49 protein-coding genes, 1 tRNA gene, 1 pseudogene and 1 riboswitch (1 of these 52 running past the window's edge) are annotated in these 57,671 nt (G+C 62.8%); of the genes and pseudogenes, 27 read left to right on the forward strand and 24 right to left on the reverse strand.

Annotation, left to right across the window (positions count from 1 at the left end):
• Window positions 1–285: pseudogene (locus G533_RS21305) on the forward strand (IS481 family transposase); the annotation flags it as partial.
• Window positions 286–341: 56 nt separating this feature from the next.
• Here G533_RS21305 and G533_RS0109200 read toward each other — a convergent pair.
• The 4 genes from G533_RS0109200 to G533_RS0109215 all read right to left on the reverse strand — a co-directional run bounded on the left by G533_RS0109200 (window position 342) and on the right by G533_RS0109215 (window position 3,053).
• Window positions 342–418 (reverse strand) — tRNA-Arg (locus G533_RS0109200).
• Window positions 419–552: 134 nt separating this feature from the next.
• On the reverse strand, window positions 553–1,173 hold the full coding sequence (locus G533_RS0109205) for a DUF4136 domain-containing protein (RefSeq protein WP_240472409.1): 621 nt from the start codon (window positions 1,171–1,173) through the stop codon (window positions 553–555).
• Between the two features lie 112 nt (window positions 1,174–1,285).
• Entirely contained in the window at window positions 1,286–2,338 is a 1,053-nt protein-coding gene (locus G533_RS21310; RefSeq protein WP_084638913.1) for a DUF3080 family protein, read from the reverse strand.
• A 79-nt stretch (window positions 2,339–2,417) separates the two neighbouring features.
• Window positions 2,418–3,053 (reverse strand): glutathione S-transferase family protein, encoded by a 636-nt coding sequence (locus G533_RS0109215; protein WP_027949709.1) that lies wholly within the window; start codon window positions 3,051–3,053, stop codon window positions 2,418–2,420.
• Window positions 3,054–3,195: 142 nt separating this feature from the next.
• On the opposite strand from G533_RS0109215, the gene G533_RS0109220 reads away from it, so the two are divergent.
• The 6 genes from G533_RS0109220 to G533_RS0109245 all read left to right on the forward strand — a co-directional run bounded on the left by G533_RS0109220 (window position 3,196) and on the right by G533_RS0109245 (window position 11,031).
• On the forward strand, window positions 3,196–3,621 hold the full coding sequence (locus G533_RS0109220; protein WP_027949710.1) for a c-type cytochrome: 426 nt from the start codon (window positions 3,196–3,198) through the stop codon (window positions 3,619–3,621).
• A gap of 142 nt (window positions 3,622–3,763) precedes the next feature.
• Complete coding sequence (locus G533_RS0109225) at window positions 3,764–4,906, forward strand: efflux RND transporter periplasmic adaptor subunit (RefSeq protein WP_027949711.1); 1,143 nt, start codon at window positions 3,764–3,766, stop codon at window positions 4,904–4,906.
• Window positions 4,906–8,040: an efflux RND transporter permease subunit gene (locus tag G533_RS0109230; protein WP_027949712.1), complete on the forward strand. Its 3,135-nt coding sequence runs from the start codon at window positions 4,906–4,908 to the stop codon at window positions 8,038–8,040. The genes G533_RS0109225 and G533_RS0109230 overlap by 1 nt, the downstream gene beginning before the upstream one ends.
• An 80-nt stretch (window positions 8,041–8,120) precedes the next feature.
• Window positions 8,121–9,143: an AraC family transcriptional regulator gene (locus G533_RS0109235; protein ID WP_027949713.1), complete on the forward strand. Its 1,023-nt coding sequence runs from the start codon at window positions 8,121–8,123 to the stop codon at window positions 9,141–9,143.
• Window positions 9,144–9,324: 181 nt separating this feature from the next.
• Entirely contained in the window at window positions 9,325–10,095 is a 771-nt protein-coding gene (locus G533_RS0109240; protein WP_027949714.1) for a class II aldolase/adducin family protein, read from the forward strand.
• 9 nt (window positions 10,096–10,104) lie between these two features.
• On the forward strand, window positions 10,105–11,031 hold the full coding sequence (locus G533_RS0109245; RefSeq protein WP_027949715.1) for a TauD/TfdA dioxygenase family protein: 927 nt from the start codon (window positions 10,105–10,107) through the stop codon (window positions 11,029–11,031).
• 17 nt (window positions 11,032–11,048) lie between these two features.
• Here G533_RS0109245 and rep read toward each other — a convergent pair whose 3' ends face one another.
• On the reverse strand, window positions 11,049–13,046 hold the full coding sequence (gene rep / locus G533_RS0109250) for a DNA helicase Rep (RefSeq protein WP_027949716.1): 1,998 nt from the start codon (window positions 13,044–13,046) through the stop codon (window positions 11,049–11,051).
• A gap of 174 nt (window positions 13,047–13,220) precedes the next feature.
• On the opposite strand from rep, the gene G533_RS0109255 reads away from it, so the two are divergent.
• A complete protein-coding gene (locus tag G533_RS0109255) occupies window positions 13,221–15,254 on the forward strand; it encodes a PhoX family protein (RefSeq protein WP_027949717.1) in 2,034 nt (677 codons plus the stop codon).
• 46 nt (window positions 15,255–15,300) lie between these two features.
• Here G533_RS0109255 and G533_RS0109260 read toward each other — a convergent pair whose 3' ends face one another.
• Genes G533_RS0109260 through G533_RS0109275 form a run of 4 tightly spaced genes read right to left on the reverse strand, consistent with a single transcriptional unit; the run spans window position 15,301 to window position 20,326 of the window.
• A complete protein-coding gene (locus G533_RS0109260; protein ID WP_027949718.1) occupies window positions 15,301–16,503 on the reverse strand; it encodes an acetyl-CoA C-acyltransferase in 1,203 nt (400 codons plus the stop codon).
• The gene (locus tag G533_RS0109265) at window positions 16,500–17,732 is read right to left on the reverse strand and encodes an acetyl-CoA acetyltransferase (RefSeq protein WP_027949719.1); all 1,233 of its coding nucleotides are present in this window, start codon (window positions 17,730–17,732) and stop codon (window positions 16,500–16,502) included. Before G533_RS0109265 ends, G533_RS0109260 begins: the two co-directional genes overlap by 4 nt.
• Window positions 17,729–19,408 carry a class I adenylate-forming enzyme family protein gene (locus G533_RS0109270; protein WP_027949720.1) on the reverse strand — a complete coding sequence of 560 codons (1,680 nt, stop codon included), beginning with the start codon at window positions 19,406–19,408 and terminating at the stop codon, window positions 17,729–17,731. Before G533_RS0109270 ends, G533_RS0109265 begins: the two co-directional genes overlap by 4 nt.
• Before the next feature lie 3 nt (window positions 19,409–19,411).
• The gene (locus G533_RS0109275; RefSeq protein ID WP_027949721.1) at window positions 19,412–20,326 is read right to left on the reverse strand and encodes an NAD(P)H-dependent flavin oxidoreductase; all 915 of its coding nucleotides are present in this window, start codon (window positions 20,324–20,326) and stop codon (window positions 19,412–19,414) included.
• 457 nt (window positions 20,327–20,783) lie between these two features.
• On the opposite strand from G533_RS0109275, the gene G533_RS25005 reads away from it, so the two are divergent.
• The gene (locus G533_RS25005) at window positions 20,784–21,587 is read left to right on the forward strand and encodes a hypothetical protein (protein WP_205622593.1); all 804 of its coding nucleotides are present in this window, start codon (window positions 20,784–20,786) and stop codon (window positions 21,585–21,587) included.
• Here the strand turns inward: G533_RS25005 and G533_RS0109285 are convergent.
• Complete coding sequence (locus G533_RS0109285; RefSeq protein ID WP_027949722.1) at window positions 21,584–22,375, reverse strand: DUF1295 domain-containing protein; 792 nt, start codon at window positions 22,373–22,375, stop codon at window positions 21,584–21,586. The two genes, G533_RS25005 and G533_RS0109285, sit on opposite strands and share 4 nt — an antisense overlap.
• Window positions 22,372–23,271 (reverse strand): SDR family NAD(P)-dependent oxidoreductase, encoded by a 900-nt coding sequence (locus G533_RS21320; RefSeq protein ID WP_051230155.1) that lies wholly within the window; start codon window positions 23,269–23,271, stop codon window positions 22,372–22,374. Before G533_RS21320 ends, G533_RS0109285 begins: the two co-directional genes overlap by 4 nt.
• Before the next feature lie 164 nt (window positions 23,272–23,435).
• Here G533_RS21320 and G533_RS0109295 point away from each other — a divergent pair, with 164 nt between their 5' ends.
• From G533_RS0109295 to G533_RS0109315, 5 genes are all read left to right on the forward strand, one after another.
• Window positions 23,436–24,962 (forward strand): carotenoid oxygenase family protein, encoded by a 1,527-nt coding sequence (locus G533_RS0109295; protein WP_035527395.1) that lies wholly within the window; start codon window positions 23,436–23,438, stop codon window positions 24,960–24,962.
• 119 nt (window positions 24,963–25,081) lie between these two features.
• The gene (locus tag G533_RS0109300; protein WP_027949724.1) at window positions 25,082–27,403 is read left to right on the forward strand and encodes a TonB-dependent receptor; all 2,322 of its coding nucleotides are present in this window, start codon (window positions 25,082–25,084) and stop codon (window positions 27,401–27,403) included.
• A gap of 21 nt (window positions 27,404–27,424) precedes the next feature.
• On the forward strand, window positions 27,425–28,366 hold the full coding sequence (locus G533_RS21325) for a winged helix-turn-helix transcriptional regulator (RefSeq protein WP_051230156.1): 942 nt from the start codon (window positions 27,425–27,427) through the stop codon (window positions 28,364–28,366).
• A 74-nt stretch (window positions 28,367–28,440) separates the two neighbouring features.
• Window positions 28,441–30,132, forward strand: coding sequence for a phenylacetic acid degradation protein PaaN (gene paaN, locus G533_RS0109310; protein ID WP_027949725.1), 1,692 nt, complete (start codon window positions 28,441–28,443; stop codon window positions 30,130–30,132).
• A 26-nt stretch (window positions 30,133–30,158) separates the two neighbouring features.
• A complete protein-coding gene (locus G533_RS0109315) occupies window positions 30,159–30,587 on the forward strand; it encodes a nuclear transport factor 2 family protein (protein ID WP_027949726.1) in 429 nt (142 codons plus the stop codon).
• 13 nt (window positions 30,588–30,600) lie between these two features.
• Here the strand turns inward: G533_RS0109315 and G533_RS0109320 are convergent, their stop codons facing one another.
• Complete coding sequence (locus G533_RS0109320; protein ID WP_027949727.1) at window positions 30,601–32,103, reverse strand: YifB family Mg chelatase-like AAA ATPase; 1,503 nt, start codon at window positions 32,101–32,103, stop codon at window positions 30,601–30,603.
• Window positions 32,104–32,152: 49 nt separating this feature from the next.
• Complete coding sequence (locus G533_RS0109325) at window positions 32,153–32,413, reverse strand: accessory factor UbiK family protein (protein WP_027949728.1); 261 nt, start codon at window positions 32,411–32,413, stop codon at window positions 32,153–32,155.
• Between the two features lie 306 nt (window positions 32,414–32,719).
• Here G533_RS0109325 and G533_RS0109330 point away from each other — a divergent pair, with 306 nt between their 5' ends.
• The 3 genes from G533_RS0109330 (at window position 32,720) to G533_RS0109340 (ending at window position 35,099) form a co-directional block, all read left to right on the forward strand.
• The gene (locus G533_RS0109330; RefSeq protein ID WP_027949729.1) at window positions 32,720–33,394 is read left to right on the forward strand and encodes a TorF family putative porin; all 675 of its coding nucleotides are present in this window, start codon (window positions 32,720–32,722) and stop codon (window positions 33,392–33,394) included.
• Window positions 33,395–33,456: 62 nt separating this feature from the next.
• Window positions 33,457–33,795, forward strand: coding sequence for a P-II family nitrogen regulator (gene glnK, locus G533_RS0109335; protein WP_027949730.1), 339 nt, complete (start codon window positions 33,457–33,459; stop codon window positions 33,793–33,795).
• A 32-nt stretch (window positions 33,796–33,827) separates the two neighbouring features.
• Window positions 33,828–35,099: an ammonium transporter gene (locus tag G533_RS0109340; RefSeq protein WP_027949731.1), complete on the forward strand. Its 1,272-nt coding sequence runs from the start codon at window positions 33,828–33,830 to the stop codon at window positions 35,097–35,099.
• 60 nt (window positions 35,100–35,159) lie between these two features.
• On the opposite strand, the gene G533_RS0109345 is transcribed toward G533_RS0109340, so the two are convergent.
• A complete protein-coding gene (locus tag G533_RS0109345) occupies window positions 35,160–36,176 on the reverse strand; it encodes an alpha/beta fold hydrolase (protein ID WP_240472410.1) in 1,017 nt (338 codons plus the stop codon).
• 102 nt (window positions 36,177–36,278) lie between these two features.
• Between G533_RS0109345 and glnT the strand changes: the two genes are divergently transcribed.
• Window positions 36,279–37,631 (forward strand): type III glutamate--ammonia ligase, encoded by a 1,353-nt coding sequence (gene glnT, locus G533_RS0109350; RefSeq protein ID WP_027949733.1) that lies wholly within the window; start codon window positions 36,279–36,281, stop codon window positions 37,629–37,631.
• A gap of 135 nt (window positions 37,632–37,766) precedes the next feature.
• Window positions 37,767–38,378, forward strand: coding sequence for a TetR family transcriptional regulator (locus G533_RS21330; protein ID WP_051230157.1), 612 nt, complete (start codon window positions 37,767–37,769; stop codon window positions 38,376–38,378).
• On the opposite strand, the gene G533_RS0109360 is transcribed toward G533_RS21330, so the two are convergent.
• The 5 genes from G533_RS0109360 to G533_RS21340 are packed head-to-tail and all read right to left on the reverse strand — an operon-like array spanning window position 38,361 to window position 42,897.
• Complete coding sequence (locus G533_RS0109360) at window positions 38,361–39,155, reverse strand: ABC transporter ATP-binding protein (RefSeq protein WP_027949734.1); 795 nt, start codon at window positions 39,153–39,155, stop codon at window positions 38,361–38,363. The genes G533_RS21330 and G533_RS0109360 overlap by 18 nt on opposite strands.
• Complete coding sequence (locus tag G533_RS0109365) at window positions 39,155–40,177, reverse strand: ABC transporter substrate-binding protein (protein ID WP_027949735.1); 1,023 nt, start codon at window positions 40,175–40,177, stop codon at window positions 39,155–39,157. The genes G533_RS0109360 and G533_RS0109365 overlap by 1 nt, the downstream gene beginning before the upstream one ends.
• A 28-nt stretch (window positions 40,178–40,205) precedes the next feature.
• Window positions 40,206–41,012, reverse strand: coding sequence for an ABC transporter permease (locus G533_RS21335; protein WP_035527400.1), 807 nt, complete (start codon window positions 41,010–41,012; stop codon window positions 40,206–40,208).
• Window positions 41,013–41,018: 6 nt separating this feature from the next.
• On the reverse strand, window positions 41,019–42,032 hold the full coding sequence (locus tag G533_RS0109375; RefSeq protein WP_051230158.1) for a fatty acid desaturase: 1,014 nt from the start codon (window positions 42,030–42,032) through the stop codon (window positions 41,019–41,021).
• A complete protein-coding gene (locus G533_RS21340; protein WP_035527403.1) occupies window positions 42,025–42,897 on the reverse strand; it encodes a TIM barrel protein in 873 nt (290 codons plus the stop codon). Before G533_RS21340 ends, G533_RS0109375 begins: the two co-directional genes overlap by 8 nt.
• A 403-nt stretch (window positions 42,898–43,300) precedes the next feature.
• A riboswitch (guanidine-I (ykkC/yxkD leader) is annotated at window positions 43,301–43,404 on the forward strand.
• Between the two features lie 63 nt (window positions 43,405–43,467).
• Here G533_RS21340 and G533_RS0109385 point away from each other — a divergent pair.
• The 8 genes from G533_RS0109385 (at window position 43,468) to G533_RS0109420 (ending at window position 53,450) form a co-directional block, all read left to right on the forward strand.
• A complete protein-coding gene (locus G533_RS0109385) occupies window positions 43,468–44,508 on the forward strand; it encodes a putative urea ABC transporter substrate-binding protein (RefSeq protein WP_027949737.1) in 1,041 nt (346 codons plus the stop codon).
• Window positions 44,509–44,565: 57 nt separating this feature from the next.
• Entirely contained in the window at window positions 44,566–45,384 is an 819-nt protein-coding gene (locus G533_RS0109390; RefSeq protein WP_027949738.1) for an ABC transporter permease, read from the forward strand.
• Complete coding sequence (locus tag G533_RS0109395; RefSeq protein ID WP_035527407.1) at window positions 45,384–46,160, forward strand: ABC transporter ATP-binding protein; 777 nt, start codon at window positions 45,384–45,386, stop codon at window positions 46,158–46,160. Before G533_RS0109390 ends, G533_RS0109395 begins: the two co-directional genes overlap by 1 nt.
• A 1-nt stretch (window position 46,161) precedes the next feature.
• On the forward strand, window positions 46,162–46,881 hold the full coding sequence (locus G533_RS0109400; RefSeq protein WP_144079838.1) for an urea amidolyase associated protein UAAP1: 720 nt from the start codon (window positions 46,162–46,164) through the stop codon (window positions 46,879–46,881).
• 10 nt (window positions 46,882–46,891) lie between these two features.
• Window positions 46,892–47,533, forward strand: coding sequence for an urea amidolyase associated protein UAAP2 (locus tag G533_RS0109405; RefSeq protein WP_027949741.1), 642 nt, complete (start codon window positions 46,892–46,894; stop codon window positions 47,531–47,533).
• Window positions 47,534–47,605: 72 nt separating this feature from the next.
• Window positions 47,606–51,217: an urea carboxylase gene (gene uca, locus G533_RS0109410; RefSeq protein ID WP_027949742.1), complete on the forward strand. Its 3,612-nt coding sequence runs from the start codon at window positions 47,606–47,608 to the stop codon at window positions 51,215–51,217.
• Complete coding sequence (gene atzF, locus G533_RS0109415; protein ID WP_027949743.1) at window positions 51,214–53,019, forward strand: allophanate hydrolase; 1,806 nt, start codon at window positions 51,214–51,216, stop codon at window positions 53,017–53,019. The genes uca and atzF overlap by 4 nt, the downstream gene beginning before the upstream one ends.
• Window positions 53,020–53,111: 92 nt before the next feature.
• The gene (locus G533_RS0109420) at window positions 53,112–53,450 is read left to right on the forward strand and encodes a P-II family nitrogen regulator (RefSeq protein ID WP_027949744.1); all 339 of its coding nucleotides are present in this window, start codon (window positions 53,112–53,114) and stop codon (window positions 53,448–53,450) included.
• Between the two features lie 60 nt (window positions 53,451–53,510).
• On the opposite strand, the gene G533_RS0109425 is transcribed toward G533_RS0109420, so the two are convergent.
• The 5 genes in view from G533_RS0109425 to lysA are tightly spaced (at most 39 nt apart) and all read right to left on the reverse strand, a layout consistent with a single transcriptional unit that may run on beyond the window.
• Window positions 53,511–54,221: an HAD family hydrolase gene (locus G533_RS0109425; RefSeq protein ID WP_027949745.1), complete on the reverse strand. Its 711-nt coding sequence runs from the start codon at window positions 54,219–54,221 to the stop codon at window positions 53,511–53,513.
• A gap of 4 nt (window positions 54,222–54,225) precedes the next feature.
• The gene (xerC, locus tag G533_RS0109430; protein WP_035527410.1) at window positions 54,226–55,140 is read right to left on the reverse strand and encodes a tyrosine recombinase XerC; all 915 of its coding nucleotides are present in this window, start codon (window positions 55,138–55,140) and stop codon (window positions 54,226–54,228) included.
• Window positions 55,137–55,844, reverse strand: coding sequence for a DUF484 family protein (locus tag G533_RS0109435; protein WP_051230159.1), 708 nt, complete (start codon window positions 55,842–55,844; stop codon window positions 55,137–55,139). The genes xerC and G533_RS0109435 overlap by 4 nt, the downstream gene beginning before the upstream one ends.
• Window positions 55,845–55,883: 39 nt before the next feature.
• Window positions 55,884–56,714, reverse strand: a complete 831-nt coding sequence (dapF, locus tag G533_RS0109440) for a diaminopimelate epimerase (protein ID WP_027949748.1) — start codon at window positions 56,712–56,714, stop codon at window positions 55,884–55,886.
• 13 nt (window positions 56,715–56,727) lie between these two features.
• On the reverse strand, window positions 56,728–57,671 hold the 3' portion of the coding sequence (gene lysA, locus G533_RS0109445; RefSeq protein ID WP_027949749.1) for a diaminopimelate decarboxylase. It continues 307 nt past the right edge of the window; only the last 944 of its 1,251 coding nucleotides appear in the window; its start codon lies off the right edge, out of view — the gene reads right to left on this strand; its stop codon occupies window positions 56,728–56,730.

Genomic DNA, 57,671 nt, shown 5'->3' on the forward strand with positions numbered 1-57,671 from the left:
TACCCGGGCGACCTCTATACACCTTCAGCCAAGGCTTACCACCCTCCTGAGGAGCCTGAGTACCCTTATCATGATCGCTCGGTACACGTAACCCAGTGTGGCAGGATCTGTATCGGTAAACGGAAAATCAACCTGAGCACGGTATTTGCCGGGCAAACAGTGGGAATACGGGAAGTCGAGGACAAGATCTGGCTTGTCAGCTTCTTGGAGTATGATCTAGGATTCTTTGACGAGGATGTGGGGCGGGTTGAACCCGCCACCAATCCGTTTGTACCGGAACTGTAAACCATGTGCCCGGTATAATCTGTAAAGGATGTCTCCGGTACAGACCCTTTGTAGGATGGCCCGCCCGAGAGGATTCGAACCTCTGACCTCTGCCTCCGGAGGGCAGCGCTCTATCCAGCTGAGCTACGGGCGGAAAACGGCAGTTGCGGCTGGCTGGCGCCAGTATCCCGCACCCTTTTGAGGGGAGCGGACTATAGCAAAGGCCGCCACGGCGCTCAATAGAGCCGTGGCGGGCGTTGTGCCGGGTTCAGGGGCGGTTCTGCTCTGCTATTCCTCGCCTTCGACCCCGGACCCGGGCGGAAAGGCCGCGAAGATCACTTCTGCCGCCTCATTGTAGCGCGACTGGTCCTGCAGCTGTTTGCCGGTCAAGCGTGAGTGGGTGACACCGCGCCACACCGAGCGCTCCATTTCCGGGTCGATCATGTCAACGATGAACGTGCCTTCGGTGTAGTCGCGCACGCTCACTTCCGTGGACATGCCCCTGCATGACCAGCAATTGTAAAGGCTATAGCGGTTGTAGCCGTAGTACATGCCCATGTAGCCGGGACTATCGTAGGTTTGCACATCGGTCTTGAACTGGGTGAGCAGATGCCAGCTGATCAGCATGTCGGCTTCGGCGGCATCTTCCACCAGCGCGATGCCTTTCAAGGACAGGGCATGCCGGATGGCGGTGTCGACGCGGTCTTTCTGGATATCGCTCAGTTGCAAGGGGTTATCGCCCGCCACACTCCCGGAATCCTCGAGGAACGCGACACTGCGAACCTGGCTGAAATCGTAGCTCTGGTTGTAGTCCACATCGGGTTTGGGTGGGCCGCTGGCGCAGGCCAGCAGTAGCATACTGAGGCCGCCAAGCAGGGCGACTTTGAAGGTGTTATAGGCAGTTTTCACGCGAGGTACCCCTGTACGGTTGTCTGTTCTGTGTGACGTCGTTTACATAGTCTTGGACTCGCCCTTTGCCCGGGAGTTTCCCAGGATACAAAATCGAATAAATCACGGATTATCAGCCCGTTCGCCCCCCGGCGCCGCCGCAGGGCTCCAACGCGGCCTGCAGCGCCTCGACATGCTGCCTGGGTGCCGCTGCCCAACGCGACAGGCTGGCGTCGCGTCGGCCTCGCCAGTTCCGGTAAGCGGGGGGCAGGGCGGAGGCCACCAGCTGCTCCAGTTCCTGCAGGAGCGGCAGCAGGTCGTGCTGGCGGCGTCCGAGGTCCGCGGACCACGGTTGCACTTCGCCAACAAAAAACTTTTCTATCACGGTGCTCAGTGTGTCTGCCGCCGCGGGCCGCAGCGCGCCGCGGCAGAGTGGCCCCTCGGCGCGCTGCGCGGCCAGCACCGCATTGCCAGCCGTCAGCCAGCCCTGTTGCAACGCCAGTGCCCTGAGCAGCGCGCCACCATCGCCCAGCGCGACTTCACTGAGCTGTATCTCGAATGCCATATTGTCGGCATGGTAATCACCTGCCAGCCAGCGGCGCACGCTGGCATTGATATTGGCGAGCGCTGTGAGTGGCTCGCTGCTGGTGTTGGCGGGGTACGGCCCTAGATTCGCCGGTGGACGCCACAAGGAGCGATACTCGGGGCCGCCGAGGGTGGCGTTGAAGATGAGTGCCGGCAGTTGACGTTGCTTCTGCGCGTGGGCACTCGCCAGCAGATCGGCCAGGGCGTCCTCCCCCTGGCTGCGCTGGTAGTCGATGCAGTCGGGGGCGAGTTGCAGGAACTCCAGCTCCAGCAACAGGCGCTGGGAGGCGCTCGCCATGAGGCCCAGGCTGCTGTTGCGTTTGCCGATGGTTACCTGCACCGCGCAGCCGGTGAGGGCCAGAAAGTCCAGGGTGCCCAGGTTACCGCTTTCCAGCGTCAGCTTGAGTTCGCTGCGGTGCGGCAGTCGGGGCAGGGTGTCTGGGGTGGCTGCCGGCGCAGCGTGCCCCAGCGTGCGTTCCAGTCGCTGCACATAGTCAGCGAGAGCCGCATCGGGTGAAGGTTCAGCGCAGGCCACAAGCGCCAGCGTCGTGGCGAGGCACACGGCGCGCAGGAGCCGGAGATGCGGGGAGCTGGCTAGCATGGCGCTGTTATAACCGAATTGGCGCGGCCGCGCTGCGGGCAAATGTGACCGCGCTGCAGGTCGCTGCCTGGCCGCCGGGCTATTGGGCGCCGGCGGATTCCAGGGCGGCCTTGGCACGCGGCAGCCAGTCGTGGATATGGCTGCATTCTTCGGGTACTGCGGCCTTGATCCAGCCGGCGAATTCCACACAGATCAGCAGGTCAATATCCGCCATGGAGAAATGCTCGCCGGCAAGGAAAGTGCTTTTTGCCAGTGCGCGGTCGACCATGCGCCAGCCACCCTCCAGGCGCTGCTTGCCCCGATCCACCAGGGCTGGAATCTGCGCCACGTTCATCGGCCCCGGGAGTGCGCGGTCGGCAAACGCCGGGTTGCCGTTGCGGAACACTTCGGCAATGGCGTGGAAAATGCTGTTGAACAGGCGGTGGTTCCAGCTGATCACCTGGGCCTTTTCCAGCGGCGTAGTGCCGAGCAGGGGTTTCTCGGGATAGAGCGCCTCCAGGTAGACGCAAGCGCCGATCACTTCGGTGAGCACGGTGCCGTCATCGAGCGCGAGGGCGGGCACCGTGCACATCGGGTTGACCTTGCGGAAGCTTTCTTCGAACTGCGCCTGCTTCATCATGTCAACTTGCACGGTGTCGAGCGCTATGCCCTTATAGTCCAGGAACAGCTGCAGGCGGCGCGGGTTGGGGGCGGGGTCGTAAGTGTACAGCTTCATGCGGCTTCTCCAGGTGATGACCGGTGTGCGCGCTATAGTACGGTCAAACCGCGCACCGGTACCAGCGGTGCACAATGCCGAGTTTTCCCCCGGCGCATAACTGGCTATAATGCGCGGCCAGCAAACAGAGGACTCCATTGTGATGAGCCGAATTGTAGTGAGTTTCGTGGCGCTGTGTGCCGCAATGGCAGCCGGTGCAATTGAACTGTCTGACAGCCAGCGGGCAGCCATTGAGGAACGCATCAAGCCCATGGGCGAAGTGTGTCTGCAGGGCGATGCCAGCTGCGGTGGTGCAGCAGCGGTGGGCGGTGCAGCCATGGCGCGTTCCGGTGAAGAAGTGTACAACGCGGCCTGCATGGCCTGTCACATGACAGGAGCGGGTGGTGCGCCAGTGGTGGGCGACGCCACGGTGTGGGCCGATCGCATTGCCAAGGGCATGGACGTGTTGCATGACCATGGCATCAACGGTATTCCCGGCACCGGCATGATCGCCAAGGGCGGTTGCATGAGTTGCTCCGATGAGGAAGTGATGGCGGCGGTAGACTTCATGGTGGAGAACAGCCAGTAAGCACCCCCGCGTCGACAGAGCCGCCCCGCTTCGGCCGGGCGGCTTTTTTGTGCTCGCTGGTTTCGCTTCGGCACCGTCGTATGCATATTTTGCCCCTAATGCTCTGTTACAGTAGGGCGCAGGCCAAAAACGGAGGTGCCGCGTGTCACGCTTGAAGCTCTTGATTGGTGCTCCGGCAGTTTATTCCCTGCTCCTGCTCGCAGCCTGCTCTGAACCCCCATCCACGCCACCGCCGGTGGGCGTAGTGGTGGATACGGTGCGGGTGGAGCCCTACCAGGCGCAATCCGTTTACGTCGGGCGGCTGGTGGCCCGGGACGACGTAACCATTCGCGCCAGTGTCAGCGGCTATCTGATGGAGCGCAGCTTCAATGAGGGTGAACAGGTGCAGGCGGGTGATGTCCTGTACGTCATCGACCCATCCGAATATGTTGCAGCGCTCGCCATCGCCCGGGCCGACCTGGCGGCCGCCAAGGCGAACCAGACCAACGCGCAGCGCAATTATCAGCGCGGCCTTGAGCTGTTGCCCAAGAGCGCGATTTCCCAGGTGGAAATGGACAACCTCACGGCGCAGAAACTGGATGCCGACGCCCGCATTGAGTCGGCGCGGGCCCAGGTGACCGCAGCCGAGGTGAACCTGGGTTTCACAACCATCAAGGCACCGATTTCGGGCCGTATCGGCCGCAGCCAGGTGAGCCCCGGAGACCTTGTAGGCCCGAGTAGCGGTGACCTCACCACGCTGGTCAGCATCGACCCCATCGAGGCGTTGTTTCAGGTGTCGGAAGCCACCTACATCGACCAGATCAGTCAACGGGTGACCGCCAATCCCACGGTGGATGACCTGAAGAATATCGAGGTGACCCTGGAGCTTGCCGATGGCCTGCAGTACCCGGAGGTGGGGCAGATTGACTACTTCGGCAACCGCATTGACGCCGCCACCGGCACCATGGAGGCCCGCGCGCGCATCCCCAACCCCTATGGCCTGCTGGTGCCCGGGCAGTATGTGCGCGTCACCCTGCAGGACACGGCCCTCAAGGAGGGCCTGTTTGTGCCGCTGGCGGCCGTGCAGGCGGACCAGCAGGGCACGTTTGCACTGGTGGTGGCAGACGATGGCACGGTGCAGCGCAGCAATGCGCAGCTCGGTGAGCGTCTGGACGACATGGTGCTGGTGACCGGTGGGCTGCAGGCCGGTGACCGCGTCATCGTGCGCGGGTTGCAGCAGGTGCGTCCGGGTATGCCGGTGATTATCACCGCCACCGTGGGCGCCAATGCCGACGAGGGCAACTGATGTTCAGCGCATTCTTCATCCGGCGTCCCAAGTTTGCGCTGGTTATCTCCATTGTCCTCACCCTGCTGGGCTCCCTCGCGCTGCGCCTGTTGCCGGTCAACGAATATCCCCCCATTGCACCGCCCAACATTGTGGTGTCCGGTGTCTATCCCGGCGCGGCTGCCGAAGTGGTGGAAATGGCAGTGGGCGCGCCCATTGAGGATGCGGTGAACGGTGTGGAGGACATGCTCTACATGTCTTCCAAGAGTGCCAATGACGGCAGCTACTCCCTGACCATTACCTTCGCCATAGGCACCGACGCAGACATGGCGCTGGTGCGGGTGCAGAACCGGGTCAAACTGGCGGAGCCCACGCTGCCTGCGGAAGTGACGGCCCGGGGTCTGCAAATCGTGGAACGCGCGCCGGACATGCTGAAAATCATCAGCTTTACGTCGCCGGATGAATCGCTGGACTACAAGTTCCTCTCCAACTACGTGAAGATCAATGTGGCGGGGGCGTTGAGCCGGGTGCCGGGTATTTCCGGTGCGACGGTGATGGGCGAAGCGGACTACGCCATGCGGCTCTGGCTGGACCCGGACAAAATGGCGAACCGCAGCCTGTCGGTCACCGATATACAAGAGGCCTTGCGCGAACAGAACGTGCAGGTGGCGGCCGGCAAGATCGGCGGACCACCCTTCGACCAGCGCATGGAAACCGAGTTTACCCTGCGTGTGAAAGGGCGCCTGCAGGATGTGCAGGAGTTCGAGAACATTGTACTGCGCGCCCGGCCGGATGGCTCGGCCATTTACCTGCGCGATGTGGCGCGGGTGGAGCTGGGGCAGTCCTCCTACGGGTTCTACGGCGAAATCAGTGGTCGCCCTGCGGTCAATGTCGCCCTGTACCAGGCCTCGGATGCCAATGCCCTGGAGGTGGGTAACGCGGTGGATGCGCTGGTGGCTGACCTGGCGCAGGCCTTCCCGGCAGGCATGGCCTACCAGATCAACTACGACACCACGCGCTATGTGTCCACTGCCGTCTCCCAGGTGGTGCAGTCTCTGCTGGTTGCGGTACTGCTGGTGGTGCTCATCACCTTCCTGTTTCTGGGCAGCCTGCGCGCTACCCTGGTGCCGGCGGTCACCATTCCGGTATCGCTGGTGTCATCGCTGGCGGTGCTGTTCCTGCTTGGCATGTCAATCAACACCATGACCCTGTTCGCCCTGATCCTGGCGATCGGCGTGGTGGTGGATGATGCCATTCTGGTCATCGAAAACTGCGACCGGCACCTGCGCGCGGACCCGGAGCTGCACCCGCGCGATGCGGCGCTGCAGACCATGCGTGAGGTGGGCGGGGCGATCATAGCCACTACGCTGGTATTGCTCGCGGTGTTTTTGCCGGTAGCGGCGCTGCCGGGGATCACCGGTGAAATGTACCGCCAGTTCGGGGTCACCATCTGTGTGGCGGTGGTGTTTTCCTCTATCAACGCGCTCACCCTGAGTCCCGCATTGTGCGCCCTGTTGCTGCAGCGAGGGGGGCAACGCGATGCGGGCTGGTACCGGGTGTTCCTGGCCGGCTTTGAGCGTATCACGGGCGGCTATACGCGCGGTGTCGACTGGGTGTTGCGCAAGCTGCTGGTGGTGGGGCTGATCTTTATCGCCTGGATGGGCGCGCTGGCGGTGGGCGTGATCGCTACACCCACGGCACTGGTGCCGGACGAGGACAAGGGTGCGCTGCTGGTGAATATCCAGCTGCCCGATGCCGCTTCCCTGTTGCGCACCCGCGATGCCGTGCGCAAGGTGTCGGATATCATTGCCGCCGATGGTGCGGTGCAGAGCGTAACGGAGGTCACCGGGTTCTCCATTCTCACCGGCGCCATGGCGAGCAACGCCGCCACACTGTTCGTGGTGCTCAAACATTGGGACGACCGCCAGCGGGCCGAAGAGCTGGTGTTCAATGTGGCGCAACGTATCAATCAACAGGCCTTTCTGCGGGTGCCAGAGGCGCAGGTGGTGGCCATTGCGCCTCCGGCCATCCCGGGCATGGGGGCGGTGGGCGGCCTTGAGCTGATGCTGCAGGATACGCTGTCGCGCGGGCCGACCGAGCTGGCCACGGTGCTCAACAATTTCATTGTGGAGAGCAATTCACGGCCGGCCCTGGCCGGCGTGTTCAGTACCTTCCGCGCCAACGTGCCGCAGTACTTTATCGATGTGGACCGGGTGAAAGCCAAGAACCTCGGTGTGCCCCTGAGCGAGGTATTCCTGACCCTGCAGGCGCAACTGGGCTCCCTCTATATCAACGATTTCAACAAGTTCGGCCAGACCTATCAGGTCACCATGCAGGCCGACGCGCCGTTTCGTGCCGACCTGGAGGGCCTGGAGCATTTTTATCTCAAGTCCAGCGGCGGGGACATGGTGCCGCTGAGTACGCTGGTGCGCAGCAGCCTGACCCTGGGCCCGGATGTTACCCAGCGCTACAACCTGTACCGTGCCGCCACCGTGCGCGGCAGCGTCGCGCCCGGCTTCAGCACGGGCGACGGCATGCGGGCCTTCGAAGCCGTGGCGGCCACCCTGCCCGCTGGCTACCGGGTCGCCTGGACCGGCGCGGCCTTTCAGCAACAGCAGGCTGGGAACACGGCGCTACTCGGTTTTGGTCTCGCCCTGGTGTTCGTCTATCTGTTTCTGGTTGCGCAGTATGAAAGCTGGTCGGTTCCCGTGGCCATTATCCTGGTGGTGCCCATGGCGATTGGCGGCGCGATCCTCGCGCTGTTGCTTACCGGTCAGGCGCTGAACCTTTACGCGCAGATCGGGCTGGTATTGCTGATTGCCATGGCGGCAAAAAACGCCATTCTGATCGTCGAATTCGCCCGGCAACTGCGCGAGGAGGAAGGGCGCAGCATCGTCGAGGCCGCGGCGGAAGCCGGTCGTTTGCGCTTTCGCGCGGTGTGTATGACGGCGGTGTCCTTCATTCTTGGCATCCTGCCGCTGGTGTTCGCCAGCGGCGCGGGCGCTTTCGGTCAGCGCTCGCTGGGCATCACGGTATTGGGTGGCATGCTTGCGGCCCTGTTGGTGGGCACGTTCTTCATTCCCGGTTTCTATGCCCTGGTGCAAACAGGGCGCGAGCAGCTGAAACAGCGCCTGGGTATCGGCGTGCAGGATTAGCCCGAAGGGTGTTCATTGTGAGGGCTGTTGGGTGCGCTGGTCGCCGCCAGCGGGGGCACTTATACTCCCGGTGACCGCAAATGGGTGGGCATGGTATCAACACTGACGCACGCTATATGGCCTGGCTGCTGGATTTCCTGGCCGGCGAGGGACTCGACGCCGACGCGCTGGCGGGCGCCCACGGTATATCCGTGGAACGGTTGTATCGTCCGCAGACGCGGATCAGCGACACCAGCCACCGCGGCGTACTGCGTGATGCGCAGGCGCGCTTTCAGGGCGGCTCGCTGGGCCTGCAGCTGGGGCTGCACCGATCGATTGCCACGCTGGACCAGCTGGCGTACCTGATGATGAGCAGCGCAACGCTGCGTGAATCCATTGAGCACGGCCTGCGCTTCCAGAACTACCCCGGCCGCTTCTCGGGCTTTCATCTGGTGACCGCATTCAGCGAAATCGAGGGGCAGGGTTGCTACCAGATCCATGCCCATGACAGCCTCGGTGACCTGCGCCTGCTGGTGGTGGAGGAGTTGTTGGCCGCCATTATCACGACCTCGCGCTGGGTGCTGGGCCGGGCTCTCCCCGTCACCGCCCTCAAGGTGGATTACCCGGCGCCTGATCACAGCGCCGACTACGCGGCCATATTCAATGTGCCCGTGCAGTTCGACTGCCCTGCAATACAGTTGTTTTTCGATGCCGATATTCTGGATCAGCCCCTGCCGCATGCCAGCCCCCAGAGTGCGGCCCTCTACGCCCGGCTGTGCGAGGAGACCAGCATCAGCCGCAACCAGGGCGACATCGCCTGGCGCATGTGGCGGATCATCGTCGATAACCCTGCAGAGCCACCCAGCCTGGAGGTCTGTGCCGCGCTGTTGCACTGCAGCGTGCGCACTTTAAGCCGCAAGCTGCAGGCCCAGGGTTGGCAGTACCAGCATCTGGTCGACCAGGTGCGCGAGATTCATGCCCGGCGCTACCTCAGCCACCCGGGGCTGAGTGTCACGCACATTGCGCATCAACTGGGCTACGCCGACAGCTCCGGGTTTCACCGTGCCTTCAAGAAATGGACAGGGCTGGCGCCCAGTGAGTACCGCGCCCGCCTGGTTTCCTGACCCGCTGATGGCGTAATCGGCCATGCAAGTGGCCATATCCGCCATGCCGGCAACGGTGCGCCTCACTATGATCAACGCATAATCCCGGCCCGGGCGGTTTGCCATGCCCAGAGGCCGGTTGCGGCAAATCAGTTGTAGACTACAGTCAGCTCAGTCACCCGCCAGACAAGGGAGTTTCGCCATGAAAAAATACGACGGATTGAATCAGGCCATGGTGGAGCGCTTTGCTCCCAGGCCCGGCAGGCACGCCCTGCTGCCCGAGATGAGCGCGAAGGCCCAGGTTGCGCTCATGTGCCGCATGATGTTTCGCGAGGGGTGGAACGAACATATTGCCGGGCACATCACCTGGCGCCAGAGCGATGGCACCATACTCACCAATCCCTGGGAACTGGCTTGGGATGAGCTGACCGCCAGCGACATCATGACGCTGGACGCCGAAGGCAATATTATCGATGGCGAATGGAACATTACCCCGGCCATCGGCCTGCACCTGCAGCTGCACGCGTTGCGGCCCGATGTACACGTGGTGATTCACAACCACACGCACTGGAGCGGCATCTGGGCCAACCTGCAGCGCACGCCGCCCATCTATGACCAGACCGGCGCACACTGTGGGCTGGAGCTTCCCGTTTACAACGAATACAGCGGTACCTTCGAGGACGAGGCCACCACGCTGTCCGCTGCCGAAGCACTGGGCGATTCCAAGTGGGCGCTGCTGGCCAATCACGGTGCGTTGGTGGTGGGTAAAGACCTGCGCCAGGCGCACCTGCGCGTGATCACGCTGGAGTGGCGCTGCAAACGCGCCTATGAAGTGGAGTTGCTCGGCGGTGCCGAACCTCTCAGCGATGAGGTGGTGGAAAAGGTGAGCATCACCGACGGCAACGGCTTCCCGTTCTGTTTTGAAGCCATGGCCCGTCGCGAACTGCGCCTGGACCCCAGCATTCTGGAATAGGAAGTAACCATGAGTCTCACAGTAAAACCACTTGCCAACATCGGCGCCGAAATCAGTGGGCTGGACATCAACGAACCGGTTTCCGAGGCGTTGGCCCAGGAACTGAAAGACCTGTGGTACGAATACGGTGTCTTGCTGATCCGCGGGCAGAAGGTCTCGCCGGAGAGCCAGATCGCCTTCAGTCGTACCTTCGGCCCGTTGGAAATGCACCCGCTCAAGGCGAAAACATCGGAGGCCAATCCGGAGCTCTTCGTGTTGGAGAACGGCGGTGACAAGGACCAGTATTCCACGGCTTTCTACAAAGGGGAGAAAATTGTCGGTCGCCTGGACTGGCACATCGACCTCCACTACACGGGCAAACCCAACCACGGCGCACTGCTGACGGCGGTGACGGTGGCAGAGGAGGATGGCCTGACCGGCTTTGGCGATCTCGCCGCGGCCTACGATGCGCTGGATGACGACACCAAGACGCTGCTGGACAAGCTGGAAGTGGCCTACAGTTTCAGCATGCAGCGGCGCCACATGCGCTATGTCGATGTGGAGGGATATGAGCCCGGGCCCTACAGCCCGACAAAGCCATCAGACATCGGCTTTCCGGATTTCCCTGATTCAGTCTATCCGGCGGCGCACAGTCACCCGGTGACGGGGCGCAAGGTGCTGGGCATTGTTGAGCAGTTCCTCGATCGGGTGATCACCCCGCAGCAGTTTGGTCTTTCCAACGATGAGTCCATCGAACTGCTGGAAAGGCTGGTCGCGCATACTCGCAAGCCGGAGTTCCACTACTTTCACCAGTGGCAAGAGGGCGACCTGGTGCTGTGGGACAACTGGCGCATCATGCACTGTGCCACGGGTACCAAACCTGGCGTGCGCCGCGTGATCAACCGCACGACGATAGAGGGCAATACCATGCTTGGGCGTGTGCTGGGGGCGGAGTAATAAGGGCTACCTGATCGTCAGGCGAAGAGCGACTTCAGGCTGCTCAGTGTCTCGGTGGCACGCTGTTCATTGGCTTCGGCTGTGTCGGCGTCGCCGCCCTGCCACTGCAGGTCTTCCGGCGGCAGCTCATCAAGAAAGCGGCTGGGTTCGCAGCGCAGCTGTTCGCCGTACTGGCGGCGTTTCAGCGCCATGGTCATGGTCAGTGTCTCGCGCGCTCGGGTAATGCCAACGTAGGCCAGCCGGCGCTCCTCCGCGATATTGTCCTCCTCAATGCTCACCCGGTGGGGCAGCAGGTTCTCCTCCATACCGATGATGAACACGTGCGGGAACTCAAGCCCTTTGGACGCGTGCAGGGTCATCAATTGCACGCTGTCTGGTCCCGCTTTTTCCTCTTCCTGCTGTTCCAGCAGGTCGCGCAACAGCAGGCGGCTTACCGCCTCATCCAGGCCGATATCCTCGTCGCGTGTGACCCGCTCCAGGCTGTCTATGAGGAAGGTGACGTTGCCCATGCGGCGTTCGGCGACATCTTCACTGGAGCTGATTTGCAGTAGCCAGTCAGCGTAGTCGATATCCCGCACCAGTTGGCGAATGGCGCCAATGCCGTCACCGCCGGCGCTGCGCCGGCGCATTGCGCCCAGCCACTGGTTGAATTCCCGCAGCCGTTTCAGGCCGGCCTCCGGCAGGGAACTGGCATCAACGTGCTGCAGTGCCTGGCTCAGGCTGCAGTGACGTTGCGTGGCGCAGGTGCCCAGTGCCTCCAGTGTGGAAGGGCCCAGCTTGCGGCGCGGCACGTTGGCAATGCGCAGGAAGGCGTTGTCGTCGTTCTCGTTCACCAGCAGCCGCAGGTAGGCCATGATGTCCTTCACTTCGTTGCGGGCAAAGAACGAGGTGCCCCCACTCAAGTGGTAGGGCACCTGCTGCTGTTGCAGCGCCAGTTCCAGCAGGCGGGACTGGTGGTTGCCGCGGTAGAGAATGGCGTAGTCGCCGAAGCGGGTGCGTTTGCGTAGCTTGTGGTCGAGGATCTCGGCCACCACCTGGTCCACTTCCTGTTGCTCGTCGGCGCAGCGCAGCACGCGCAGGGGCTCGCCGGCCCCCAGTTCACTCCACAGCTGTTTCTCGAACACGTGCTCGTTGTTGGCGATGAGGGTGTTGGCGGCCTTGAGAATACGCGCGGTGGAGCGGTAGTTCTGCTCCAGCTTCACCAGCTTGAGGCCGCGGAAGTCGGTTTGCAGCTGCACCAGGTTTTCCGGGCGCGCGCCGCGCCAGGCGTAGATCGACTGGTCATCGTCACCGACCACGGTGAGCGCGCCGCGCAGGCCCACCAGCTGGCGCACCAGCAGGTACTGGCTGGCATTGGTGTCCTGGTACTCGTCCACCAGCAGGTAGTGCAAGCGGTTCTGCCATTTTTCGAGTATCTCGGGCTGGTGTTCGAAGAGCACCGTGGGCAGCAGTATGAGGTCGTCAAAATCCAGCGCGTTGAAGGCTTTCAGTGCACGGCGGTAGCGCTGGTAGGCCTGGGCGAACAGTATGTCTGCGGGTGAGCTGGCCTGCGCCAGGGCGGCTTCGGGCAACAGGCGGTCGTTTTTCCAGTTGGAGATGCGCTGCTGGATAAGCCCGGCCTGGTCGCCCTCGGCACCGTGTTCCTGAATCAGCAGGTCGTGGATCAGTTTGCGGCTGTCCTCACCGTCGAAGATGGAAAACCCGGCTTTCATGCCCAGGGCCTTGCGCTCCTCGCGGATGATCTTCAGCCCGAGCTGGTGGAAGGTGCTCACGGTGAGCCCTTCCGAGGCCTGCGCGCCGAGCAGCCCGCCGACCCGCTCTTTCATTTCCCGGGCCGCCTTGTTGGTGAAGGTCACCGCGGCGATGCGGTCGGCCCGGATACCGCAGTCCTGCACCAGGTAGGCGATTTTGCGGGTGATTACGCTGGTCTTGCCGCTGCCGGCGCCCGCGAGTACCAGCAGGGGGCCGTCGATGTAGCGCACAGCCTCGCGCTGGCGGGGGTTGAGCTGGGTCACGTGGGTGTCTTTCAGGTGCTGTTTATGGTCGCGCAGTGTAGCAGGGTTTTTCCATCATCCGTGCCCGCGGCGTTTCCCGGGGCGCAATACTTTGGTCATACTTGCCGTTTACAGTGCCGCCACAAGTCTACTGATAGCGCGTCGTGCGCGCACTGCCTCGCTGCTGGAGTTCCCATGTCTGAACGCTTTATTCCCGGCCCCGCCGACCGCTCTGTTGTTGCGAATGAGGAGCCGCTGCGTGACCCGGTGCCACAGCCGGACTTCCAGCAGGTTGTAAGTGCTCGCTATCAGCGTCGGGATGTCCTGCGCGGAGGCGTTGGGCTGGCCCTGAGCGCAATATTCGGTGGCCTGCTGCCAGCGCGAACGGTGCAGGCGTCTGCTGGCGCCAGCGTCGCTTCCTCGCGCCTGGGTTTCGCGGCGGTAGCGGTGGGCAGCGCCGACCGGGTGATGGTGCCACCGGGGTATCGGGTGCAGGTATTGTTACCTTCGGGTGAGCCCCTCTGCGGCGAGTACCCGGCCTTCGCCGCCACCAATGGCGCTGCGGAGCAGGCCCAGCAGATGGGCTCGCACCATGACGGCATGCACTTCTTTCCACTTGCGGGGGGTTCTTCTGAAGGCCTGCTGGTGATGAACCACGAGTACGCTGAACCGCGTTTCCTGCACGCTACCGCGGTGGGACTCGAGCTTCATACTTATGACGTTCCCCTGCGGGCAGACGGCAGCCGGGATCCCGATCAGGTACTGAAGGAGATGCATGCCCACGGCGTGAGCGTGGCACATATTCGGCGCGATGCACACGGCGTGTGGCAACTGGTGCGCGACGCCCGCAACCGACGTATAACCGCGGCCACCCCCATGGACATCGGCGGACCGCTGCGCGGAGACCCGCGTCTGCATACGGCGTGGAGCCCGGATGGCAAGCAGGCGCGCGGCACGCTCAACAACTGTGCGCACGGTGTCACCCCCTGGGGCACCTACCTGGCCTGCGAAGAAAACTGGCGTTATTACTTCGTGCGCGACGCGGGCCCCGCGCCGGTATCGTTGACCCGCTACGGCGTGGAACCACTCAGTGCATGGCGTTGGCACCTGGCCGCGGGCAATGCAACAGATGACCCCGGCCAGTTCGCTCGGTTCGATGCCAGCCGGCGCGCGGAGTCGGCCGAGGGCGACTTCCGCAATGAGCCACATGCCTTTGGCTGGGTGGTGGAAATCGACCCCTTTGATCCACAGAGCGTGCCGGTGAAACGCACCCACCTCGGGCGTTTTGCGCATGAAGCAGTCATCTTTGCGCCCGCTGTGGAAGGTCGCCCCCTGACCCTGTACTCGGGCGATGATGCCCGCTTCGAGTACATCTACAAATTTGTGTCGAGCCGCCCGTACCACGCCGCCTCCGCCGACGGCTCGCTACTCGACGAAGGAACACTGTATGCAGCGCGCTTTTCGAGCGATGGCAGCGGCGAGTGGCTGGCGCTGGTGCCGGGTAAAAACGGTCTGACGGCGGCAAATGGCTTTGCCACGATTGCCGATATTCTGCTCAACACGCGCGGGGCGGCAGACCTCGCGGGGGCTACCCCGATGGATCGTCCCGAATGGGGGGCGCTGGACCCGGCAACGGGGCAGGTGTACTTCAGCCTGACCAAGAATGAACGGCGCACGCCGGATCAGGCGAGTGGGGCGAACCCGCGCGCCCGCAATGCCCACGGCCAGATTGTGCGCTGGCGCGAGTCCGCAGACGATCACACTTCAACAACGTTCGCGTGGGAGCTGTTTTTGCTGGCAGGCAAAGCGGGGCAGGGTCGTGACCTGGAGGGGCAGCCGCTTGCGCAGGATGGCAGCCTCTCCAACCCCGACGGACTCTGGTTCGACGCTGACAGGCGCCTGTGGGTACAAACGGATATCTCGGACGAAAATCTCAACAAGAAGGGGTGGTCTGCATTTGGCAATAACGCCCTGCTGGCGGCAGACCCGGATACCGGCGAGGTCAGGCGTTTTATGGTCGGGCCTCGCGGCGCCGAGATCACCGGCTGCGTTGGCACACCCGATGGGTCCACCCTGTTCGTGAATGTCCAGCACCCCGGGGCGTCTACCAGCGCAAAAGACTTTGCCCGCGGTCGTCTGCAGAGTTACTGGCCCGACGGCGGCCCTGCGATGCCGCGCTCGGCTACGCTGGTAATCACGCGGGAGGATGGGGGCGTGGTGGGTGCCTGAGTGTCAGGCGCCCGTTCCGGCGGACGCACGTGCTTGCCGCGCAGTCTCAGGGCAGGCGCTCGATCAGTAGGGCGCTTCCCGTACCCGCAGCCCCGGCAGCCGAAACCACCCCTCGTTGCAGCCCGCGCCGCTCCAGCTCATCCAACAAAGTACCTGCCATAATGGCGCCAGTCGCGCCCATGGGGTGCCCCAGGGCAATCACACCGCCATTCACGTTGAGTTTGTCATCGGCGATACCCAACTCGCGCATGGCCACCACACTCACCGCAGCAAAGGCTTCATGAATTTCGAACAGGTCGATATCCGCGGCGCTCAGGCCTTGCTCAGCGAGCAGGGTGCGGGTTGCTTCTACGCAGCCGCTGAGCACTTGCAGCGGGTCGGCGTTGACGGTGGCCGATGCCACAATACGTGCCCGGGGTTGCGCACCATTGCGCTGCCCCCAGGCCTCGTTGGCAATCAGCACCAGTGCGGCGCCATCCGCCATGGCGGGTGAATTGCCTGCGGTATGAATGTGCTCAACGGCCGCAAGCTGCGGGTGGCCGGCCAGCTGGAAGGCATCGATGCCGGCTGCGCCGGCTTTGGCAAATACCGCGGGCATCTCAGCCAGCTGCTCAAGGGTGGTGTTTGCGCGAATGCACTCGTCAGTGTTCACCACGCTGCCGTCTTCCAGCGTGATGGGCACAATGGATGTGAACCAGCCCTGTTCGCGTGCCTGTGCGGCGCGTTGCTGGCTGGTAAACGCGATAGCATCCGCCTCGGTGCGGCTAATACCATGCAGCGTGGCAATCAGGTCGGCGCCGTTACCCATCATCAACATGCGGCACTGGGCGGCGAATTGCGGGTCGGTGAACACACGCGCCTTGTCTGCGAGCATGGGCACCCGCGACATCATTTCCACGCCGCCGGCAACGGTCACTTCGGCCTGTCCGGCGCTAACCTTCAGCGCCGCCAGGGCCATGGCATCAACGCCGGAGGAGCAGTAGCGGTTCACGGTGAGTCCGGGCACCGAGCCCGGCCACCCGGCGTAGAGAGTGGAGTTCTTGGCGATATTGCCGGCCTGTTCGCCCGCCTGGGTGACACAGCCGAGAATGACATCGGCCACCTCGCCAGGCACGAGCCCGGTGCGATCCTCCAGGGCTGCATAGAGTTGCTGCAACAGCGCCTGGGGCGTGAGTGAATTGAGGCTGGCGCCTTCCTTGGCGCGGCCGCGGGGGCTGCGCAGGGCATCATAGATCAGTGCGCTTTTCATGAACCGACTCCAATAATCAGGCTGACGCAGGTGGTGGCGCTACCACCGAGGTTGAAGGTCGCCATGTTTTGCGCGCGCGCAAGTTGGTAGCCGCCGGCCCGGCCGCTAACCTGCCGGGCACAATCCAGGGCCATGCGTACGCCGGTGGCGCCCACCGGGTGGCCGAGGCCAATCAGGCCCCCGCTGGGGTTGATGGGAAAGTCGCCTTCGCGGGTAATGCGGCCGTCTTCCACCGCCTTCCAGCTCTCCCCGGGTGCCGTGAGACCGCTGTGGTCTATGGCCATGTATTCGGTGACGGAAAAGCAGTCGTGTGTTTCCAGGCCGTCGAGGTCGCTGATGTGGGTGAACCCACCGCGACGCAGGGCATCCTCCATCATGGTTTGTACATGCGGGAACAGCAGCGGCATGCCGGCACTGAGCTGCAGCTTGCGTTCCAGCAGGATGGGGGCGGAGCGGTGGCCCCAACCCTTGATGCGCGGTATGTCGGCCAGTTTTAAGCCGAGCTTCGCCGCGTGCTCGCGCGCGGCGCGCTCACTGGCAAGAATGACGCAGGCTGCGCCATCGGTGATCTGTCCGCAGTCCAGCTTGCGCACGCGGCCTTCAATGACCGGGTTCAATTCGTCGTTTTCGCTGAAACAACCGGCCGGGAACTGCCACTCGCGGGTTTGTGCGTTGGGGTTGTCGCGCGCATTGCTGAAATTGATTTCCGCGATGCGGGCGAGGTGCTCGCTGTGGATGCCGTGACGCTGCTGGTATTCGCGTGTGATGCGGTCGAACAGATGCGGCCAGGGGTAGTCGCAGTCGGTGGCTTCATGCCCCTGCCAGGCGGCGGCGCCCAGGTACTCGGCGCCGGTCTTGCCGTTCACATTGCGCATGAACTCCAGGCCCAGCACGCAGGCCACGTCGTAGTGTCCGGCTTCGATGTCGCGCATGGCGCTGAGCATGGCAATGGAGCCCGAGGCGCAGGCGGCCTCATGACGCGAGGTCGGGATGGCCGCGAGCTCCGGGTGCAGCTGGCCGAAGAAACCGTTGATCAGCCCCTGGCCGGTAAACAGCTCGCCGACAAAATTGCCCACGTGGCCGACCTCGATCTGCGCGGGCTCAATGCCGGCGTCGGCGATGGCGCCGTCCAGCGCTTCGGCGAACATGTCGTAGATCTCCAGGCCTTCGCGGGCCCAGTTGCGGCTGAAGTCGGTCTGTTTGCCGCCCAGGATGTAGACGTTACTCATGTTTGGTTTCCCCGTTCTTTGACCTGTGCCTGCAGTTCGCCGCGCACCACCTTGCCCACCGGGTTGCGGGGCAGTGCCTGGAACACCTCCAGCCGCTCCGGCAGCTTGAATTTCGCGATGCCCTTTTCCTGCAACCAGGCGCACAGTGCTGCCAGCGTCGGTGGGGTGGTGTCTTCCAGGGCGACCACGCAAGCGCAGATCTTCTCTTCCAGGTCCGCGTCCGGATAGCCACAGACCGCCGCCTCGGCAAGCCCCGGGAAACCTTCCAGTAAGGTGTCCAGTTCCGCGGGTGAGATTTTCATGCCGCCGCGGTTGATGATGTCCTTGCAGCGGCCAACGATGCGGTAGTAGTTGGGCGGATCGCCCGCTATTTCCACCAGATCACCGGTGCGGAACAGGCCATCCGCGGTAAACACCCCCTCGCCGTTGTGGTCCAGATACCCGTCGAACACGGCGGGCCCGCCGATGCACAGCTCTCCGGGCACACCGGCCTGGGTGATTTCAGCGCCGGATTCGGGGTCGATAACCCGTGTAGTGATGGACTCGTGGGAGTGCCCTTGCCAGGGCATGTTGGGTGCGCCGAAGCGCGGAAACAGGCTGGCGCGGTATTCGGGTGTTACCGCCACTTCGGGGGTGGAGAACAGGCTGATGCCTTCATTGGAGCCATAGAAGTTGATGATCGGCTTGCCGTACTCCCCTTCGATAACCTGAATCATCGCCGGTGACAGCGGCACGGAGCCCGAGCCGAAGGCGCGGATGGCGCTGAAGTCACACTGCTGCCACAGCGCCGGTTGCTGTGCGAGCCGGTTGAGCAGCGCCGGCGGTGCAATGGTGAAGTTGACGCGCTCCTCCTGGACTTGGCGCAGGAACAGGGGCGGGTCCATGGGCTGATGCAGTACCAGGGGGCAGGCGTGAATGATGGCGGGAAACAGGAACCCGCCCAGTGCCGCCATGTTGACCAGTGGGAACGGCACCAGCAGCGTCTCACCGGGCTGGTAATTGCCGGCTGCCATCGTGTTGCGTGCCATGGCTCGCCACATGTTGTGTGAGCGTGGCACGCCCTTTGGGGTACCGGTGGTACCGGAGGTCCAGACCACGGTAAGGATATCGTTGGCACTGCCCGGATGCTGCGCCCGGTGTGTGTGCAGGGCACTCAGGTCGTCGGGTGATGCGGGCCGGTCGAGGTCCAGCTCGGTGCCGAAACGCCAGATGGGGAGCTCGGGAAGGGCGGTGTGGGCCCGCGCGGCCAGGTCCTGGTCGCGGAACTGGCCGAGGGTGATCACGGCCGCCGGTTGCAGGCTCTGGGCAAAACCGGCCAGCTCGTGTCCACCGTATTGTATGGGCAGGGGTGATATCACCGCGCCCAGCTTGCTGGCGGCGTAGTAGGTGACCACCAGCTCGGCAATGTTTGGCAGCTGCACCAGTATGCGGTCGTCATGGCGCAGCCCGAGTGCCAGCAGTTGCGCGGCGAGGCGGTCACTCAGCGCGTCCAGCTCGGCAAACGTGATGCGCCGTGCAGGCAGGCCTGTCAACTCGGTTTTGCTGGGCTGGTCGACCAGCGCCGTGCGCTCGGGTACCGCGGCGGCCTGGGCGGCGAGGATGTCGTGCAGCGTTTCCTCGCCCCAGTAGCCGGCCTGGGTGAGTGCGTCGATACGGGCCTTTGGGCTGGTTTGCATGGTTTATCCCTCGCAGGCGGCGCGGTATTCGGTTTCCAGTCTGTCGACCAGGTCGGCAATGGGCAGGATATCGCGTATCGCCCCCACGCCCTGCCCGGCAGACCATACATCCCGCCAGCGCTTGGCATCGCTGGTGGAGGCGGCGATATCGATTTTTGTGCCGTCCGGCATGTTGTCCGGGTCGTAGCCCGCCGCCACCAGGCTGGCGCGCAGCCAGTTGGCTTTCACGCCAGTCAGCGCGGCAGAGCACACGATGTCGGCGCCCGTTGCTTCTACGACCATCTGTTTGTAGGCCGGTTCCGCCATGCTCTCCTGCGTGGCGATAAACCGCGTGCCCATATAGGCGTAGTTGGCGCCCAGCACCTGTGCCGCGCGCACGCCTCGTCCGCTGGAGATGCCGCCGCCCAGAACAATATCCCCGGCCCAGAACTGCCGTACCTCTTCCACGAAGGCAAAGCCCGCCTGCTGCCCGGTGTGGCCGCCGGCGCCGGCCGCGACCAGCACCAGGCCATCGACCCCGGCCTCGACGGCCTTGGCGGCAAAGCGCGTGTCGATCACGTCCGCGAACACCTTGCCGCCATAGCCGTGTACGGCATCAATGGCTTCACGGGGGCTGCCCAGGGCGGAAATGACCAGCGGAGCCTGATACTTCACGGCCAGTTCCAGGTCCTCGAAGCGCCGTGTATTGGAGCGGTGCATCATCAGGTTGATGGCCCAGGGCCCGTGATCCTTTCCGCCTGTCGCCGCCGTGATTTCCTGCAGCCAGCGCTCCAGTTCCTCCGTGGTGCGTGCGTTCACTGAGGGAAAGGTACCCACGATGCCGGCACGGCAACTGGCGATAACCATCTCTGGCCCGGACTGCAGGAACATTGGGGCCTGGAAAACCGGAATTCTGAGCTGACTGAGCGTGCGTGGCATGGAAAGGTCCAGCGTTACTTTTATTAAAAGACCAAAATGGTAAGCTTTTCCCGGCCATGGAACAAGGCTTGGCTGAATCGGTGTTGCGCGCACCGAGCCATCGTGGTGTGTACCGTTGGCTGTGAAGGATCAAGTGTGCCGTCGTTGTGCCGTTATTGATGACATGCCAAATGTTTCGGTTTATCCTGAAAGTGACAATAAGTAACGATAGTTAGCAATATAGGGCGGGGTTATCATGGGGATGTTGAAGGGTTCAAATTATTCGCGTTCGATTTGGCATGGATGTGTGCTTGCCGTTGCGCTTGGTGTCGCGAATGCCAGCGCTCAAACCTGGGAATTCACCACGTGTGGGGCGACGGGTGCGCAGGGACCGGACCAGAGTGCCTGTGATACCGAGTATACAGGCACTGCGCTGGACGGTGGAGTGACCGTTTCCGGCGGGATACAGAGTTGGACAGTGCCCGTATCGGGCCGCTATCGGGTGACGGCCGTGGGCGCACAGGGAACCGCGGCCGAGGCATCGGTGGTCGGCGGGCTGGGCGCCAGCCTGCAGGCGGAATTCACGCTGAGCGCGGGCACGGTGCTGCAACTGGCGATAGGTCAGGTGGGCCTGGAAGACACGTGTAACGGTGGCGGCGGCGGCGGAAGCTTTGTCGTGGATGCCTCGGATGAGCCGCTACTGGTTGCGGGTGGCGGTGGCGGCACTCGGACGAGCGTGGCGCAGAATGGCTGTGATGCGTCGCTGACCACGTTCGGTATTGGTGGCTCCGGCTCCAGTGAAACCTCTGCCTGCCCGGTCAAAGCCACTGAAGAGGGCTTGGGGGGTGTGGTATCGTCAGGCTCGTGGGGTTCCGCAGGAGCCGGTTTCTTTGGCAATGGTGCTGTGGATGGCTCCGGGACGGCCGCGCTATCCTGGGCCAATGGTGCGCTCGGCGGCGGCAGTGCTGACGATTCCAGTGGTGGCTTCGGCGGCGGCGGCGGAGGCGATGGCTCTTGCGGCGGTGGCGGCGGTGGCGGCTACTCCGGCGGCGACGGTGGCCGGGTGGCCGGTGGTGGCGGCAGCTTTGCAGCGCCCGCCGCCGCCAGCCTGGTGGCGTCTATTGCCGGTTCGGGCGATGGTAGCGTGATCATCGAGGCCCTGGATGCCCAGCCCGCGCCGCCGCCGGTCGCCGTGCCCGCTTTGCCGGGGATGGCTGTCGTTTTACTGTCTGCTCTGATGTTGCTGGCCGGCATCGGTCGGCGCCGGCGTCTGCGCGTTTAGCGGCGGCGCGGCGGTAACGGAATCAATCCACTGGTTCGGGCCATATACTCGGCGTAGCCGGGTTTTTCCCGGGCCAGCTTTTTATCCAGGGTTTTCTGCCCGGTGACGTTGACTACCAGATAACTGTAGGCCAGTGGCCCGACGACGGTGAGCCAGCCCAGCGGCACCTCGCAGGCAACCAGCCAGATACCCCACCACACACAGAGCTCACCGAAATAGTTGGGGTGCCGGGAGTAGCGCCAGAGCCCGGTGCACAGCACCGTGCCACGGTTTTCCGGTTGGGCGCGAAAGCGCCGCAGTTGTGCGTCGGCCACGGTTTCCACTATCAGTCCCAACAACCAGAGCAGGCTGCCGAGCATGGCCAGCAGGCCAATTTGGCGGGTGCCGGCGAACAGGCCTACCTGTACCGGCAGTGACGCCAGCCAGAGGACAACGGCCTGCAGCAGGAACACCTGGCGCAGGCTGAGCCAGAGAAATGCGCGCTCGTTGTTTACCCAACTGCGCAGCTTGGTGTAGCGCGGGTCCTCGCCATGCCCCCAGTTCCGGCCGATGAGGTGGGCGGTGATGCGCAGTGCCCACAGCAGCACCATGGCCAGTAACACCCACTGCAGGGTGTTGTAGGCCGGCGCCAGCGCAAACGCCGTCAAGGTGATGGCAACGATAATCAGCGCAAAGAACATATCGATGATGCTCACATCACGCAATGGGATGCTCGCTAGCCACAGCGCCAACGCACTGGTCAGGGCGACAGCCGCGGTAGCGCTGAACAAGGTCAGCAAATCCATCATTGGGCAAGGCCTCCGGCAAAATCGAGAAACAGGGCCACGGCGGAGTCAAAATCCTGCGCCGGTGGTGTAGCGGTGAGCGTGGCCCAGGCGGCTTCCAGGGCTTGCGGACTGTCACCCGAATCGACAGCTGCACTGACCAGGGTACGTGCGCGGGCGAGGCGTCCTCCGCCGGCAACGAGCACCTCGCCGTTGAGTGTGCAGCTGTCACTGGCCAGCCACGCGACAACGGGGGCCACAGCTTCCGCCGGCAGTTGACCGGCCAGCGCGGGTGGCAGGCTGCTGCGGGTCATGGCGGTGTTGGCGAAAGGGGCAATGGTATTCACTCGCACGCCATGTGGTGCACCCTCCAGTGCCAGGGCGCGACACAGGCCGATCACTGCCGCCTTCGATGCCGAATACGCGGGCAGCCCGTGTTCGCCGTGCAGGCCGGCAGCGGAGCTGCTCACCACAATGGCGCCGCTGCCTTGCCCGTACAGATGGCGGAAGGTCGGATGCAGCAAACAGGCGGTGCCCAACAGGTTGATGTCTATGATGCGGCGGAAGTCGTCGAGGCGCTGTTTGTGGAATGAGGAGGCTTCGGACACGCCCGCGTTGGCGATGACAATGTCCAGCCGGCCGTAGTGCTCAAGGGCAGTTGCCAGCAGGTCTTCGCCACAGCGGGGGTCGGCGGCATCGCTGTAGTCGGCAACGGCGCTGCCACCCTGTGCCACGATGTCATGCACAACCGTATCCGCGCTGTGCACCGCTTCCCCGCTGTGGCGCCGGTTGTTTACCACCACCTGCGCCCCCCGGCGCGCCAGGTCCAGTGCGTAGGCGCGGCCCAGCCCTTTGCCGGCGCCCGTCACAATGGCGACTTTGCCGGCGAGTGTGGTCTGTGCTGTGGAATCTGCTGGCATATTCTTGTTGCTTTTATAAAGAGACCTAAAGTCTATCCTGACTCCCGGTGGCTCGCAAGCGTGTGCCATTCGATGCTTGCATAAAAATACTTAATACCTATAATCAAGCAAAATCCAAGTGCAGCGGGGTGTGTCCCGGCTGCCAGATGCCCCGGGGGAACCCTATGCAAAGCCTGAGCAAATTTACCGAGTACCCTTCCGTTGAGCAGTGCCTTGGCGGGGTCGCCCAGTTTGCCAATACGCCGCAATGGATTTATGGCCTGGACAACCCCTATCTGCACGGGGTGTATGCGCCGACCACCGATGAACTCGATGTGTCCGGGCTGGCGGTGGAAGGTGAATTGCCGGCTGATCTCGAAGGGGCCTATTTCCGCAACGGTCCCAACCCCGTGTTTGAGCCAAAGAACCGCTATCACCCCTTTGACGGCGACGGCATGGTTCACGGCGTGTACTTCCGCAACGGGCAGGCGGCCTACCGCAACCGGTATGTGGATACCCTTGCCCTGCAGGGCGAGCGCGCCGACGGCCGCTCCATCTCGCCGGGGGTGATGGGGCCGTTCGACTACTCACTGTCGCCCTTCGGTATCAAGGACACCTCAAACACCGATATATTTATCTATAACGGCGACCTGATGAGCCTCTGGTACAACGCCGGGCACCCCTATCGACTGGATGCGCAAACGCTTGGCACCAAGGGCTATTACGACCTGGAGGGCCGCGCGCAGCGACGCATGTCGGCGCACTCGAAAGTGGACCTGGCGACCGGCGAATTGCTGTTTTTTGACTACGGCGACGAGCCGCCCTACATGACTTACGGTGTGGCTGACCCCAGTGGCAAACTGAAACATGAAGTGGCCATCGATCTGCCCGGCCCGCGCCTGCCGCACGACATCGGTTTCACCACGAACTACTCGATCCTGCATGACCTGCCGTTCTTTCACGATATGAATGTGCTGCGTCAACACGGCTACCGTGTGCTGACCTTCCATCGGAATATCCCCACGCGCTTTGGCCTGATCCCACGCTACGGCGCCGGTAGCGAGGTGCGCTGGTTCGAGTGTGAGCCCTGCTACATCCTGCACACCAGCAATGCCTGGGAGGCGGGTGAATGGGTGATCATGGATGGCTGTCGCTCCACCAACCCCATGCCGGAAACCAAGCCCGGAGAGGGTGAGCTGGCGTCTATGCTGGCTTACATGCGCCTGGAGGCCAACAACTACCGCTGGCGTTTCAATTTGCGTACCGGGGAAGTGCGGGAAGGGCCGATTGATGACCTCAATACTGAATTCAACAAGACCAACCCGCTCTACCATGGCCGCGAGGGGCGATTCGCCTATCACCAGCGCATTCCGTTGCACCACGAAGGCGGACTCACGTTGCGCTTTACCGGTTTGGTGAAATACGACAACGAAACCGGCAAGCGCTGGCAGTGGGACTACGGCCCCGGCGTTTTCGGCAGTGAATCCGTCTTTGCGCCGCGGCGTGGTGCCACGGCGAGTGCGGCGGAAGACGACGGGTATGTCATCACGCTGGTGACCGACAGTAACACCTGGCAGTCGGACTGCCTGGTATTCGACGCCCGCGATATTGAGGCCGGGCCCGTCGCCCGCGTGCGCATACCGCAGCGCGTACCCTACGGGTTCCACGCCACCTGGGCGCGGGGTGAGGACCTGTGGCGCGCCGGCCAGTAGTGAACAATGCTTGACCGATCTTGTATTTCGGACAGCCTGGGATAAACTAAGTTCATTAATGCAAGTAACAAGGCGGGGTGGCTCCCGCCTCAATAATCATAAAACCCTGAGGGGCTACCATGACGCATTCCAAACTCCGTATTGCGATTCACACCCTGGCGGCTGTGCCCTTTGCCCTGCCCTTGCTGGCGCACGCCCAGCAACAACTCGAAGAGGTGGTGGTCACCGCCGAAAAACGTGAGCAGAGTATCCAGGATGTCCCCCTGTCCGTGGCAGCGCTCGCGGGCGACGACATCGAAGTGGGCAAGATCAGTGGCCTGAATGACATTGCCTTTCGCACGCCGGGCCTGACCTACAACCAGTTCAGCATCGGCGAGCCGCGCATCTACATTCGCGGCATCGGCAACAGCTCGGATTCTGCGGGCAGTGACCCCGCGGTGGGTGTGTTCCTGGACGAGGTGTATATCGGGCGCACGGGTGGCGTTGGCTTCGATCTGTTCGACCTGGAACGGGTGGAAATTCTGCGTGGCCCGCAGGGTACGCTGTATGGCAAGAATACCAACGGCGGCGCGATCAATATTGTGACCTCGCGTCCCAGCCAGGAAACCGAGGTGCGCGTGCGTGTCTCCGCCGGCACTGACGCGTTGCGCCACTTTCAGGGCCTGGCCAGCGGTGGCCTGACGGACAACCTCGCGGCAAAGATTGTCTATTCCTATCGCGATCGCGACGGCTACAGCCGCAATGTCATCACCCCCGGCGACATCAGCACGCTTGGCAACCTTTCTCAGAGCACCATCATTGGTCCCAGCATCGGCGCGGAGGGTGCCGGGGAGCGGCGTGACGACGCGCGTTCGGTCAACGTGCGCGGCCAGCTGTTGTTCGATATTACCGAGCGCGTCGACCTGTTGCTGAGTGCGGATTATGCGCGGGATGAAACCTCGGGTCCCTGCCGCCACATCCAGAACGTGGACAATGCCATTGCCGGCCTCGGCCCGTTCTGGGAGCTCAACATGTCGGACGAGTACAAGGCCGATGAGCGCCATTGTGCAAGCCAGTTCGACACCTCGCAAAAGCGTGAGGTGAACGGCGTCATGGCGCGCCTGGAGGCAGACCTGGGCTGGTCCAGCCTCACTTCCATTACGGCCTGGCGTTCCAGTGAGTACAACTGGGTGGACGACCTTACCGGGCTGCCGTTGAACAATCTGACCGCACCATCACCCGCTGGTGTGCCGCTGCCCCCCGGCTTCTTTACCACCCCCGGCAACGTGATCAACGGCGCCGAGGAAGATGCCTCGCAGTTTTCCCAGGAATTCCGACTGGCTGGCAACACTGATCGCATCAACTGGCTGGCTGGCGTGTTCTTCATGGAAGAGGACGTGGAGCGTGGCGAGGAGTTCTACACGCAGTACAGCACGCCGCTGCAGGGCCTGGGCCTGGCTGCGGTCGGGGATGTGCTGTTCACACAGGACAATGCGACCACGAGTTACGCCGTTTACGGGCAGGCCGACTGGTCCTTTACCGATCAGCTTACCCTGACCTATGGCGTGCGCTGGGCCGAGGATGAAAAGGAGATCACCCAGAATTCCATTGACCTGCTGGGCACCACCCCGTCCGGGGTGCCGCTGATCCTGCCGTCCTTTGCCGCGCCCGTATCGGCCGATGATTCGTGGTCGGAGGTGACGCACAAACTGTCGCTGGCCTACCGGCCGACAGACGACCTGATGCTTTACGCGACCTACTCCGAGGGTTTCAAGAGTGGCGCCTTTCAGTCCCAGACCAACCTCCCAAGCGTGGCAACGCAGCCCGTAGACCCGGAGGTGGTGGAAAACATCGAAGTGGGCATGAAGTCCTCGTGGTGGGATCGTCGCCTGCAATTCAACCTGTCCTACTACGATATGGACTACGAGGACCTGCAGGTGTTTGAGCTGAACAGTCGTTTCCTGCTCGTGCTGCTGAATGCGCAGGCAGAATCGAAGGGTGTGGAGGCCTCGATAGACCTGGTGCCGATCGAGAACCTGACCTTGAACGCCAGCTACAACTGGAGTGACGCCACGTTCAAGGAGTTCACCAACTCCAATGGCCTGGACCTTGCCGGGCGCGATCTGCCTTTTGCACCGGATGCTGCCCTCACCACGACGGCGAACTACCGGGTCAATCTGGCCAATGGTGGCGCACTGGACTTCGGCGTCAGCTACAGCTGGAAAGACGAGTACTTTACCGGGCCGCAGAACCGCGCGGTGGAGCGTCAGGCCGCGATCGAGCTGCTGGACGCCAGTGTCAGCTGGACCAGTGCAGATGGTTCCCTGGCAGTGGACCTCTGGGGCAAGAACCTGAATGACGAGGTGCAGGTCAGCAACCGCATTGTTGACCCCACCGGCGTCACCTCGGAGTATTACATGCCCCCGCGCACGGCGGGCGTCACGCTCACCAAGAGCTTCTGAGGTCGCCCGCAGCGCTTATTCATGGAAAAGCTGAGAACCCGCGCCAGTTCCATCAACCGTGCCCTGGATCAGATAGGGGATAAATGGTGCCTGCTGATTATTCAGGAGGTGTTCTGGGGCGTGAATACGTTCAGCGGCATGCTCGAGGCCACCGGCGTATCTCGCGGCGTGTTGTCCAACCGCCTCAAATGGTTGCAGGCTCAGGATTGCCTGCGCAAGCGTGTTGCCACAGGGGGTTCGCGTCACCCGGTCTATCACCTGACCCGCAAGTCGGTCGACCTGTACCAGATGTCACTGATGGCGGTGGCCTGGGAAGAGCGTTATTTTCCGCCACAGGAGGCGGGCAAGGTGCATTTGCGCCACCGTTCCTGCGGCAACACCTTGCACCCGCGGTTGCGCTGCGGCACCTGCCGGCAGGACGTACACGGGCGTGACGTCGCCTATCACCCTGGCCCCGGTGCCACCCGCGATGTGCGCGACAAGAAGGTGCGGCGGCGTTCCTCACTCTCGGCGTTCGATGTGCCGGGGGAGCATAGCGTGTACCGCAACCTGATCGACCTGGTAGGAGACCGCTGGACGGCAAATGTGATCGCGCTCGCCTTCCACGGGTTACAGCGCTTTGATGAGTTTCACCAGGAATTGCCGGTGGCAACCAACATTCTTGCCGACCGCATGCGGTTCCTGGTCCAGCAGGGCGTTTTTGTCACACGGCCCTACCAGCAGCGGCCACTGCGTCAGGGTTACGAGCTGACCGAGAAGGGCTGGGATCTTTTTCCCTACTTCCTGACACTGCTGCAGTGGGGTGATCGCTGGTGTGACCCCAGCGGTGCGGGTCGCCCCATGTGTCTGACCCATACGCTGTGTGGCGAAAACCTCCACGGTGAGGTGGTCTGCAATCACTGCGGCGAAGAGCTCAGCGCTCACTATGTCGACTTCAGCATCGGACCAACGCCAGCCGTCTAGCTCGTAGCTTGCATAAACATACCGAGTTGTGACACTGTGCACGGCGATAACCGCTACAACCTACGGAGAGCCCGATGAGCGCCCTGTTCACCAAACATCAGGACCTGCTGACCAAAGCGCTGGACGCCTGCAGCCAACGCTACGCTTGGAGTGGCTGGCCGGAAAACCCGAGCAGCAAGATTCACGGCGATGAAAAGCCCGCCGTAGGATTGGCGCGCTTTGAGGCGCTGCTGGGGCAGGATTTTCCGCTGGCGCAGCCGGCAGAGGTGGCCCGGGTGGGGGAGGAAGTGTCGCCCTACACGGGGGAGCCGCTTGGCGTGCGTTACCCGCGGGCCGACCCCGAGGTGCTCTTTACGGCCATCAACTCGGCGCGCCCCGCCTGGGCGGCGGCCACACCGGAAGCGCGGGTGGGCGTGTGCCTGGAAATCCTGCAGCGCTGTGGTGAGCAGCTGTTTGAAAACGCCCACGCCACCATGCACACCTCCGGGCAGTCCTATGTGATGGCCTTTGCCGGCAGTGGCGCCAACGCCCTGGACCGCGGCCTGGAAGCGCTGGCCTACGCGCACAAGGCCATGCAGGATGTGCCGGCCACTGCGCACTGGGAGCGCAAGTTCGGGCGCGATGGTGTTGCCAGCCTGCACAAGCGCTACCGCCTGGTGCCGCGTGGCATCGGCGTGGTGATCTGTTGCGCCACGTTTCCCCTTTGGAATACCTACCCCGCGCTGTGCGCTTCGCTGGCCACGGGCAACCCGGTGGTGCTGAAACCCCATCCCGCGGCGACGTTGCCGGTGGCACTTGTGGCGCGGGTGTGCCGTGAAGTGCTCGCAGAAGCCGGCTACGACCCCAACCTGGTCACACTGGCTGCCGATACGCGTGCGGAACCGGCCACGCTGCCGCTGATTCAGCACCCGGACACCGCCATTATCGATTTCACCGGCAGCCCCCGTTTCGGCAGCTGGCTGGAGCAGAACTGTCCTGGCAAGCAGGTCTATACGGAAACCGCCGGCTGCAATTCTGTGGTACTGGAATCCACCGATGACCTGCAGGCAACAGCGCGCGCGGTGGCCCATTCACTGTGTCAAGCGTCGGCCCAGATGTGCACCAGCGTGCAGAACATTCACGTGCCAGCCACCGGGGTGCGCGTTGCGGGGGAATGGGTGCCGCATGCCGAGGTCGCGGCGGCCATCTGCAGCGCCGTGGACGGCTGGCTGGCCGACCCGCGGGCCGCGGCAACCCTCTGCGGTACGCTGTTTGATCCGGCGGTGCAAAGCAACGTCGATCGCTACCGCCAGCTGGCCGCCGCGCAGCAGCGGATTCTGCGAGACTCCGCGCCCTATGAAAACCCGGGTTTCCCGGCGGCGCGCACGGCAACGCCGCTGGTCATTGCCGCCAGCGAGGACGATCGCGACTGGTATCGGGAGGAAGTCTTCGGGCCGGTGTCGTTCATTATTGCCAACGCCGATGCCGAGGCCTGCCTGCGGGACGCCACCGGCAACGCCCGCGACTGTGGCGCCATTACCTCCCATGTATACTCGACGGATGCAGAGTTTCTTGCCCGGGCCGTGGATGCCTACCACGCGGCGGGCGCGTCGGTTGCCTGCAACCTGACCGGCATGCCGATCAACTTTGCGGCCGCCTACTCGGATTTTCACGTCACTGGCCTGAATCCGGCGGGGAATGCCTGTCTGGCGGATCTGGCGTTTGTCAGTAACCGGTTTCGGATTGTGCAGAGCAAGTTCATGGGGGTGGCGCCGGCGTCTGCCTGAGCGGTGCAGCAAGAGAGGGCGAGACAATGGGTACAGAGGAACTGCTGAAGATCGCGTATCAGCACGTCGCGGCTGAAGGGGTGCGGGATTACGCGGCCACACTGGCCACGCTGGAGGCAGACCCGGTCTACGAGCTGTTTCCGGTGGGGCTGCGCATGCGCGGCATGGCTGCGGCCGAGCGCTACTACCGGCATTTCTTCGACCACGTTGCGCCCTGTTTTGATCCGGACAGCATGGTGCTGCACGGCGAGTGGCCGGGTGAAACCGGCGTGGCCATTGAGTACACGGTACGCTACCGTTTCCCCGACGGGCGACAGAAGCCGTTTCGCATTCTGGGCATTCTCACCTACGGCAGCTACGCGCTCACTGGCGAGCGGGTGTATGCGGATGAAGAGCTCCTGCGCATCATGTTTGCCCCGATCTGGGATGAGATGGAGCCCATCAGCGAGGGCTGACCCCGGCGCAGCGTCAAGCCGGCGCTGTAGCCTGCCTGAACGCCAGGGCCTCGGTTACATGCTGCAGGTTGATGCAGTCGGCGCCCTCCATATCCGCCAGCGTCTGCGCCACACGCAGGCTGCGATGCAGGCCGCGCCCGGAAAGCTGCAGCGCATCTGCTGCCTGCTCGAGCTGCCGACGCGCCTCGGGCCGCAGTACACACTGTGTAGCCAGGGCCTGTGCCGACAGCGCGGCGTTGGTGCATCCCTGACGCGCCTGCTGCCGTTGCCGGGCCGCCAGTACCCGCTTCCGCACGGTAGCTGACGCTTCTCCTTTTGATTGTGTTTCCAGTAGCAGGCGAGCCGGTAGCCGGTGCATGCTGACGTGCAGATCAATACGGTCGAGCAGCGGCCCAGACAGGCGGTGCCGGTAGCGCTGGATGTGCTCGCTGCTGCAGCGACAGCTGTGCTCCGGGTCGCCATAGTAGCCGCAGGGGCAGGGGTTCATTGCCCCGATCAGTTGAAACCGCGCGGGATAGGTGAATTTATGCGCGGCGCGGGACAGGGTGACGGCGCCGGCCTCGAGCGGCTCGCGCAGCATTTCCAGCGCCTGGCGGCTGAACTCCGGCAGTTCGTCGAGAAACAGCACGCCGCCATGGGCAAGGCTGGCCTCGCCCGGCCGTGGTCGGGCGCCACCGCCGATGAGTGCTGCGGCGCTGGCACTGTGGTGCGGGTGGCGAAAGGGCCGGCGCCAGAGGTGCTCCACGCTGGTGCTGTCGTGAAAGCTGTGCAGGGCCGCGCAGGTGAGGGCCTCCTGCATGTCAGGCGGCGGCAACAAACCGGGCAACCGGCTCGCCAGCAGCGTTTTTCCCGTACCAGGTGGACCCACCAGAATCAGGTTGTGATTGCCCGAGGCGGCTACTTCAAGTGCACGCCGCGCCAGCGCTTGTCCGGCGACCTCCATCAGGTCGGGGTAGGGCATGGCAGGTTGCGGCTGTGGCCGGTGCTCCTCTACTGCAAGCCTGTGGCGGCCGTTGAGGTGAGCGCACAGTGTGAGCAGGTCCTCTGTGGCGATGATGCGACTCCCGGGTACGGCGGCGGCCAGCGGCGCGCTCGCCGCCGGGGTTACCAGTGCGCGCCCTGCGGCGCTGCAGGCCAGCGCTGCGGGGATGATGCCCGGCACCGGTCGCACGGCACCGCTCAGGGCCAATTCGCCAACAAATTCGTGGTCGGTGAGAGCCGATGCTGGCAGCTGCCCGGAGGCGGCAAGAATGCCCAGCGCGATGGGCAGGTCGAAGCGGCCACCTTCCTTGGGCAAATCGGCAGGTGCCAGGTTGACGGTGATACGCCGGTCGGGAAACTCGAAGTGGGTCTGCTGCAGAGCGCAGCGCACCCGGTCGCGGCTCTCGCGCACGGCGGTTTCCGGCAACCCGACAATCTGGAAGGAGGGCAGCCCGTTGCCGAGGTGGGTTTCCACCTGTACCAGGGGCGCTTCTATGCCTACCGCAGCGCGGCTGTAAATGATGGACAGTTCCATGGCTCATCCTTGAGCACAGACCCGCATTGCCTGCAAACAGTATGACGGGTCAGGTTTTTGCCTGTGAGGCTTCGAATTCCTTGGTCAGGGTTTCCAGTTCGGATTCCAGCTGCGCGACGCGCGCCCGGGTTCTGGCGAGTATTGCGGCCTGGGCATCAAATTCCTCCCGGCTGACAACATCCAGCTTGCCCAGCGCCGACTGCGCCAGGGCGCGGGCTCCTTTGTCGACCTCGGCGCGCAAGCCGGGGCTGCCGACCAGTGCCGACATTTGCTGCAGTACCTCGCCTATTGGCGGCGGTTTGAGGGCCATGACGCGTGAATCCTTAGTCAGCCAGAACAGTGTGCAGTGTAGAGGAATTGTAAAAAGACGCACAGATCATCTGGGTGCACCAATTGTGTGCGGCGCGCCGCATTGGTGCGTGGCGCACCCGCTGAGGCCCCCCTCAGGCAGGCCCTCCAGAGGCGGAAAAGTTGAATAAGTGTATGTAATAAATAGAAAAAACCATGGTTGGCACAGCACCTGCAAAGCTCGGACTGCAAAAAGTGAATTATGCAGATCAGAAAAGTTCCGTGCCGAGCACACATTTTTTGACTGCCAAACCAAGGAGAACGACACATGCTGCACAAAAAACTGCTTCCCGCTTCCCTCGCCGCCGTCCTGTTCGCAGGTGCTGTTTCTGCCCAGGCGGAAATCAGCGGTAACGTCACCCTCGCCACTGACTACGTGTTCCGTGGTATTTCGCAAACCGACGAGAAAGGCGCCATTCAGGGTGGCTTTGACTGGTCTGGCGATACCGGCCTGTACGCCGGCATCTGGGCCTCCAACGTCGCTTTCGGTGGTGCTACTACCGAAATGGACTACTACTTCGGCTACGCCGGCGAGACCGACGGCGGCTTCGGCTACGACGTGGGCATCATCTACTTCGATTACGAGGGTGAGTCTTCCCTCGACTACATCGAATACGCCCTGGGCCTGAGCTACGCCGACTTCAGCGTCGGCTTCGTCTACTCAGACGAGTTTGGTGATGGCGGCCCCGAGTACATGTACTACTCGGCCGGTTACTCTCTGGGCCTCACCGAAGCCATCAGCGTGGATTTCAACATCGGTTTCACTGATACTGACCAGGACGACTACTGGGAAGCCGGCGCTGACAGCTACACAGACTATGGCGTCACCTTCGGTTACAGCGCCATGGAACTGGATTTCGCCCTCGCGCTGATCGGCACCGATCTGGACGATGTGGAAGCTGCGGACGACCGCATCGTGTTCTCCATCTCGAAGAGCCTGTAAGCGTTTCGGGACTGAAACTTACGGCGCCCCACGGGGCGCCCTGCTGATACCTGGAGACTGACATGAAATTAATAACGGCGATCGTCAAGCCATTCAAACTGGACGACGTGCGCGAAGCACTTTCCGAGATCGGTGTACAGGGCATCACTGTCACCGAAGTGAAAGGCTTTGGGCGCCAGAAGGGGCACACCGAGTTGTACCGGGGTGCGGAGTATGTCGTGGATTTTCTGCCGAAAGTGAAGATTGAAGTAGCGGTAGCCGAAGCGTTGGCCGAGAAGACCATCGAAGCCATCACCCGGGCTGCCAACACCGGCAAGATCGGTGACGGCAAGGTGTTCGTGTCCACGCTGGAGCAGGTGATTCGTATTCGTACCGGCGAGACCGGCGAAGACGCCATCTAAATCCACCGAGACTAACTACGAGAGTGATTCCCATGGAAAACCAGATATTTGAATTACAGTACGCGATGGACACCTTTTATTTCCTGGTGTGCGGCGCCCTCGTGATGTGGATGGCGGCCGGCTTCGCAATGTTGGAGGCGGGCCTGGTGCGCGCCAAAAACACAACGGAAATTCTGACCAAGAACGTGGCGCTGTACGCCATTGCCTGCACCATGTACCTGATCTGCGGTTATCAGTTCATGTACGACGGTGGCTTCTTCCTCTCTGGCGTCACCACCGTGGCACAGATGGACGATGTGGCGGTAGCCTCCGTGCTGGCAGACTCGGCAGAAGCAGGGTTCGGCGGTGATTCGGTGTACTCCGGCGCGTCCGACTTCTTCTTCCAGGTGGTGTTTGTCGCCACGGCGATGTCCATTGTGTCCGGTGCGGTAGCCGAGCGCATGAAGTTGTGGGCGTTCCTGGCCTTTGCCGTCGTCATGACCGGTTTCATCTACCCGATCGAGGGCGGCTGGACCTGGGGTGGCAAGGCGGTTCCGTTCATTGGTGAGCTGTCCTACAGCGACTACGCCGGCTCAGGCATCGTGCACCTTGCTGGTGCGGCTGCAGCGCTTGCGGGTGTTCTGCTGCTCGGTCCGCGCAAGGGCAAGTACGCAGCTGACGGTTCGGTCAAGGCGATTCCTGGCGCCAACATGCCGCTGGCCACGCTCGGTACCTTCATCCTCTGGATGGGTTGGTTCGGCTTCAACGGTGGCTCAACCCTCAAGCTGGGTGGCATTGCCGTTGCCAACGAAGTGGCCAACGTGTTCCTGAACACCAACGCCGCTGCTGCCGGTGGCCTGATTGCCGCACTGCTGCTGTCACGCCTGATCTTTGGCAAGGCCGACCTGACCATGGCTCTGAACGGCGCACTGGCCGGCCTGGTGGCGATTACCGCCGAGCCTGCTGACCCCACCCCGCTGCTGGCGATGATCATCGGTGCGATCGGTGGTGTGATCGTGGTGTTCAGCATCGTGGCGATGGACAAGGTGAAGATCGACGATCCGGTTGGTGCTATCTCAGTACACGGTGTCGTGGGCATCTGGGGCATCTTCGCGGTCCTGCTGTCTGACCCCGACGCGACCTTCATGGGTCAGCTGGTAGGTACCCTGGTGATCTTTGTCTGGGTCTTCGGCGCCAGCCTTATTACCTGGGCCATCCTCAAGGCGGTCATGGGCATGCGCGTGAGCGAAGAGGAAGAGTACGAGGGTGTCGACATGTCCGAGTGCGGTATGGAAGCCTACCCGGAGTTTGTGGCACAGAAGTAAGCAACAGCTTGCGGGCGCATTGATGCAATGCGTGTTTGGGGGCCTTCGGGCCCCCTTTTTTTATTCTCGGGCGGTCGCGGCGAGCAGCTCGCTGGCCGCCGCAAAGATGCAACGTGTTTCCTCGGGCAAGCGACCGGGCCCACCCGCGACATGGCCAAAGCGCGACTCTATTACCCGGCATTCCATGCCCATCGAGGTGGCATCGCGCGTGGCGTCCTCCGCGGTGAAGTAAAGGTCGGTGCTGGAAGGCATGAGGATGCCGGGCCCATGTGACCGAGCTTTTTCACCAGCCGCAGGCAGCAGGTTTGCGCTCTGCCAGGTGCGCAGTTGCAGCAGCAGGTTGTTGGCATCCTGGCTCAGGTGATCTTCCACCCAGTACTGCAGCAGGTCCTCGATGCTGGCAAACCCCAGGGTGCGATAGAGTTCGTCGCGGAAGAAGGCCTGGCTGTAGGCCCAGCCCGCGTAGACCGTTGCGAAGGCGCTCAGCCCACGCGCGGGCGGCACGGGGTAGCGCCCCTCGGCGAAGGCCGGGTCCGCAGTGAGTGCGGCCGCCACACCTTCCAGGAAAACCCGGTTGTGGGGATAGCATTTTGCCGTTGCACAGACGGCCAGTACGCTGTCGGCGGCGGCCGGGTATGCCTGCGCCCATTGCAAGGCCTGCAGTCCGCCCATTGACCAGCCCATCACCAGTCGCGGGGTGGCGCCGCCAAAGCGGGCTGTCAGCAGCGCCTGCTGAGCGGTGACGTTGTCGGCAATACTGGTGAGCGGAAAGTCCGGTCCCGCCTGGGGTGGGGGCGTATTACTGGGTGAACTGGACTCGCCCGCGCCAAAAAGGCAGGGAATGATCACGCAGTAATCGCCGCCCCCCAACGGGCTGGCGGGGTCGTCGGCCCAGGGGCGGTTGCTAGCGCCTGTGCCGCCGTAGTAGGTGGGCAATAGCACAAGGTTATTTTTTGGTGCGTTCAGTGCACCAAATTGGTGGTAGTGCAGCCGGGCGCTGCGTAACACCGCACCACTTTGCAGTGTGAAATCCCCCAGCTCGTGATCATGTTCCTGCCAATATGCGCTATTTATCAATGGGTTGACTCCTATTCCGAGCTTTTAAATTTAAACATACATTCTGGCATGTTTCTTGGATGCTTCGGTGTAGCAAGAAACATTCCCGTCTATGGAGCTCTTATGGAAATTGAACAGTTGAAACAGCGGTGCCTGGAACAGGGCGTTAAATATGGCATAGCGAGCTACGTGGATATTCACGGCGCGAGCAAGGGCAAGTTTGTGCCGGTTGGCCACTTCAAGCAGATGTTCGCCGGCTCGGAGTTGTTCACCGGCGCCGCGCTGGATGGCGTGCCGCAAGACATCGCTGACAACGAGGTGGCCGCCATGCCGGATATGGCCTCGATGCAGCAGTGCCAATGGAATCCCGAGCTGGCCTGGTTTGCCAGCGACCTGTACCTGGATGGCAAGCCCTTTGAAGCCTGCTCTCGCAGTATTCTCAAGCGACAGTTGGCGAAAGCGGCCTCCATGGGGTTTACCTTCAACCTGGGGATAGAAACCGAGTTCTTCATTTTGCGCAAGGCGGATGATGGTCGCCCGGTGCCCTTCAGTGACCGCGACACGCTGGGCAAGCCCTGCTACGACATTCCCAGCATGATGGACAATATCGGCATCATTGATGAATTGGTGCAGGCCTTGAGTGGCATGGGTTGGGGTGTTTACTCCTTTGACCACGAGGACGCCAACGGCCAGTTCGAGATCGACTTCAACTACGCCGATGCCCTGACCATGGCCGATCGCCTGGTGTATTTCCGCTTGCTGGCCAATGAGATCGCGCGCAAGCACGGCGCGTTCGCCAGCTTCATGCCCAAGCCCTTTGCCGACCGCACGGGGAGCGGCGCGCACTACAACATGTCGTTGGCCAGCGCGGAATCCGGGCAGAACCTGTTTGCTGTCTCCGCGGAAGATGACCGCTATGCCTGTGGTGTCTCCGAGCTGGCTTATCAGTTCATTGGCGGTGTGCTGCGCCACGCCAAGGCGATCAGCGCGGTGGTGGCGCCGACGGTGAACAGTTACAAGCGACTGGTGCGCCAGGGCAGTATGTCCGGCTCCACCTGGGCGCCGGTGTTCTGCTGTTATGGCAACAACAATCGCACCAACATGTTGCGCATTCCCAGCGCAGGCGCGCGCGTAGAGTGCCGGGCACCGGATATCGCCTGCAACCCCTATCTGGGTGCAGCGCTGATGCTCGCCGCCGGCTTGGAGGGTATTGAGCAGGGTATTGACCCGGGACAGCCACACCGGGAAAACATGTACCATTACAGCGATGCCGAGATCGCCGAGGCGGGGATCGAGTGCCTGCCCAAGACGCTCTCCGAGGCCACCGATGCCATCGCCGGGGATGAGCTGGCCTATAAGGTGCTCGGTGCCGATATGCACAAGGCCTTTGTCGACTTCAAGCGGGCCGAGTGGGACAGCTACCACAACACCGTATCCGACTGGGAGGTGGCACGTTACCTGCGTCTCTTTGCCTAAACAGCGCCGGGCTCCCCGGTGCGGTGCTTTGCGCCGCCCGGGGTTCAGTGTGTGCAGACGTCGCACGCCGGGCGTGTGCTTGCCTTTGGGTGTGGTGCACTTACACTGTAAGCTCTTTCACGGGCGGGGCGAAACATGAGGCGAACCAAGGAGGATGCGGCAAAAACCCGGCAGAGCCTGGTGGACGCGGCACTCAAGCTCTTTGGCCAGCGCGGTTACAGCGGCACGACCCTGCGTCTTATCGCGGACGAGGCGGGGTGTTCCCGCGGGCCGATTTACTGGCATTTCGCCAGCAAGGAAGAGTTGTTCGAGGAAATCCTCGCCTACTCGCAGTTGCCTCTGGAGCGTCTGGTCGCTCTGCACCACGAAGCGAGTGACCCGCTCGCGGCTGCTGCCGATTTTTCCCGGCAGTGGTTGCGCATGCTGCTGGACGACAGCTACTTTCGCCAGTCCTTCGAGATCTTCCTCAACAAGACCGAGTTTACCGAGGCGGTATCCAAAACCCTGGCGCGCGAGCGGGCGCTGACGGCATCACTGATCACCACCTTCGCTGACTGGGTAGAGCGCTATCGCGCTGAACAGGGCGTGGCGGCGGCAATTGGCAGCCGCACGGTGGCACTATCCATGTATGCCTATCTGATGGGGCTGACGCAAAGCTGGTTGTTCGACTCCGGTATTACGGATCTGGACAACAACCTCGATTTCTTTGTCGGCGAGTTCCAGCGACTGCTACGCACAGGCGAGTGATTGCGAGCGCATCATTTGGCGTATCTTGCGCTCCAGGTAACGGTACTCTTCCAAATCCAGTATGGCATCGCGGTCATCGCTGCTTTTTTCCAGGCCGGGGCGAATGGTCTCGAGAATACGACCTGGCCGTGTGCCCATGAAGAACACCACGTCACCCAGGTAGAGTGCTTCTTCGATGTCGTGCGACACCATGAGTACGGTGGTGCGCTCCTGGTGCACGATTTCCAGCAGCAGGCTCTGCATCTGCCAGCGGGTTTCCGGGTCCAGCGCGCCGAAGGGTTCGTCCATCAGCAGCAGAGAGGGGTTGCTGGCCAGGCTGCGCGCGATGGCCACGCGCTGCTGCATGCCGCCGGAGAGCTGGTGCGGGTAGGCGCGTTCGAAGCCACCCAGTTTCACTGCATTGATGAAATACGGCACCACGCCCTCACGCAGGCTGAGCGCTTCCCCGCGGGCCTTCAGGCCGAACGCCACATTCTCCTCGACGGTCAGCCAGGGGAAGGAACTGTAGTTCTGGAACACCATGCCCCGGTCTATGCCGGGGCCGTGAACGGCGCTGCCGTCGACGACGATCTCACCGGCATCCTGCGTTTCCAGGCCGGCGATAATTCGTAATAGCGTGGATTTGCCGCAACCGGAGGGGCCGAGCAGGACCCCGACACCGGTTTTTGGCAGTTCGAAGTTGATGTTGTCCAGGGCAGTCAGGGTCTGCCCCGAGCGCAGCAGGAAATGCTTGCTGACGCCCGAGACAGTCAATCCGCTGTGTGTCGCGTCGCTCACTATTTCAGCGCCGCTGCCAGCGGGGTGGTGTCGACGCCGGCTGCCATCGGCATCGCCTTGTCGATGAAGCCGAACTTCAGCCACCAGTCGGTGGTGACATCCCAGTGGTTCTGCATGCCGTCTGAGACAATGCCCAGCGGCAATTCACCGGCTTTCAACCCCATGAAAATAGCGGCCTGGTCGCGGTCGAATACAAAGATGCCCCCTTTGAGTATCTCTCCGGTGCTGCCCAGTACCTGCTCCACATCGGCAACGGTAAACTGCAGGCCGTCGGCGATAATCTGGTTCGCCTCTGCGGTGTTTGCCTTCCAGAAATCAACGGCGTTGAAGTAAGCGCGTGTGAGCTTCGCGGCATCCTCGGGGCGTTCTGCCATGAAGGCCGTGCTCATGTACAGTGCATCGCCCAGCATCGCCGTGGTGATGTACTTCTCTTCGGTGGAATCTGCCGCCACGGTAGCACCGGGCATCGCTTCGAGGACCTGCGAGCCAAAGGGTTCCCAGAATTCGGCGGCCGCTGCGGTGCCGCCGACCATCGCGCCCACCGCATCATCCATGATCAGGTTGGTGAAGGTGACTTCATCAATGCCCACGCCGTTATCCGTGAGCCACTCGGCCATGAAAATCTGCGTGAGACCGCCTTCCAGTACGGCCACTGTCTCGCCCTTCAGTTGCTCCGCGCTGGTGATGCCCGGTGCGAGGACGATCTTGTCTGTGCCGTAGGACGGGTTGGTGTAGGTGACCAATTTGATGCCAACGTCCTTGTCGGCGGCGATGGGGCCGTATTCCGCCGTGCTTGAGGTGGCGTGCAATTCACCTGCCGTCATCAGGGCAAAACTCTGGTAGGGATCCTCGATGATGCTGATATCGAGCTCCAGGCCTTCAGTGAGGCCCTTTTCCTTGGCGATGAACCAGAAACCGTAGCCGGGCCAGGAAAAAAGCGACAGTTTTACAGGGTCTGCCGCTTGCGTGGCGGACCCCAGGGTGAGGGCCAGAATGGCAATGCCGGATCGAATGTAGCGCATGGTGGTGCTCCTTTGCGGTTGAGTGCTGCTAGTGGGACTCGAGGTAACGAAACGCAGTGCGATGCAGCAGTTTGAACAATGCGTCAAAAAGCAGGCCCAGCAGGCCAATAACCAGAATGCCGGCCATGATGTCGTCGATGTGCACGAAGCGTTTGGCACGCATCATCATGGCGCCGATGCCATCGGTGGCCGCGACGATCTCGGCAATCACAAGGTAGGTCCAGCTCACCGCGAGCATCTGCCGCAGCACATCGAGGTAGCCGGGCAAGCTGGACCGCAGGGTCACGGAGAGCAGAATCTGGGGCGCGCGCAACCCCAGGGTGCGAGCAGTTTCTATATAGACCCTGGGCACCAGTCGCGTGACGTCGGCGAGCATGATGATGAGGAAGAACAGCACGCCGATCACTAGCAAGGCGATCTTCTGCTCGTCTCCGGTGCCCAGCCACATCAGCAGCAGGGGAATAAAGGCCGGGGCGGGCAGGTAGCGGAAGGCGCTGGCCAGGGGGCCGATAACCCGATCGACGGGGCGATAGGCCCCCATCAACAACCCGAGCGGCAGGGCGATCGACACGGCGATGCCAAAGCTCAACAGAATGCGCTTCACGCTCGCCCAGATGTCGCTGGCGAAGTCTTTTTCCACCAGCAGTTCATAGAGGGCGGCGAAGACTTTTTCCGGGCCCGGGAACAGGCGCGGCGGGGCAATCTCGGCGTGTGCGGCGAGCCACCAGCCACCGATGAAAAGTATCCAGCCCAGTGCGCCCAGCAGGGTTCGCGAGCCGAGCGCGGCTGTCACGCTGTCGCTGAAGCGGGCCGTTTTGTCGTTGGCTTCGGTCATCGTGAATTAAAACGCCGTGAGAAAGCTGAGTGCATCGACGCCTACGGCACGGCCTTCCTTGAGAGACGCCTTGACCTCATCGGCGCCGTATTCCTCGGCGTAAATCCGCGACACACGGTGCTTGTGAAAAGCGCGCGCCTGTTCGGCGAAACCCAGGGTCTGCGTCTCCACGGCCGGCCGCATGGTGCGGTGGAGCTCAGGCAGTCGGTACCAGCCCAGAGTGGGTTTTTCATGGTGTGCATTGTGGTAGCAGAAGTTGAGCACCAGCAGGTTGATAGCAGGAAAACGATGGGAGAGCAGGTTGCTGTAGGTGTTTGCCTGCTCGTACGCGGCATCACCCTTGTGCGGGAACACGGTGTCGGTGTCGTCGAGGTTGAAAATGACTTCGTAGTTGTGCTGGTAGCAATCCATGAAGCGCAGCGCGGTAAGCAGCAGCAATTGCGCCAGCGCGTAGAGCAGGAAAGCCACGGGGCTGATGACCAGTACCAGGGCCAGAATGGCGCCGCGTACCAGCAGTACACGCAGTACACGCTCCCGCTGCGCCCGCTTGGATTCGATAACCCAGGGCGCAATGACGAGCATGGTGTGCATCATGATTTCAACGGCGGGGATATAGGCCCACTCCGCGGCGTGTACTACGTTGGCCAGCGTGGGATGACGCTTGAGGAAGCTGCGGTAATCCCATACCACCGGGTCGTAATTGTCGACGTGATGGCGCATGTGCTTGTAGCGGATATCCTCGAAGCGGCCATAGCAGCTGCCGGTTACCCAGTTCAGCACCTTGCCCAGGGCGGCGTTGGCTTTCGTCGACATGAATACCGCGTTGTGGCCGCAGTCGTGGAGCAGGTACGCGGCGATGAGCATGCTGTGCGCGAGCGCGACAACGCCCACCGCGTTGACGACAGCGTTTGCCTGGAACAGGGCAAGCCAGCCGCTTGTGTAGGCGAGGGCAATGTAGACCAGGACCAGAACGGTGTAGTGCGCGCCTGCAGGGTCGCGCAGTTTGAAGAAGTCACGCATGACGGGCCTCCTTGTGGGCAGGGGTTTGTGACCAGAGCGCGAAGTGCCTCTGTTCCTCGGCGCCTATCCAGCGGTTGAGATCCCAAAGGTCGGCTATGGGTGCGTTGGTGAAAGGGAGGTGGTGCAGGTAGCCGTCCGGGCCGAACTCCGGCGTGAGTGTGGTTTCGGCGTAGCCACGCGCCTGTTGCGCGGACCAGATGGCTTCCCAGCAGCGTTGATGGCTGGCCAGTGCTTCTGCGTACTCGGGCGCACCGGGGTGTGGCACCTGCGGCCCCTGGTCGTAGCCTACCCGGCCGTGTACGTGGTGGGCGTGTTCAGCGGCAAGTGTGATGGCATCCCATTCGCTGTCCATCAGGCGTTCGCTCACAACCACCCAATGGCTGAAGTCGCAGGTGATTCTGATGTCCGGTAGCTGCTTTAATATGGATACCGTATTCCAGGGGCAGTAGAAGCTGCGCCCGCGGTGGGTTTCGAAAGAGCAGAGCACCCCGTGTTTGTCGGCAATGTCCATGGCGGCCTGGAAGAAATGCACACTGTCCTCAATCGGCCAGGCATCGCAGCCCCCCATGACATTGATGAAGCGGGGTGCCAGCGGTTTGCCGAGGACGATCTGGGCCTCCAGGTCCTCCAGGTGTTCACTGATGCTGGCACGTCGGCGCGGCACATAGGAGCCTGCAGTGCAGATCTCCTGGATCCACTCCAGCTCGTGCGCTTCCAGCGCCGCAGCCAATGCGTGCAGGTGGTCGGGCGCGCTGTGCAGGGCGGGCGCCTCGAGCCCGGCGAAGCCTGCGGCCCGGGCCAGCTGGGCGCCCTGGTCGATGCTGCCGGTATGTCCCCACAGGGTTTTAAAGGTACGTAATTGCATGCTCTGGTCCTGGCCGTGGTACTGACTTGAGGGCGAGCAACTTCCATGCCAAGATGTATGTATAATCTCAACCTATTGATATCCATCGAAAAAATGAGATTTTTGTGGAGTCCGGAAAAAGCAGTGCTGCGCTGTTGTGCACCGTGTGGTGCGCACGGCGCGTCTGTTTTGGTGCACGGCGCCAGGCGCACCGGACGCTGTGCAAGGTCGATACTCGGCAGGGTCTGCAGCCATCTGCGCCGCAGTGCACCGGAATGGAGCGGCGCATGAAAACGGTGCGTTTTGCGGTGCGCGATGGGCCTTATGGGTTTATCATTGCCCCGGTCGGCAGGCTTTTCAGGACATGGCATGGTTCCTGCTTTGACCTTGTTGTCCGTACTCCTGACAAGACGCGACATGCAAACCAATAGAGCGCTAGGGTTCCGGCCGCAAGCATTGCGGTGACTGGTCCGAGAGCACTCGACCTTTCGGTGAAGGGTTACACGGCGGGACAAAAGCCCGGGAGAACTGAAGGCGAAATGCCGGGGGTACTCTGTGATTAACCGACCAAACCCGACTGAGAGGTACACCATGAAGCGTATTAGTTTATTCCTGCTCCTGTTGCTGTTGTCGACCACAGCCTCGGCCCGCGATAGTTTCAAAATCTGCTGGTCGATCTACGTTGGCTGGGTACCCTGGGCCTACGGCGCCGATCAGGGCATCGTCGACAAGTGGGCCGACAAGTACGATATCGATATCGAAGTGGTGCAGATCAACGACTACATCGAATCCATCAACCAGTACAGCATGGGAGAGTTCGATGCCTGCACCATGACCAACATGGATGCACTGACTATCCCAGCCGCTGGTGGCGTCGACAGCACGGCGCTGATTGTCGGTGACTTCTCCAACGGCAACGACGGCATTGTGCTCAAGGGCAAGGATTCACTGGCGGATATCAAGGGCCAGACCGTCAATCTGGTGGAATTGAGCGTCTCCCATTACCTGCTGGCGCGTGGCCTGGAAAGCGTCGGCCTGACCGAGCGTGATGTTGAGGTAGTGAACACCTCGGATGCCGACATGGTGGCCGTGTACGCCACACCGGGAGTGACCGCCGTGGCGACCTGGAACCCGCTGCTGAGCGAAGTGGCGTCCATGCCAGACAGCCACCGCGTGTTCGACTCCTCGCAGATTCCCGGTGAGGTGATTGACCTGCTGATCATCAACACGGAAACACTGGCGGCGAACCCGGCACTGGGCAAAGCGCTCACTGGCGCCTGGTACGAAATCATGGCGCACATGAACGGTGGCGATGAGCGTGCAACCGCCGCCAAGACCTTCCTCGCGGAGCTTTCCGGTACTGACCTTGCCGGCTTTGAGTCGCAACTGGCCAGCACCGAAATGTTCTACACCCCGGCAGAAGCGCTGGCGCTGACCAACAGCGAGCAGGTTAAAGAGACCATGCAGACCGTTGCCGAGTTCTCGCACAAGCACGGCCTGCTGGGTGAGGGCGCACCGGACGCCACCTTCATAGGTGTCGAGACCCCGGCGAGTGTGTACGGCGACAGCAACAATATCAAGCTGCGCTTTGATCCAACCTATATGCAAATGGCCCTGGACGGCGAACTCTAGGTTCATCGCTGCGCGGGGGCAGTTCGCCCCCGCGACTCGCTTTCGCAAGGAAGGATCATGAAACGCCTCATCAACCAGACACCTACGCCGATGCTGCGTGTGCTGTTGGGCCTGCTGCCCTTTGTGCTGCTGGTGCTCCTGTATATGTTCGCTTCGGAGGCGCGGCTGGCAGAGAACCCCTCTGACAAGCTGCTGCCAAGTTTCACCCAGATTGGTGATGCCATACAGCGCATGGCCTTAGAGCCCAGCAAGCGCAGTGGCGATTACCTGTTCTGGGAAGACACCTTGAGCAGCCTTACCCGACTTGGCATGGGGGTGCTGATTGCGTCTGCCATCGGTCTCGCGCTGGGCCTGTTTACCGGCGCCTTGCCGCTGGTGTCCGCCTCTGCCAGCCCACTGCTTACGGTAGTCTCGTTGATTCCGCCGCTGGCGATTCTGCCGGTGCTGTTCATTGTGTTCGGCCTTGGCGAGCTGTCGAAGGTGGCCTTGATCGCCATTGGCATTACCCCGTTCATCGCGCGCGACATACAGCGGCGCACGCAGGAGATTCCCTCCGAGCAGCTGGTGAAGGCGCAAACGCTCGGCGCCAATACCAGCCAGATTGTTTGTCGGGTGCTGTTGCCGCAGTTGATGCCGCGCCTGGTGGATGCCGTGCGGCTGTCGCTGGGTGCCGGCTGGCTGTTTCTCATTGCGGCGGAAGCCATCGCGGCGACGGAGGGGCTGGGTTATCGCATCTTTCTGGTGCGGCGCTATATGGCGATGGACGTCATCCTGCCCTACGTGGCCTGGATTACGCTGCTGGCGTTTGTGATCGACGCGCTGCTCGCAACCCTCAGCCGGCGCCTGTTTCCGTGGCACCATCAGGGAGGCCAGTGATGATTGAAGCGCGCAATCTGTGGAAGAAGTTCGGCGACAAGGTGGTGCTGGAACGCATCAATCTGCAGGTGCAGGAGGGTGAGTTCGTGACTCTGGTGGGCACCTCCGGTTGCGGCAAGAGCACCTTCCTCAACATGCTGCTGGGAACGGAGCCTGTAAGCAGCGGCGAATTGCTGCTGCACGGCAAGCCGGTGCCGGGTGAGCCAGGGCCGGATCGCGGGATTGTGTTCCAGCAGTACTCCGTATTCCCGCACATGACCGTGCTGCAAAATGTCATGGCGGCACGCGGCTTTGCCCGCCGCAGCCTCACCGGTGCACTGTTTGGCAGCGCGCGCCGCGAGGCACGGGAAGAGGCTCTGGGGCTGCTCGAAGAAGTGGGCCTGTCCCACGCTCAGGGTCTCTACCCGGCAGAATTGTCCGGTGGTATGCGCCAGCGCCTGGCGATAGCCCAGGCGCTGCTCGGTCGCCCCGGTATTCTCCTGCTCGACGAGCCTTTCGGGGCGCTTGACCCTGGTATCCGTGCCGACATGCACGACCTGGTCTTGCGCCTCTGGCGCCAGTACCGGCTCACCGTGTTCATGGTGACGCACGACCTGAAAGAAGGTTTTTACCTCGGCACCCGTTTGTGGGTGTTCGATAAGACGCGGCACGACCCGCAGGCGCCGAATGCCTACGGTGCCACCATCACCTACGACCTCCCGGTGGGTAACCTTGACCGGGATACCCTTTCCGATATTGATCGCGACCTGGCGCGCGCAGCAACTGAGACGGCCTGACATGATGAACGCATGGGATTACGAGACCGAAATCGCCCCCGGGGGCCATTGGTCACTGCGCCTGCGCAGAGGCACAGAAATGCAGCTGACCGACCTAGCGGGCAACGCCAACCTCGGCATGCTTTTCTACAACCCGGAGAACCTGCTGGAGCGGTATAACGCCCCCGACACGCTGAAATGCCAGCACACCTTCAAGCTGACCCGGGGTCACTGCCTGTATTCGGATATGGGCCGCATTTTTGCCTCTATCGTCGAGGATTCGCTGGGCTGGCATGAAACGGTGTGTGGTAACTCGCGTGCGGAGCATGTGGCGGCGCAATGGGGCGGGCGCGACTATCAGGCGGACCGCAATGACTGGCACCAGAACGGTCACGATGCCTTTCTCGTTGAACTGGCCAAATACGGGCTTGGCGCGGCGGACATGGCGGCGAACATCAACTGGTTCAGCCGGGTGGCCACCGATGCCAGTGGTAATCTGCGTTTGTTGCAGAATCACAGCCCCGCCGGCAGCCACGTGACGCTGCGTTTTGAAATGGACACACTGGTGTTGCTGCATGCCTGCCCGCACTCCCTGAGTCAGGCGTCGGCCTACCCGCGCAGCCCCGTGCGCATTGCCCTCGGCAAGGCGGACCCGGTAGCCGAGGACGACGCCTGCCTGAACCACTGCGAAGAGAACCGCCGCGGCTTTCGCAACAACACGCTATACCACCTGGGACGTTGAGGAGCCCGTCATGTTGACTGAAAGTGAACGTCTCCCCGAGGAGGCAACCTGTCGCGACACCGTGCCGGCGGGCGATTATTACCTGGGGCGTCTGAACGCCGGCCAGACCCTGCGCATTCTTGATATTGAAGGCAACCAGGCGGCGGATACGCTGTTCTACAGCGCTGACGACAGCAGTGAGCGCTACAGCGCCACCGACACCATTCGGGAACAGGGCAATGTTTACCTGACCGCGGGGTCGGTACTGCGTTCCACCCGCAATACCCCCATGCTGGAAATTGTTGCCGACACCTGTGGCCGCCACGACACGCTGGGTGGGGCTTGCGCCAGCGAGAGCAACACGGTGCGCTACGACCTGGAGAAACGCTGCATGCACTCCTGTCGCGACAGCTGGATGCTGGCGATTGCCGAGCACCCGGAATACGGCATTGGCAAGCGCGACATCGGCCACAACATCAATTTCTTCATGAACGTGCCGGTGACGGAAGCGGGCGGGCTCACTTTCGAGGACGGTATTTCCGCACCGGGTAAATATGTGGAAATGACCGCATTGATGGACGTGGTGGTGCTCATATCCAACTGCCCGCAGCTGAATAACCCCTGCAACGGTTTCAACCCGACACCTGTTGAGGTGTTGATCTGGGATCACTGAATTCGATAACCCCTGTGGTGGACGACCGCGACAGGTAGCGACAAGACGGGACGACCCGCGCCAGGTTTGATGATGTTTGACACAGTACTTGTAGCCAACCGCGGGGCTATCGCCACCCGCATCCTGCGTACGCTACGCCGATTGGAGATCCGCTCTGTCGCGGTGTATGCAGCCTGTGATGCCGAAAGCCTGCACGTGCGTCAGGCGGACCAGGCGTTCTGTCTGGGTGAGGGCGGCGCCGCAGACACCTACCTCAACATGGACCGCATTCTGGAAGTGGCGCGCGAATGCGGCGCCCAGGCAATTCATCCCGGCTACGGCTTCCTCAGTGAGAACGCCACCTTCGTCGCGCGTTGCGAGGCAGAGGGCATCGCGTTTATCGGGCCAACGGCGGAGCAGATGCAGGCCTTTGGCCTCAAGCACCGGGCGCGCGCACTGGCAGAGGAGGCGGGCGTGCCGCTGCTGCCGGGCTCTGGATTGCTCGACAACCTCGCCGCGGCAGAGCAGGAGGCGGCGCGCATTGGCTACCCGGTGATGCTGAAAAGCACCGCTGGCGGTGGCGGCATCGGCATGCAGCTCTGCCACGATGCGCAGGAACTGGCGGGTGCCTTTGATTCCGTGCGTCGCCTGGGTGCCAACAACTTCGCCGATGACAGTGTGTTCCTGGAAAAATTCATCGCCTCGGCCCGTCACATCGAGGTACAGATCGTGGGTGATGGACAGGGTAAGGCGCTGGCGCTGGGGGAACGCGATTGCTCCAGTCAGCGCCGCAACCAGAAAGTGGTAGAGGAGTGTCCGGCCCCCAACCTGGACGACGCCACACGTACCGCCCTGCACAGTACCGCCGAGCGCCTGCTTTCCAGTGTGGCCTACCGCAACGCTGGCACCGTTGAATTCATCTTTGACGCCGAAACAACGGCATTTTATTTTCTCGAAGTGAATACGCGCCTGCAGGTCGAGCACGGCGTCACGGAGGAAGTGTTCGGGGTCGACCTGGTCGAGTGGATGTTGCGCATTGCGGCCGGAACACCGCCAGAGCTGGACGCCGAGCGCGCGCTGCTGGCGCCGTCCGGGCACGCGATTCAGGTGCGCGTCTACGCCGAGGACCCCTGGCTGGACTTTCAACCCTGCGCCGGTTTGCTCAGCCACGTGCAGTTTCCCGCCGGCGATGGCGTACGCATAGACCACTGGATTGAATCCGGCATTGAGGTTCCGCCCTTTTTCGACCCCATGCTGGCCAAGGTGATCGTGCATGCCAATGATCGCGCCGCGGCGCTGCAGAAACTGCAGCACACGCTGGACGCCATTGAGCTTTATGGCAGTGAGACCAATTTGGGCTACCTGCGTGCCCTGAGCCGCGATGCAACGCTGGCGCGGGGTGAGGTGACCACGCGTTATCTGAATCGTTTCAGCCACACCCCCGCCCGCGTGGACGTGTTGCAGGGTGGCACCCAAACTACCCTGCAGGACTACCCGGGCCGCCAGGGGCACTGGGATGTGGGTGTGCCGCCCTCCGGCCCCTTCGACAGCTACTCGTTCCGCCTCGCCAATCGCCTGTTGCACAATGCGGCGGACGCCAGTGCCCTGGAAATCACCCTGCAGGGACCACTGCTGCGTTTTGCCGTGGCGACGCAGATAGTGATTGCCGGCGCCGAGATCGAGGCCACGCTCGATGAGCAGCCGGTGCCCCAGTGGCAGGTGGTTACCGTGAGCGCGGGCCAGACGCTGCACCTGGGTCGCGTGCGTGATTCCGGTGCGCGTGCCTATCTCGCCGTGCGCGGGGGATTTCAGTGTCCAGAGTACCTTGGTTCACGCTCCACATTTACGCTGGGCCAGTTTGGTGGCCACAACGGGCGGGCCCTACGCGGCGGTGATGTGCTGCAGCTGACTGCGGGCCCGGTTGCCGCGCCGGCGCAGCAGTTGCCCGCCGCGCTGCGTCCCGACATCAGCCGGCAGTGGCAGGTGAGGGTGATCTATGGGCCCCACGGCGCCCCCGACTTCTTCACCGATGCGGATATCGCTACGTTTTTTGCCACCGATTGGGAAGTGCACTACAACTCCAGTCGAACCGGCGTGCGCCTGATCGGGCCGAAACCGCAGTGGGCGCGCGCTGACGGTGGTGAGGCGGGCCTGCATCCCTCCAATATCCACGACAACGGTTACGCTTTCGGTACCGTGGATTTCACCGGAGACATGCCGGTTATTCTCGGCCCGGATGGCCCTTCACTGGGCGGCTTCGTGTGCCCCGCAACCGTCATCACGGCGGATTTGTGGAAGCTGGGGCAACTGCGTGCCGGCGACAGCCTGCGTTTCGTCGCCGTCTCCGTGGCACAGGCCGTGGCACTGGAAGCCGCCCAGAGCGAGGCGATAGACGCCCTGGCTGCGGTGCCTTGCGAGTGGCAACCGGCCGCGCCGGAGTCACCGGTTCTGGCGCGTTTTCCTGCCGAGGTGTTCGGCGACGAAATTGTCTGTCGCGCGGCGGGGGATCATTTCCTGCTGGTGGAATACGGTGAACAGGCCCTCGATATTCGCCTGCGCTTCCGCGCCCATGCACTGATGCAGTGGCTGCAGGCCTATGCGCTTCCCGGGCTGCGCGAATTGATCCCGGGCATCCGCTCGCTGCAGATCCATTTCGACAGCCAGGTACTCAGCCACGCAGCGCTGCTGTCGCATCTGGAGCGGGGGGAGCGGGAGCTGTCCACACAGCTCGCGCAGTTGAGCGTGCCTTCGCGCATCGTGCACCTGCCGCTCTCCTGGGATGATGAGGCCTGCCGGCTCGCCATCGAGAAGTACACGCAGTCCGTGCGCAAGGATGCGCCCTGGTGCCCGAGCAACCTGGAATTCATTCGCCGCATCAACGGCCTGGAGGATATCGAGGCAGTGAAGCGCATCGTATTCGATGCCTCTTATCTGGTGATGGGCCTGGGCGATGTCTATCTCGGCGCACCGGTGGCCACGCCGGTAGACCCCCGACACCGCCTGGTGACTACCAAGTACAACCCGGCACGCACCTGGACGGCAGAAAACTCCGTGGGCATTGGCGGCTCCTACCTCTGTGTTTACGGCATGGAGGGGCCGGGCGGCTACCAGTTTGTCGGCCGCACCCTGCAGATGTGGAATCGTTACCGGCGCACCGCGGAGTTCGAGCAGCCCTGGCTGTTGCGCTTCTTCGACCAGATCCGTTTCTACGAGGTCAGCCACGCTGAGCTTGCGCAAATCCGCCGCGACTTTCCGCAGGGGCGCTATCCGCTGCAGATAGAACAGACACAGTTTTCGCTGGCGGATTACGAGGACTTTGTCGCCAGTAATGCGGGCGCCATCGACAGCTTCCGCGACCACCGTCAGCAGGCCTTTGCCGCCGAACTGGCCCAATGGCATGCCAACGGCCAGTTCAATTTTGCACAAGAAGATGTGCCGGAAGCGGTGACCGGGCAGAGCTGGCCCGAAACGGCAACGGTGGTAGACAGCCCGGTTTCCGGCAGCGTCTGGCAGCTGAACGTGCAGGTAGGCGACAGCGTGCGCCGCGGTGACCCACTGGTAGTGCTGGAGTCGATGAAGATGGAGATAGCGGTGTTTGCGCCCTGTGATGCCGTTGTCAGCCAGGTTTTGCTGTCACCTGGTAATCGTGTCGCTGCAGGGCAGGCCCTGGTGGTCCTTGAAGACAGTGAAGGAGCTTCGCTATGAGTCGCAACATGACGATTCCCGGCCTGCGGGCTGCATATGCGGCGGGTGAGCTGACGCCGGGTGCGTTGATGGACGAGATTCGCCAGCGCGCAGCAGAGCACACGGCGCACAACATCTGGATACACCTGTGCAGCGCCCGGGAACAGGCGACATGGCTGGACGCACTGGCGGATCGCGACCCGGCAACGCACCCGCTGTGGGGCGTGCCATTTGCCATCAAGGACAACATCGACCTGGCCGGTATACCCACCACCGCCGGCTGCCCGGCGTTCGCTTACACGCCGCCGCAGTCTGCCCGCGTTGTGCAACAGCTGCTTGCCGCCGGTGCCATTCCTGTGGGCAAGACCAATCTCGACCAGTTTGCCACCGGCCTCAATGGCACGCGTTCGCCCCACGGTCCCTGCCGCAACGCCTTCGCCCCCGACTACATTTCCGGGGGTTCCAGTTCCGGCTCGGCGGTTGCGGTGGCCCTGGGCCTCGCCAGTTTCAGCCTGGGCACGGACACGGCGGGCTCCGGCCGGGTACCGGCCTGCTTCAATAACCTGGTGGGCGTGAAGCCCACCAGGGGCCTGTTATCCAACAGCGGGTTGGTTCCCGCCTGCCGCAGCCTTGATTGCATCAGCCTGTTTGCCCTCGACACCGATGATGCAGAACGGGTGCTCACCTCGGCAGAAGGCCACGATGCCGAAGATGCCTTCAGTCGCCGCAATTCCTTTGCCAACACCACGCGACACTACGGGATGCGCACCGGGCCGCTCAGGATCGGGGTACTCGACGACGCGCAGCTGCAATTCTTCGGTGACCGTGACTACGAAGCCGCCTACCGGCAGACACTGGCTGCGCTGACGGCAGCCGGCATTGAACTGGTCACGGTCGATTACGCTCCCTTCGACCAGGCCGCGCGCCTGCTGTACGACGGCCCGTGGGTGGCGGAGCGCTATATCGCCTGCGAGTCGATGCTGACGACGAATCCCGCTGCCATCCATCCGGTGGTGCGGGGGATTGTGGCGCAGGGCGAGGCGCCGCGGGCGACGGAGCTGTTCCAGGCACAGTACCAATTGGCTGCGTTGCGCCAGCAGTGCGAGGCGGCGTTGGCGGGGCTGGATTGTTTGCTCACACCCACGGCGGGGCGTCTTTTCAGTATTGCGGAATTACTTGAGGAGCCGGTGTTATATAACGCACAACTGGGCTATTACACTAATTTCATGAACCTGTTGGATATGGCGGCGGTTGCGGTACCGACGGCGTTTACGGCACAGGGACTGCCCTTTGGCGTCACGCTCGCCGGCCGCGCCTTTGACGACCGCGCGCTGCTGTCGATTGCCAATCGCTTGCGGGCGCTGCTGCCCTTGCCACTGGGTGCACTTGAGCTGGAGCCGGTTGCCAGCGCGGCGCCCGCGGTGGCCAATCCGGCGTTCACGGAGCTTCTGGTGTGCGGTGCGCACCTCGAAGGCCTGCCGCTGAACTGGCAGTTGGTTGAGCGCGGTGCAACGCTGCTTGCGCGTACGCAGAGTGCCCCCTGCTACCGCCTGCATGTGCTGGCGGGCGGCCCGCCGATGCGTCCCGGCATGGTGCGGGATGAAGCGGGCGGCCAGGCAATCGAGGTGGAGGTGTGGTCCATCCCCACGTCCGAGCTGGGCAGTTTTGTCGCGGGCATCCCCGCACCCCTGGGCATCGGCAAGGTAGAGCTGGCTGACGGTCGCTGGGTCAGCGGGTTTATCTGTGAGCCACAGGGTATATCCAGCGCCACCGAAGAAATCACCCACCTGGGTGGCTGGCGCGCCTGGCTGGCTTTGCGGTAGCCGTCCCGGAATATCGTGAACGGCAGGGGCTGTGCCCACTGGCCATTCTATGGCGTATACTGCCGGCTTTGCCGATTTTCGGAGATGCTTGCATGAAACTGGTTACCGCCATCATCAAACCGTTCAAAATGGACGACGTGCGCGCCGCACTTGCGGAAATAGGCGTGCAGGGAATCACCGTTACCGAGGTCAAGGGCTTCGGGCGCCAGCGTGGGCATACGGAGCTGTATCGGGGTGCGGAGTACGTGGTGGATTTCCTGCCCAAGCTGAAGCTGGAAATTGCGGTGGGAGAAAGCCAGGTGTCCTCAACCATAGATGCCATCATCCAGGCGGCCAACACCGGCAAGATCGGCGATGGCAAGATTTTCGTGACGGAGATGGAACAGGTTATCCGCATTCGCACCGGCGAGACGGGCGAAAACGCCATTTAAAATGCGGGCCGGGGGCGCCTGGCCGGCCGCGCCTAGCCGGGGGCGCCTAGTCGGGGGCGCCTAGTCGGCCGCGCCCAGTCCTGCGATGGCGGCAGGCAGGTCGCGCAGTGCGGTCACCTCGGCATCCGCCCGGTAGTCCGCAGGTTCCCATGGCGCGCCGGCAAGATTCACCCAGACTGTGCGCAGGCCAACCTGCTGCGCGCCTAGAATATCGTGCTCCGGGTTGTCGCCCACGTGCACTATTTCGCTGGCCGCCGCACCGGTACGCGCCAATGCGGCGTGGAACATGTCCGCCGCCGGCTTGCTCGCCCCCACATCCTCGGCGAGAAAAGCGAAATCGAAATACTCCGCTGCATCGGTTTTGTAGATGTCTGCATTGCCGTTGGTCAGCGCCCCCAACCGGTAGTCCCCGGCCAGTCGCTGCAGTACCTCCAGAGCCTCTGCGTACAACTCCACCTTGTGGCGCTCCTGCAAAAAAGCGGCGAAGGCCTCGCGCGCCCCGGCGTCGCTGTCGGCCTCGCTGTAGCCGGCGGCGCGCTGCAGCTCGAACAGCATGCGCACACGCATCTGGCTGACGTGATGAGCCAGCTCCGGGTGCTGTTTCCACACTCGCTTCTTGAATTCCCACAGGCTGTCGTGGTCGTGCTGTTCGATACTCCCCGGGCGGTGTTGCAGCAGCCACTCACGCTGCGCCTGTTCGGCACGCAGCAGGGCGGGCTCAACATCCCACAGGGTGTTGTCGAGGTCGAAGGTAATCACGCGTAGGGTCATCGGCTCATTCCCCGCCGGGCTTGCGCCGGCGCGCACGCGGGTGCGCTGCATCGTAGACCTTGGCCAGGTGCTGGAAGTCCAGGTGCGTGTAGATCTGGGTGGTGGCGATATTGGCGTGCCCCAACAACTCCTGCACGGCACGCAGATCACCGCTGGACTCCAGCATGTGGCTGGCGAAGGAGTGGCGCAGCATGTGCGGATGCACATCCTGATACATGCCCGCGCGCCGGCCCTGCAGCCGCAGGCGATCCTGAATATTGCGCACGCTGATACGCGTGCCGCGCTGGCTCAGGAACAGGGCCGGGTCGGTACTCTCGGGGCGCACCTGCAACCAGCGTTCCACCGCGGCGAGCGCCACTGCGCCAACCGGCACCGTGCGCGTCTTGCGCCCTTTGCCGGTGACGGTCAGCAACTGTTCCTGCCGATCAATGTCGCCGACATTGACGGCGGCCAGCTCAGCCAGGCGCAGGCCGGAAGAATAGAAGAGTTCGGCGATAGCGCTGTCGCGGCGCGCGGTGAGGTCATCGTCGCTGAATTGCAGATAGCGGTTGACCTGATCGGTATCCAGTGTCCGCGGCAGACGGCGCGGTTGCCGGGGCGCCTGCACGGCGGCGGCCGGGTTGCGGCTGTGCCCTTGCTCCCGGCCCAGATAGGTAAAAAAGGAACGCACCGCGGAGAGCGCGCGCTGGATACTGCTGCCGGCCAGGCCCCGGCGGCGCAGTTGGCTCACCCAGGCGCGAATATCAGCCTCGTGCAATTCGGCAGGGTCGGCGCGGCTGCGCTCGTTACAGTAGGCGATCAGGCTCGCCAGGTCGCGCTGATAGTTGTTTACCGTGTGTGGTGACAGTTGGCGCACATCGCGCAGGTAGCGAATAAACGCCTCACTGGCCGTTTGCAGCGCCGTTGTCTCCGCTGTCATGCCCGCGCCGGCGCTTCCAGGCGGGGCAGAAGCCGCACCAGGACCTCGGCAATGTGCTGCAGGAACAGGGTGCCCATGGTGCTGGTGTAGTGGTGGGCATCCGAGCTGCCCACGGCAATCACCCCGAGCTCTTCCTCGCCGAGTAGCGGCATCACGGCTGCGGAACCCACGCTGCCAGCCCCCTCGAAGAGGAAGTCGAGTTCTTCCCTGCGCAGGGGGCCGCAGACTGCCTTGCGGCCGCGGAGCAGGGCGCCGACGGCGGCCTGGGCGGCTTCCGCGTGCACCACGCGCACGCCATCAGGCGCGCTGGCCGGGTCGCCGAAGAGGATGATACTTGTATGCTCAACATCGAAGTCGGCCTGCATGGCAAGGCGATAGGCCGCGCAGAGCGCAGGCACGGACTCGGCCTCCAGCAGCGCCAGCACCAGGTGCCGGGTCTGCTCGTACAACTTGTCGTTGCTGCGCGCATTGGCGGTGAGCGCATTGAGTCGCTGGCGCATCTCGGTGTTGCGCTCGCGCAGTACGCTGACCTGTTTTTCCACCAGAGATACCGCACTGCCCGAGGCGTGGTTCACATGCAGGAAGTCCAGCATGTCCGGGTGACGCTGCAGAAAGTCGCTGTGATTCTTCAGGTATTCGCGAACGCTGTCGTCGGTCAGTGCGTTGCTGTCGGCAGTGATGGCCGGTTCGTTCCTGGCTGACATGGTCTGGTCTCCGTTATCCCCGGCGCGCCTGTGCCGCCGTCATATTCTGATACTGCCCTCGAACACAACGGCTGTCGGGCCGGTCATGGTCACCGGCTTGCCGGGGCCCGACCAGTGTATCTCAAGCTTACCGCCAGGCAGGGAAACTGTCACGGTATCACGCAGCCAGCCGCGCAACATGCCATAGACCGCCGCCGCGCAGGCGCCCGTGCCACAGGCCAGTGTTTCGCCCGCTCCGCGCTCGTATACGCGCAGCTTGATCTCCTGCTCTGAAAGCACCTGCATGAAGCCTGCATTGGCCCGCTGCGGGAAGCGCGGGTGACGTTCGATGGCGGGGCCAAGAGTGGCGACCGGTGCAGCGGCCGTATCGTCGACGCGCACGATAGCGTGGGGGTTGCCCATCGACAGCGCGCCGATCTCCAGTTGCTGGCCGTTCACATCGAGTACGTAGTGGTCTGCCATGGCCTCCGCCTGCAGGGGAATGCGCGCGGGCTCGAAAATCGGCGCGCCCATATCGACTTCCACACGGTGCTTGTCGCGCAGCCGCAACTCCAGCACACCGCCGGCAGTCTGCACGCGGATAACGCGCTTGCCGGTCAGGTGTTTGTCGCGCACGAAGCGCGCGAAGCAGCGGGCGCCATTGCCACAGTTCTCCACCTCGCTGCCATCGGCGTTGAAGATACGATAGCGAAAGTCCACCTCGGGGCGGTCTGGCGTCTCCACCAGCAGCACCTGGTCGCAGCCGATACCGAAGTGCCGGTCGGCAAGGCGTCGTATGTCGTCTTCACGCGGTTGGTAGCGCTGCGTGATCAGGTCGATGACCACAAAGTCATTCCCTGCGCCGTGCATCTTGGTGAACTTGAGCAACATTGCCGAGTGTCCCTCAGGCCGGCAGGCGGCATTCGCGCCGCAACAGGTCTTCAAGGGTTTCGCGCGCGCCCACAACGTGCACGGCGTCACCATCCACCATCACCTCTGCCGCGCGCGGGCGGCTGTTGTAATTGGAGCTCATGCTGAAGCCATAGGCGCCGGCGCCGAACATGGCCAACAGGCTGCCTTCGCGCAAACACAGGGTGCGCTGCTTGCCGAGGAAATCCCCGGTTTCGCACACGGGCCCAACGATATCCCAAGTGGCGTTGACGCCTTCGGCCGCCGCATGAGTGGGCTGGATATCCAGCCACGCCTGGTAGAGCGCCGGGCGAATCATGTCATTCATGCCCGCATCGACCAGAGCGAAATTGTGTTCGGGGGTTTGCTTGAGATACTCCACCCGGGTCAACAGAAGGCCAGCTTCCGCGGCAATTGAGCGCCCCGGCTCGAATATCAGCGGCAACCGGCGTTCGCCCAGCTCTTCGCGTATGGCTGCGATATAGTCGCCGATAGCGGGCGGTTGTTCGTCGCGGTAGCGCACTCCGAGGCCGCCACCGAGGTCGAGGTGGCGGATCTCGATGCCTTCAGCCGCGAGCGTATCGACCAGCAGCAGCAGGCGCCGCAGGGCGTCAATAAAAGGGCTGAGCTCGGTCAGCTGCGAACCGATATGGCAGTCCAGGCCGCGCACGTCGATGTGCGGCAGTGCCACAGCGCGACGGTAGAGCGGCAGTGCTTCGTCGACACCCAGGCCGAACTTGTTTTCGCGCATCCCGGTGGAAATGTAAGGATGGGTGCGCGCATCCACGTCGGGGTTGACCCGAATGGATACCGGCGCCTGCACGTTCATCTGTGCGGCGACGCGGTTGAGCACTTCGAGCTCCGCGGCGGATTCCACGTTGAAACAGTGAATGCCCAGCTCCAGCGCCCTGGCCATCTCCCCGGCCGTTTTGGCCACGC

Source organism: Haliea salexigens DSM 19537, assembly GCF_000423125.1.
Classification (GTDB): domain Bacteria; phylum Pseudomonadota; class Gammaproteobacteria; order Pseudomonadales; family Halieaceae; genus Haliea; species Haliea salexigens.

Bases quoted from the DNA above. Each gene is read 5' to 3' on its own strand.
- G533_RS21310 (WP_084638913.1), bottom strand. From the start codon at position 2,338: ATGCTAGCCAGCTCCCCGCATCTCCGGCTCCTGCGCGCCGTGTGCCTC.
- G533_RS0109215 (WP_027949709.1), bottom strand. From the start codon at position 3,053: ATGAAGCTGTACACTTACGACCCCGCCCCCAACCCGCGCCGCCTGCAG.
- G533_RS0109220 (WP_027949710.1), top strand. From the start codon at position 3,196: ATGAGCCGAATTGTAGTGAGTTTCGTGGCGCTGTGTGCCGCAATGGCA.
- G533_RS0109230 (WP_027949712.1), top strand. From the start codon at position 4,906: ATGTTCAGCGCATTCTTCATCCGGCGTCCCAAGTTTGCGCTGGTTATC.
- G533_RS0109235 (WP_027949713.1), top strand. From the start codon at position 8,121: ATGGGTGGGCATGGTATCAACACTGACGCACGCTATATGGCCTGGCTG.
- G533_RS0109240 (WP_027949714.1), top strand. From the start codon at position 9,325: ATGAAAAAATACGACGGATTGAATCAGGCCATGGTGGAGCGCTTTGCT.
- G533_RS0109245 (WP_027949715.1), top strand. From the start codon at position 10,105: ATGAGTCTCACAGTAAAACCACTTGCCAACATCGGCGCCGAAATCAGT.
- G533_RS0109255 (WP_027949717.1), top strand. From the start codon at position 13,221: ATGTCTGAACGCTTTATTCCCGGCCCCGCCGACCGCTCTGTTGTTGCG.
- G533_RS0109260 (WP_027949718.1), bottom strand. From the start codon at position 16,503: ATGAAAAGCGCACTGATCTATGATGCCCTGCGCAGCCCCCGCGGCCGC.
- G533_RS0109265 (WP_027949719.1), bottom strand. From the start codon at position 17,732: ATGAGTAACGTCTACATCCTGGGCGGCAAACAGACCGACTTCAGCCGC.
- G533_RS0109270 (WP_027949720.1), bottom strand. From the start codon at position 19,408: ATGCAAACCAGCCCAAAGGCCCGTATCGACGCACTCACCCAGGCCGGC.
- G533_RS0109275 (WP_027949721.1), bottom strand. From the start codon at position 20,326: ATGCCACGCACGCTCAGTCAGCTCAGAATTCCGGTTTTCCAGGCCCCA.
- G533_RS0109285 (WP_027949722.1), bottom strand. From the start codon at position 22,375: ATGATGGATTTGCTGACCTTGTTCAGCGCTACCGCGGCTGTCGCCCTG.
- G533_RS21320 (WP_051230155.1), bottom strand. From the start codon at position 23,271: ATGCCAGCAGATTCCACAGCACAGACCACACTCGCCGGCAAAGTCGCC.
- G533_RS0109295 (WP_035527395.1), top strand. From the start codon at position 23,436: ATGCAAAGCCTGAGCAAATTTACCGAGTACCCTTCCGTTGAGCAGTGC.
- G533_RS0109300 (WP_027949724.1), top strand. From the start codon at position 25,082: ATGACGCATTCCAAACTCCGTATTGCGATTCACACCCTGGCGGCTGTG.
- G533_RS21325 (WP_051230156.1), top strand. From the start codon at position 27,425: ATGGAAAAGCTGAGAACCCGCGCCAGTTCCATCAACCGTGCCCTGGAT.
- paaN (WP_027949725.1), top strand. From the start codon at position 28,441: ATGAGCGCCCTGTTCACCAAACATCAGGACCTGCTGACCAAAGCGCTG.
- G533_RS0109315 (WP_027949726.1), top strand. From the start codon at position 30,159: ATGGGTACAGAGGAACTGCTGAAGATCGCGTATCAGCACGTCGCGGCT.
- G533_RS0109320 (WP_027949727.1), bottom strand. From the start codon at position 32,103: ATGGAACTGTCCATCATTTACAGCCGCGCTGCGGTAGGCATAGAAGCG.
- G533_RS0109325 (WP_027949728.1), bottom strand. From the start codon at position 32,413: ATGGCCCTCAAACCGCCGCCAATAGGCGAGGTACTGCAGCAAATGTCG.
- G533_RS0109330 (WP_027949729.1), top strand. From the start codon at position 32,720: ATGCTGCACAAAAAACTGCTTCCCGCTTCCCTCGCCGCCGTCCTGTTC.
- glnK (WP_027949730.1), top strand. From the start codon at position 33,457: ATGAAATTAATAACGGCGATCGTCAAGCCATTCAAACTGGACGACGTG.
- G533_RS0109340 (WP_027949731.1), top strand. From the start codon at position 33,828: ATGGAAAACCAGATATTTGAATTACAGTACGCGATGGACACCTTTTAT.
- glnT (WP_027949733.1), top strand. From the start codon at position 36,279: ATGGAAATTGAACAGTTGAAACAGCGGTGCCTGGAACAGGGCGTTAAA.
- G533_RS21330 (WP_051230157.1), top strand. From the start codon at position 37,767: ATGAGGCGAACCAAGGAGGATGCGGCAAAAACCCGGCAGAGCCTGGTG.
- G533_RS0109365 (WP_027949735.1), bottom strand. From the start codon at position 40,177: ATGCGCTACATTCGATCCGGCATTGCCATTCTGGCCCTCACCCTGGGG.
- G533_RS21335 (WP_035527400.1), bottom strand. From the start codon at position 41,012: ATGACCGAAGCCAACGACAAAACGGCCCGCTTCAGCGACAGCGTGACA.
- G533_RS0109375 (WP_051230158.1), bottom strand. From the start codon at position 42,032: ATGCGTGACTTCTTCAAACTGCGCGACCCTGCAGGCGCGCACTACACC.
- G533_RS21340 (WP_035527403.1), bottom strand. From the start codon at position 42,897: ATGCAATTACGTACCTTTAAAACCCTGTGGGGACATACCGGCAGCATC.
- G533_RS0109385 (WP_027949737.1), top strand. From the start codon at position 43,468: ATGAAGCGTATTAGTTTATTCCTGCTCCTGTTGCTGTTGTCGACCACA.
- G533_RS0109390 (WP_027949738.1), top strand. From the start codon at position 44,566: ATGAAACGCCTCATCAACCAGACACCTACGCCGATGCTGCGTGTGCTG.
- G533_RS0109395 (WP_035527407.1), top strand. From the start codon at position 45,384: ATGATTGAAGCGCGCAATCTGTGGAAGAAGTTCGGCGACAAGGTGGTG.
- G533_RS0109400 (WP_144079838.1), top strand. From the start codon at position 46,162: ATGATGAACGCATGGGATTACGAGACCGAAATCGCCCCCGGGGGCCAT.
- G533_RS0109405 (WP_027949741.1), top strand. From the start codon at position 46,892: ATGTTGACTGAAAGTGAACGTCTCCCCGAGGAGGCAACCTGTCGCGAC.
- uca (WP_027949742.1), top strand. From the start codon at position 47,606: ATGTTTGACACAGTACTTGTAGCCAACCGCGGGGCTATCGCCACCCGC.
- atzF (WP_027949743.1), top strand. From the start codon at position 51,214: ATGAGTCGCAACATGACGATTCCCGGCCTGCGGGCTGCATATGCGGCG.
- G533_RS0109420 (WP_027949744.1), top strand. From the start codon at position 53,112: ATGAAACTGGTTACCGCCATCATCAAACCGTTCAAAATGGACGACGTG.
- G533_RS0109425 (WP_027949745.1), bottom strand. From the start codon at position 54,221: ATGACCCTACGCGTGATTACCTTCGACCTCGACAACACCCTGTGGGAT.
- xerC (WP_035527410.1), bottom strand. From the start codon at position 55,140: ATGACAGCGGAGACAACGGCGCTGCAAACGGCCAGTGAGGCGTTTATT.
- G533_RS0109435 (WP_051230159.1), bottom strand. From the start codon at position 55,844: ATGTCAGCCAGGAACGAACCGGCCATCACTGCCGACAGCAACGCACTG.
- dapF (WP_027949748.1), bottom strand. From the start codon at position 56,714: ATGTTGCTCAAGTTCACCAAGATGCACGGCGCAGGGAATGACTTTGTG.